Annotated in this window: 57 protein-coding genes, 3 tRNA genes and 1 riboswitch (2 of these 61 cut by a window edge); of the genes, 32 read left to right on the forward strand and 28 right to left on the reverse strand. The window is 66.5% G+C overall.

The features are described 5' to 3' along the window. Nucleotides 1-512, reverse strand: partial view of a UDP-2,3-diacylglucosamine diphosphatase gene (locus QRN25_RS20965; protein WP_008830165.1) — the 5' portion only. Its footprint begins 394 nt before the window's first position; the window shows 512 of its 906 coding nt (coding positions 1-512); the start codon lies at nt 510-512; its stop codon lies beyond the left edge, outside the window. A gap of 275 nt (nt 513-787) precedes the next feature. On the opposite strand from QRN25_RS20965, the gene QRN25_RS20970 reads away from it, so the two are divergent. Continuing rightward, the gene (locus QRN25_RS20970; RefSeq protein ID WP_008830164.1) at nt 788-1,462 is read left to right on the forward strand and encodes a response regulator transcription factor; all 675 of its coding nucleotides are present in this window, start codon (nt 788-790) and stop codon (nt 1,460-1,462) included. Between the two features lie 96 nt (nt 1,463-1,558). On the opposite strand, the gene QRN25_RS20975 is transcribed toward QRN25_RS20970, so the two are convergent. Both QRN25_RS20975 and QRN25_RS20980 read right to left on the reverse strand, forming a co-directional pair. Then, a complete protein-coding gene (locus QRN25_RS20975; RefSeq protein ID WP_008830163.1) occupies nt 1,559-2,167 on the reverse strand; it encodes an LON peptidase substrate-binding domain-containing protein in 609 nt (202 codons plus the stop codon). A gap of 5 nt (nt 2,168-2,172) precedes the next feature. Further along, nucleotides 2,173-3,075, reverse strand: a complete 903-nt coding sequence (locus QRN25_RS20980; RefSeq protein WP_285021290.1) for a tetratricopeptide repeat protein — start codon at nt 3,073-3,075, stop codon at nt 2,173-2,175. Nucleotides 3,076-3,289: 214 nt separating this feature from the next. Here QRN25_RS20980 and QRN25_RS20985 point away from each other — a divergent pair. The 3 genes from QRN25_RS20985 (at nt 3,290) to QRN25_RS20995 (ending at nt 4,024) form a co-directional block, all read left to right on the forward strand. After that, nucleotides 3,290-3,364: transfer RNA gene (locus QRN25_RS20985), tRNA-Gly, on the forward strand. A 125-nt stretch (nt 3,365-3,489) separates the two neighbouring features. After that, nucleotides 3,490-3,834, forward strand: coding sequence for a VanZ family protein (locus QRN25_RS20990; protein WP_285021194.1), 345 nt, complete (start codon nt 3,490-3,492; stop codon nt 3,832-3,834). A 115-nt stretch (nt 3,835-3,949) separates the two neighbouring features. Then, nucleotides 3,950-4,024: transfer RNA gene (locus QRN25_RS20995), tRNA-Gly, on the forward strand. Nucleotides 4,025-4,239: 215 nt separating this feature from the next. On the opposite strand, the gene QRN25_RS21000 is transcribed toward QRN25_RS20995, so the two are convergent. Together QRN25_RS21000 and QRN25_RS21005 are read right to left on the reverse strand one after the other, a co-directional pair. Beyond that, the gene (locus QRN25_RS21000) at nt 4,240-5,586 is read right to left on the reverse strand and encodes a TldD/PmbA family protein (protein ID WP_285021195.1); all 1,347 of its coding nucleotides are present in this window, start codon (nt 5,584-5,586) and stop codon (nt 4,240-4,242) included. Nucleotides 5,587-5,783: 197 nt separating this feature from the next. Then, complete coding sequence (locus tag QRN25_RS21005) at nt 5,784-6,236, reverse strand: hypothetical protein (protein WP_008832089.1); 453 nt, start codon at nt 6,234-6,236, stop codon at nt 5,784-5,786. A gap of 199 nt (nt 6,237-6,435) precedes the next feature. Between QRN25_RS21005 and lptB the strand changes: the two genes are divergently transcribed. The 3 genes from lptB to QRN25_RS21020 all read left to right on the forward strand — a co-directional run bounded on the left by lptB (nt 6,436) and on the right by QRN25_RS21020 (nt 9,729). Beyond that, nucleotides 6,436-7,221: an LPS export ABC transporter ATP-binding protein gene (gene lptB / locus QRN25_RS21010; RefSeq protein ID WP_271181957.1), complete on the forward strand. Its 786-nt coding sequence runs from the start codon at nt 6,436-6,438 to the stop codon at nt 7,219-7,221. A gap of 131 nt (nt 7,222-7,352) precedes the next feature. After that, entirely contained in the window at nt 7,353-8,861 is a 1,509-nt protein-coding gene (rpoN, locus tag QRN25_RS21015) for an RNA polymerase factor sigma-54 (RefSeq protein ID WP_285021196.1), read from the forward strand. 181 nt (nt 8,862-9,042) lie between these two features. Continuing rightward, nucleotides 9,043-9,729: an energy transducer TonB gene (locus tag QRN25_RS21020; protein ID WP_285021197.1), complete on the forward strand. Its 687-nt coding sequence runs from the start codon at nt 9,043-9,045 to the stop codon at nt 9,727-9,729. Between the two features lie 298 nt (nt 9,730-10,027). On the opposite strand, the gene dinB is transcribed toward QRN25_RS21020, so the two are convergent. Beyond that, nucleotides 10,028-11,155 carry a DNA polymerase IV gene (gene dinB, locus QRN25_RS21025; protein ID WP_285021198.1) on the reverse strand — a complete coding sequence of 376 codons (1,128 nt, stop codon included), beginning with the start codon at nt 11,153-11,155 and terminating at the stop codon, nt 10,028-10,030. Between the two features lie 91 nt (nt 11,156-11,246). On the opposite strand from dinB, the gene QRN25_RS21030 reads away from it, so the two are divergent. Then, nucleotides 11,247-12,512, forward strand: a complete 1,266-nt coding sequence (locus tag QRN25_RS21030; RefSeq protein ID WP_285021199.1) for a multidrug effflux MFS transporter — start codon at nt 11,247-11,249, stop codon at nt 12,510-12,512. 18 nt (nt 12,513-12,530) lie between these two features. On the opposite strand, the gene QRN25_RS21035 is transcribed toward QRN25_RS21030, so the two are convergent. From QRN25_RS21035 to crtY, 6 genes are all read right to left on the reverse strand, one after another. After that, nucleotides 12,531-12,677, reverse strand: coding sequence for a lmo0937 family membrane protein (locus tag QRN25_RS21035; protein WP_008829807.1), 147 nt, complete (start codon nt 12,675-12,677; stop codon nt 12,531-12,533). A 190-nt stretch (nt 12,678-12,867) separates the two neighbouring features. Continuing rightward, a complete protein-coding gene (locus QRN25_RS21040) occupies nt 12,868-13,809 on the reverse strand; it encodes a phytoene/squalene synthase family protein (RefSeq protein WP_285021200.1) in 942 nt (313 codons plus the stop codon). Nucleotides 13,810-13,965: 156 nt separating this feature from the next. Continuing rightward, entirely contained in the window at nt 13,966-14,559 is a 594-nt protein-coding gene (locus tag QRN25_RS21045; RefSeq protein WP_285021201.1) for an LOG family protein, read from the reverse strand. A gap of 1 nt (nt 14,560) precedes the next feature. Beyond that, on the reverse strand, nt 14,561-14,998 hold the full coding sequence (locus tag QRN25_RS21050) for a hypothetical protein (RefSeq protein ID WP_285021202.1): 438 nt from the start codon (nt 14,996-14,998) through the stop codon (nt 14,561-14,563). Beyond that, nucleotides 14,995-16,473: a phytoene desaturase gene (locus QRN25_RS21055; RefSeq protein WP_008829803.1), complete on the reverse strand. Its 1,479-nt coding sequence runs from the start codon at nt 16,471-16,473 to the stop codon at nt 14,995-14,997. Before QRN25_RS21055 ends, QRN25_RS21050 begins: the two co-directional genes overlap by 4 nt. After that, nucleotides 16,470-17,681 (reverse strand): lycopene beta-cyclase CrtY, encoded by a 1,212-nt coding sequence (crtY, locus tag QRN25_RS21060; RefSeq protein ID WP_285021203.1) that lies wholly within the window; start codon nt 17,679-17,681, stop codon nt 16,470-16,472. The genes QRN25_RS21055 and crtY overlap by 4 nt, the downstream gene beginning before the upstream one ends. 38 nt (nt 17,682-17,719) lie before the next feature. Here crtY and QRN25_RS21065 point away from each other — a divergent pair, with 38 nt between their 5' ends. The 3 genes from QRN25_RS21065 (at nt 17,720) to QRN25_RS21075 (ending at nt 19,836) form a co-directional block, all read left to right on the forward strand. Continuing rightward, a complete protein-coding gene (locus QRN25_RS21065) occupies nt 17,720-18,313 on the forward strand; it encodes a GNAT family N-acetyltransferase (RefSeq protein ID WP_008829801.1) in 594 nt (197 codons plus the stop codon). Between the two features lie 41 nt (nt 18,314-18,354). Then, complete coding sequence (locus tag QRN25_RS21070) at nt 18,355-18,912, forward strand: DUF2585 family protein (protein WP_285021204.1); 558 nt, start codon at nt 18,355-18,357, stop codon at nt 18,910-18,912. Nucleotides 18,913-18,978: 66 nt separating this feature from the next. Then, on the forward strand, nt 18,979-19,836 hold the full coding sequence (locus QRN25_RS21075; protein ID WP_285021205.1) for a MipA/OmpV family protein: 858 nt from the start codon (nt 18,979-18,981) through the stop codon (nt 19,834-19,836). On the opposite strand, the gene QRN25_RS21080 is transcribed toward QRN25_RS21075, so the two are convergent. The 3 genes from QRN25_RS21080 to QRN25_RS21090 form a co-directional block, all read right to left on the reverse strand. Next, nucleotides 19,824-20,432 (reverse strand): uracil-DNA glycosylase family protein, encoded by a 609-nt coding sequence (locus QRN25_RS21080; RefSeq protein WP_008829798.1) that lies wholly within the window; start codon nt 20,430-20,432, stop codon nt 19,824-19,826. The genes QRN25_RS21075 and QRN25_RS21080 overlap by 13 nt on opposite strands. A gap of 46 nt (nt 20,433-20,478) precedes the next feature. Next, nucleotides 20,479-21,348 carry a DUF1838 family protein gene (locus QRN25_RS21085; protein WP_285021206.1) on the reverse strand — a complete coding sequence of 290 codons (870 nt, stop codon included), beginning with the start codon at nt 21,346-21,348 and terminating at the stop codon, nt 20,479-20,481. 97 nt (nt 21,349-21,445) lie between these two features. Further along, the gene (locus QRN25_RS21090; RefSeq protein WP_285021207.1) at nt 21,446-22,072 is read right to left on the reverse strand and encodes an SOS response-associated peptidase family protein; all 627 of its coding nucleotides are present in this window, start codon (nt 22,070-22,072) and stop codon (nt 21,446-21,448) included. 43 nt (nt 22,073-22,115) lie between these two features. Continuing rightward, nucleotides 22,116-22,226: riboswitch (TPP riboswitch) on the forward strand. Between the two features lie 62 nt (nt 22,227-22,288). Between QRN25_RS21090 and thiC the strand changes: the two genes are divergently transcribed. Further along, the gene (thiC, locus tag QRN25_RS21095) at nt 22,289-24,148 is read left to right on the forward strand and encodes a phosphomethylpyrimidine synthase ThiC (protein WP_285021208.1); all 1,860 of its coding nucleotides are present in this window, start codon (nt 22,289-22,291) and stop codon (nt 24,146-24,148) included. Nucleotides 24,149-24,284: 136 nt separating this feature from the next. Here the strand turns inward: thiC and QRN25_RS21100 are convergent, their stop codons facing one another. Beyond that, the gene (locus tag QRN25_RS21100) at nt 24,285-24,593 is read right to left on the reverse strand and encodes an alkylphosphonate utilization protein (RefSeq protein ID WP_285021210.1); all 309 of its coding nucleotides are present in this window, start codon (nt 24,591-24,593) and stop codon (nt 24,285-24,287) included. A gap of 120 nt (nt 24,594-24,713) precedes the next feature. Here QRN25_RS21100 and QRN25_RS21105 point away from each other — a divergent pair, with 120 nt between their 5' ends. The 6 genes from QRN25_RS21105 to QRN25_RS21130 all read left to right on the forward strand — a co-directional run bounded on the left by QRN25_RS21105 (nt 24,714) and on the right by QRN25_RS21130 (nt 27,652). Further along, entirely contained in the window at nt 24,714-24,998 is a 285-nt protein-coding gene (locus QRN25_RS21105) for a hypothetical protein (protein ID WP_285021211.1), read from the forward strand. Beyond that, nucleotides 24,995-25,738, forward strand: coding sequence for a DUF72 domain-containing protein (locus QRN25_RS21110; protein WP_285021213.1), 744 nt, complete (start codon nt 24,995-24,997; stop codon nt 25,736-25,738). Before QRN25_RS21105 ends, QRN25_RS21110 begins: the two co-directional genes overlap by 4 nt. A 127-nt stretch (nt 25,739-25,865) precedes the next feature. Continuing rightward, nucleotides 25,866-26,459, forward strand: a complete 594-nt coding sequence (locus QRN25_RS21115; protein ID WP_285021215.1) for a hypothetical protein — start codon at nt 25,866-25,868, stop codon at nt 26,457-26,459. A gap of 39 nt (nt 26,460-26,498) precedes the next feature. Then, nucleotides 26,499-26,801, forward strand: a complete 303-nt coding sequence (locus tag QRN25_RS21120; RefSeq protein WP_285021216.1) for a YciI-like protein — start codon at nt 26,499-26,501, stop codon at nt 26,799-26,801. Further along, on the forward strand, nt 26,798-27,178 hold the full coding sequence (locus tag QRN25_RS21125) for a DUF4440 domain-containing protein (protein WP_285021217.1): 381 nt from the start codon (nt 26,798-26,800) through the stop codon (nt 27,176-27,178). The genes QRN25_RS21120 and QRN25_RS21125 overlap by 4 nt, the downstream gene beginning before the upstream one ends. 183 nt (nt 27,179-27,361) lie before the next feature. Continuing rightward, nucleotides 27,362-27,652: a hypothetical protein gene (locus QRN25_RS21130; protein WP_285021218.1), complete on the forward strand. Its 291-nt coding sequence runs from the start codon at nt 27,362-27,364 to the stop codon at nt 27,650-27,652. A 113-nt stretch (nt 27,653-27,765) separates the two neighbouring features. Here QRN25_RS21130 and QRN25_RS21135 read toward each other — a convergent pair whose 3' ends face one another. Together QRN25_RS21135 and QRN25_RS21140 are read right to left on the reverse strand one after the other, a co-directional pair. After that, on the reverse strand, nt 27,766-28,248 hold the full coding sequence (locus QRN25_RS21135; protein WP_285021219.1) for a hypothetical protein: 483 nt from the start codon (nt 28,246-28,248) through the stop codon (nt 27,766-27,768). A gap of 203 nt (nt 28,249-28,451) precedes the next feature. Next, a complete protein-coding gene (locus tag QRN25_RS21140; RefSeq protein WP_285021220.1) occupies nt 28,452-28,724 on the reverse strand; it encodes a hypothetical protein in 273 nt (90 codons plus the stop codon). A 307-nt stretch (nt 28,725-29,031) separates the two neighbouring features. Between QRN25_RS21140 and QRN25_RS21145 the strand changes: the two genes are divergently transcribed. Then, nucleotides 29,032-29,472 (forward strand): COG3650 family protein, encoded by a 441-nt coding sequence (locus QRN25_RS21145; protein ID WP_285021221.1) that lies wholly within the window; start codon nt 29,032-29,034, stop codon nt 29,470-29,472. Here the strand turns inward: QRN25_RS21145 and QRN25_RS21150 are convergent. Then, nucleotides 29,469-29,897, reverse strand: coding sequence for an OsmC family protein (locus QRN25_RS21150; protein ID WP_008832148.1), 429 nt, complete (start codon nt 29,895-29,897; stop codon nt 29,469-29,471). The genes QRN25_RS21145 and QRN25_RS21150 overlap by 4 nt on opposite strands. Before the next feature lie 405 nt (nt 29,898-30,302). Between QRN25_RS21150 and QRN25_RS21155 the strand changes: the two genes are divergently transcribed. After that, a complete protein-coding gene (locus QRN25_RS21155) occupies nt 30,303-30,656 on the forward strand; it encodes a hypothetical protein (protein ID WP_008832147.1) in 354 nt (117 codons plus the stop codon). Between the two features lie 130 nt (nt 30,657-30,786). Here QRN25_RS21155 and QRN25_RS21160 read toward each other — a convergent pair whose 3' ends face one another. From QRN25_RS21160 to QRN25_RS21170, 3 genes are all read right to left on the reverse strand, one after another. Continuing rightward, on the reverse strand, nt 30,787-31,938 hold the full coding sequence (locus QRN25_RS21160) for a glycosyltransferase family 4 protein (protein ID WP_285021223.1): 1,152 nt from the start codon (nt 31,936-31,938) through the stop codon (nt 30,787-30,789). A gap of 147 nt (nt 31,939-32,085) precedes the next feature. Then, a complete protein-coding gene (locus QRN25_RS21165; protein WP_285021224.1) occupies nt 32,086-32,616 on the reverse strand; it encodes a hypothetical protein in 531 nt (176 codons plus the stop codon). 387 nt (nt 32,617-33,003) lie between these two features. Next, nucleotides 33,004-33,378 carry a hypothetical protein gene (locus QRN25_RS21170; RefSeq protein ID WP_008832144.1) on the reverse strand — a complete coding sequence of 125 codons (375 nt, stop codon included), beginning with the start codon at nt 33,376-33,378 and terminating at the stop codon, nt 33,004-33,006. Between the two features lie 268 nt (nt 33,379-33,646). Here QRN25_RS21170 and QRN25_RS21175 point away from each other — a divergent pair, with 268 nt between their 5' ends. From QRN25_RS21175 to QRN25_RS21200, 6 genes are all read left to right on the forward strand, one after another. Next, nucleotides 33,647-33,910, forward strand: coding sequence for a hypothetical protein (locus QRN25_RS21175; RefSeq protein ID WP_008832143.1), 264 nt, complete (start codon nt 33,647-33,649; stop codon nt 33,908-33,910). Between the two features lie 164 nt (nt 33,911-34,074). Further along, nucleotides 34,075-34,803, forward strand: a complete 729-nt coding sequence (locus QRN25_RS21180) for a response regulator transcription factor (RefSeq protein WP_069709058.1) — start codon at nt 34,075-34,077, stop codon at nt 34,801-34,803. Beyond that, nucleotides 34,803-36,128, forward strand: coding sequence for an ATP-binding protein (locus QRN25_RS21185; RefSeq protein ID WP_008832141.1), 1,326 nt, complete (start codon nt 34,803-34,805; stop codon nt 36,126-36,128). The genes QRN25_RS21180 and QRN25_RS21185 overlap by 1 nt, the downstream gene beginning before the upstream one ends. A gap of 137 nt (nt 36,129-36,265) precedes the next feature. Next, nucleotides 36,266-36,955 carry a carbonic anhydrase gene (locus tag QRN25_RS21190; protein WP_008832140.1) on the forward strand — a complete coding sequence of 230 codons (690 nt, stop codon included), beginning with the start codon at nt 36,266-36,268 and terminating at the stop codon, nt 36,953-36,955. Continuing rightward, nucleotides 36,952-38,493 carry a SulP family inorganic anion transporter gene (locus QRN25_RS21195; protein ID WP_285021225.1) on the forward strand — a complete coding sequence of 514 codons (1,542 nt, stop codon included), beginning with the start codon at nt 36,952-36,954 and terminating at the stop codon, nt 38,491-38,493. The genes QRN25_RS21190 and QRN25_RS21195 overlap by 4 nt, the downstream gene beginning before the upstream one ends. A gap of 360 nt (nt 38,494-38,853) precedes the next feature. Then, nucleotides 38,854-39,699, forward strand: coding sequence for a TorF family putative porin (locus tag QRN25_RS21200; protein WP_285021226.1), 846 nt, complete (start codon nt 38,854-38,856; stop codon nt 39,697-39,699). Nucleotides 39,700-39,758: 59 nt separating this feature from the next. Here the strand turns inward: QRN25_RS21200 and QRN25_RS21205 are convergent, their stop codons facing one another. Beyond that, nucleotides 39,759-40,376 (reverse strand): YitT family protein, encoded by a 618-nt coding sequence (locus tag QRN25_RS21205; RefSeq protein ID WP_285021227.1) that lies wholly within the window; start codon nt 40,374-40,376, stop codon nt 39,759-39,761. Between the two features lie 132 nt (nt 40,377-40,508). Further along, nucleotides 40,509-42,341 carry a translational GTPase TypA gene (gene typA, locus QRN25_RS21210; protein WP_008832136.1) on the reverse strand — a complete coding sequence of 611 codons (1,833 nt, stop codon included), beginning with the start codon at nt 42,339-42,341 and terminating at the stop codon, nt 40,509-40,511. Nucleotides 42,342-42,655: 314 nt separating this feature from the next. Between typA and QRN25_RS21215 the strand changes: the two genes are divergently transcribed. Then, nucleotides 42,656-45,355 (forward strand): TonB-dependent receptor, encoded by a 2,700-nt coding sequence (locus QRN25_RS21215; protein WP_285021228.1) that lies wholly within the window; start codon nt 42,656-42,658, stop codon nt 45,353-45,355. 226 nt (nt 45,356-45,581) lie between these two features. Next, nucleotides 45,582-46,064: an RDD family protein gene (locus QRN25_RS21220; RefSeq protein WP_285021230.1), complete on the forward strand. Its 483-nt coding sequence runs from the start codon at nt 45,582-45,584 to the stop codon at nt 46,062-46,064. Between the two features lie 132 nt (nt 46,065-46,196). Here QRN25_RS21220 and QRN25_RS21225 read toward each other — a convergent pair whose 3' ends face one another. Both QRN25_RS21225 and QRN25_RS21230 read right to left on the reverse strand, forming a co-directional pair. Beyond that, nucleotides 46,197-48,722: an ABC transporter permease gene (locus QRN25_RS21225; protein WP_285021231.1), complete on the reverse strand. Its 2,526-nt coding sequence runs from the start codon at nt 48,720-48,722 to the stop codon at nt 46,197-46,199. Next, the gene (locus QRN25_RS21230; RefSeq protein ID WP_285021291.1) at nt 48,715-49,473 is read right to left on the reverse strand and encodes an ABC transporter ATP-binding protein; all 759 of its coding nucleotides are present in this window, start codon (nt 49,471-49,473) and stop codon (nt 48,715-48,717) included. Before QRN25_RS21230 ends, QRN25_RS21225 begins: the two co-directional genes overlap by 8 nt. A gap of 50 nt (nt 49,474-49,523) precedes the next feature. Between QRN25_RS21230 and QRN25_RS21235 the strand changes: the two genes are divergently transcribed. After that, nucleotides 49,524-50,219: an arylesterase gene (locus QRN25_RS21235; RefSeq protein WP_285021232.1), complete on the forward strand. Its 696-nt coding sequence runs from the start codon at nt 49,524-49,526 to the stop codon at nt 50,217-50,219. 102 nt (nt 50,220-50,321) lie between these two features. Here QRN25_RS21235 and recF read toward each other — a convergent pair whose 3' ends face one another. Together recF and QRN25_RS21245 are read right to left on the reverse strand one after the other, a co-directional pair. Further along, the gene (recF, locus tag QRN25_RS21240) at nt 50,322-51,422 is read right to left on the reverse strand and encodes a DNA replication/repair protein RecF (RefSeq protein ID WP_285021234.1); all 1,101 of its coding nucleotides are present in this window, start codon (nt 51,420-51,422) and stop codon (nt 50,322-50,324) included. Nucleotides 51,423-51,527: 105 nt separating this feature from the next. After that, on the reverse strand, nt 51,528-52,280 hold the full coding sequence (locus tag QRN25_RS21245; protein WP_008832128.1) for a queuosine precursor transporter: 753 nt from the start codon (nt 52,278-52,280) through the stop codon (nt 51,528-51,530). Nucleotides 52,281-52,378: 98 nt separating this feature from the next. On the opposite strand from QRN25_RS21245, the gene QRN25_RS21250 reads away from it, so the two are divergent. From QRN25_RS21250 to QRN25_RS21260, 3 genes are all read left to right on the forward strand, one after another. Further along, nucleotides 52,379-52,455, forward strand: a tRNA-Arg gene (locus tag QRN25_RS21250). A 111-nt stretch (nt 52,456-52,566) separates the two neighbouring features. Further along, nucleotides 52,567-52,881 (forward strand): PilZ domain-containing protein, encoded by a 315-nt coding sequence (locus tag QRN25_RS21255; RefSeq protein ID WP_211149779.1) that lies wholly within the window; start codon nt 52,567-52,569, stop codon nt 52,879-52,881. 148 nt (nt 52,882-53,029) lie between these two features. After that, a protein-coding gene (locus tag QRN25_RS21260; protein WP_271181927.1) for an MFS transporter crosses the window boundary here: on the forward strand, nt 53,030-53,350 show its 5' end (the start). The gene runs 933 nt beyond the window's last position; 321 of the gene's 1,254 nt are visible here — the first part of the coding sequence; it begins with the start codon at nt 53,030-53,032; the stop codon falls past the right edge of the window.

Raw genomic sequence — 53,350 nt, forward strand, 5'->3', positions numbered from 1 at the left:
GAGTAGGCCTGGTCGCCCAGGAACGCGAGCCACTTGTGGTAGAGCACCACGCCGTCGAAGGCATCCCCGTGCGTGACCAGCAGGCGGCGGCCGTCGACGGTGGTGTGGACGTATTCCAGCGCCAGTTCGACCCCGCCGAAGCTGAGGCCCGCATAGTCGCGCAGCATCTCGTCGTGGTTGCCGGCGATGAAGATCACGCGGGTGCCGCGGTGCGCCATCTTGAGGATGCGGCGCACGACTTCGTTGTGGGCGTCCGGCCAGTACCAGCCCTTGCGCAGCCGCCAGCCGTCGACGATGTCGCCGACGAGGTAGAGCGTCTCGCACTCGTGCGCCCGCAGGAAGTCGACCAGCATGTTCGCGTTGCAGCCGCGCGTGCCGAGGTGGATGTCCGAGATCCAGATCGTGCGGTACTTGCGCTTGGGCCGGAAGCCCTTGGGATCGGGAAGGTCGAGCCAGGCGGGAATCCCGCTGTTGTTGCCACGTCCGATGAAGTCTTCGATCTGCTCGCGCATGGTCGTTCGTCCCCAAATTCCCTGCGATTTCGGGGCCTATGACAGCAGGCGGTTGCGGCGGCGTGACGGTTGCGGGTCAATTCGATGACAAGTGCCAAGCGGCTTGTTGATAAGCGATATTTCCCGATTGTTTCCGGCGTCGGGGCCGGTTTTGCGAATTCACTGCCATGTCACCGATATGTCACCGGGTCGTCACACTCGGGAGGCAAAAGCCGCGCGTACGAAGGGTCCTGACCCTGGGGGCAGACTATCTCGAAAAGGCGGACAACGGGGCGATGCGGCGGATCGACATATTGCTGGCGAGCGAACTTTCGGGTGGGCTCGCGCCGTTTCGGCATGACCAGTTCGACGTCATGCTGCATCGCTGGACCGACTTTGCCGAACTACCGCTGATCGAGGGGGCCTTGTGGGTCTTCATCGACTGGGTGCTGCCCGAGATGTCCGGCCTCGAACTGTGCCGCCGCCTGCGCGCGGACAGCCTGACCGCCCATGCCCACGTGACCATGGTGCTGGAGGAGGACAACCAGGAGGACCGCAAGCGTGCCTTGCGCATGGGCGCGGACGACTACATGGTCGGCCCGCTGACGCGCAATGCCCTGCTCGACCGGGTGCTCGGCGCCAACCTCGGCGAGCAGGACAGCGCGGGCATCCGCGTCGTCACGCAGGGCGAGCTGATGGTGGACGTCGCTGCGTTCCAGGCGCGTTTCCAGGGCAAGCCGATCTCGCTCATGCCCAACGAACTGCGCCTGCTGCGCTACTTCATCGAGCACCCCGGCCGGGTATTCAGCCGCACGCAGCTGATCTCGGCGCTCGGCAAGCAGGAGCCGCCGGTGGACGAACGCACGGTGGACGTGTGGATCGGCCGCCTGCGCCGGGCGCTCAAGGGCGTGGGTGCGGGCAACCCGCTGCGTACGGTGCGTTCGCTGGGGTATGTGTTCGATACGGTTTGATGCGTTTTTTTGTCATTGCGAGCGAAGCGAAGCAACCCAGGGCGGCGTAACACTGCCCTGGGTTGCTTCGCTTCGCTCGCAATGACGAGGTAGAAGCTACTGCAACGTCGCCCCATCCTCGTCACCATCGCCCGCGCGGCCGAAGAACTGCATCAGCTGCACCAGCAACTCGCATCGCGCCGAGAGCCCCGAGGCTTCCAGCAGCGCCTGCTTGGCGGCCGGATCGAACGGCGCGATCTGCGAGACGCCGTTGATCAGCGACATGTCGTCGAGCCGCCCGACCTGCTCCCAGTCGACCACATAGCCCTGCGCCTGCGCGAACCGCTTCGCCTCGCGCTCGAAGCTGGCGCGCTCGATCGGGGCGAGCACTTCCTCGGGCTCTTCCAGCAGCTCCGCCTCGACCTGACGGAACGGCGTCGTCACGTCGAGTTCGCGCAGCACGCGGAAGCGTTTCTCGCCGTCGAGAATGATGTTGAAGCGGCCGTCTTCCAGCGCCTCGACATCGCCGATGCGGCCCAGGCACCCCACCGCGAAGAGCGGGGCGCCCTCGAAGCCCTTCTGCGGCTGGATCATGCCGATCAGCCGGTCGCGTGCGAGGGCGTCGCTCACCATCGCGCGGTAGCGCGGCTCGAAGATGTGGAGCGGCAGCTGCAGCCCCGGGTAGAGCACCGCGCCGGTCAGCGGGAAGATGGTGATCCGCGCCAACCGCGTCAGCCGAACAGGACGGTCGAGAGCTTGCGGCGGGTAGCCGAAACCCACGGGTCTTCGAGGCCGATCGCTTCGAAGATCTGCAGCAGCTTGGCCTTGGCCGCGCCCTCGTTCCATTCACGGTCGGTGGCGATCATGCGCAGCAGCGTTTCGGCGGCGCCGTCGCGCTCACCGGCGGCGAAGGCGGCACCGGCGAAGGCGAACTGCGCTTCCATGTCGGCGGGGCGCTCGGCTGCGGCGGCGCGCAGGGCGGCCAGTTCGCTGTCCTCGGGCTTGTCCTTGGCGAGTGTCAGCACACCGCGCGCGCGCTCCACATGCGGGTCGGTGGAGAGCGGCTCGCCCAGCGAATCGAGAACCTGCTCGCCTTCCTCGATCCGCCCGGCGGCGACGAAAGCGCGGACCAGACCGCCAAGCACTTCGCCGTTGTCGGGCGCCATCTCGAGGATCTGCATGAAGATGCTCGCGGCGCGTTCGCCGTCACCCTCGGCCAGCGCTTCCTCGCCCATGGCGATCAGCGGGGCGAGGTCGGGCGCGGGTTCGGCGCCGCCCGGCTGTACCGGCAGCTTGGCGAGCAACTGATCGAGCATGCCCTTGAGCTGCGATTCGGTGCGGGCGCTGGTGAGGTCCGCCACCGGCTGGCCCTGGAAGATCGCGTAGACGGTCGGGATCGACTGCACGCGGAACTGCGCGGCGATGAACTGCTCCTCATCGACGTTGACCTTGGCGAGCAGCACGCCCTTGTCCGCGTATTCCGCGGCGACCTTTTCCAGCACCGGGGTCAGCGCCTTGCAGGGGCCGCACCACTCGGCCCAGAAGTCCAGGATCACGAGCTGGGTCATCGAAGGTTCGGCGACCGCCTTGCGGAAACGGTCCACGGCCTTCTGCTCGTCGAGGTTGAGACCCATGCTGGCCAAGATTCGTGCTCCAATTACGAAAAATCAGTTCCCTAGATTGGCCTTTCGCGCGCGTTTGTGAAGGGAGAATGCGCCAATTCGGCCCGTTTCCGAGGCTGTCGCAAAAACTTTGTCTTTTATGCTTGCCGACCTTTCGAACCGCTGCTAGTGGGCCGCCTCCACACCGGACGGGCCGCTTTCCAGCAGGCCCTTTCGAAACGCCAGAGCGGGCGTAGCTCAGTGGTAGAGCACAACCTTGCCAAGGTTGGGGTCGAGGGTTCGAATCCCTTCGCCCGCTCCAGTTTTCCCACATCGCAAAACTACCTCCTGCAAAGGACCGGCCTCAAGGGACCGGCGGTGTTCTGCGCGTCCGGGATCGGGCAAGTTCAGTTTGAATTTGCTGCGCCGCACCACGATAGTGGTGCCATGCAGAACCTCTTCCGAATCCTTTTCTGGCTGGCGCTGGTCTTTGCGGTGACGATGGCCGTGCTGCCGCATCCACCGCACTTTCCCGGTGAGCCCAGCGACAAGTTCCAGCATATGATGGCTTTCGCAACGCTCGCGGTGCTGGGCGTGCTCGGCTATCCGCGCGTGCCCAAGCTGGCAATCGCGGCAGGACTGGTGCTGCTCGGCGCGGGGATCGAGGTGGTGCAGATGATCCCCGCGCTCCACCGCGATGCGGAACTGATGGACCTCGTCGCCGACACTTTCGCGATCCTCGTCATGCTCGGCGCGATCAGCCTTGCGTTGGGGCTGCGCAAGGCTCGGTAAAATTTGTGACGCATTTTTTGTGACGTGGGGCTCTTGCAGAGGTCGCGAACCGCTGCTAGTGGCCCCTCCACCCGGACGGAAGCGGTCTTCATCGCACTGTCCGTCAAACGCCAGAGCGGGCGTAGCTCAGTGGTAGAGCACAACCTTGCCAAGGTTGGGGTCGAGGGTTCGAATCCCTTCGCCCGCTCCAGTTTGACCTTCCAGACATCGATGGTGCGGAGGCGTGAAACGCCGCCGCTTGAGCCAAGCGCCCGTCATCCCAGCGAAGGCTGGGACCGCTGGCCCGTTACGGCCAACTATCGTCAGGGCATCCGAACGAGAGTTGGGCTTTTCACGGCCAGCGGTCCCAGCCTTCGCTGGGATGACGGGGTTTGTTTGAGGCGTTGATGCGTACCGGCGAGGGAATCAATCCCCCGCCACGGTCATCCCGTCCACGCGCAGCGTCGGCACGTTGATCGCGCGGTGCCATTCGAGGTCGTTCGCCGCCGTCAGCTGAGCGAACATGCGCAGCAGGTTGCCCGCCACGGTGAACTCCGCCACCGGCCCGGCCAGCTCGCCATCGACGATGCGGAAGCCCGCGGCGCCGCGGCTGTAGTCGCCGGTGACGCCGTTGACGCCCTGGCCGATCAGTTCGGTCACGTAGACCCCGTCCTTCACGTCCGCCATCAGTTCTTTGGGCGACAGCGTCCCCGCCGCGAGGTGGACGTTGCCGGTCGATACGCCCGGCGCGCCGCCGCCGTTGCGCGCGGCGTGGCCGGTCGGCGCAAGGTTCAGCTGCCGCGCCGAGGCCGAATCGAGCAGCCAGCCGGTCAGGCGCCCGTCCTCGACGATATTGCGCGCCGAGGTGGCGAGGCCCTCGCCATCGAACGGGCGCGAGCGCAGGCCGCGCGGGGTGTGCGGATCGTCGGCGATCAGGATGCCGGGGGCGAAGATCTGTTCGCCCAGCTTTTCCAGCAGGAAGCTGGAGCGGCGCGTGATGGCGCTGCCGGTGATCGCGCCGAGCAGGTGGCCGACCAGCGAACTGGACACGCGCGGGTCGAAGATCACCGGCATGGCGCCGCTCTTGAGCTTGCCGGAGCCGAGCTTGGCGACGGTGCGCTCCCCGGCAAGGCGGCCGATTTCGGCGGGGGAAGGCAAGTCTGCATGGTGGTGCGTGCTGCGCCAGGCGTTGTCGCGCTGCTTGTCCGAGCCGTCGCCGCCGACGACCGAAGCGCTCAGCGAATGGCTGGTCGAGCCGTAGGCGCCGGAAAAGCCGTGGCTGGTGGCGAGCGCGAAGACGCCGTGCCCGAAGCTGGCGGTGCCGCCGTCGGAATTGGTGATGCCGGATACCGCGCGCGCGGCGTCCTCAGCCTCCAGTGCGGCTTCGCGCAGGGCCTCGGGGCTGGGTTCGTGCGCGTCGATCAGGTCGAGGTCGGGCCAGGGGCCGCGCGTCAGCAGTTCATCGGGGGCGAGGCCGGCGTAGGCATCCTCGGGCGCGGCGCGAGCCATGTCGATGGCGCGGGCGGCCAGTTCGTCGAGCGCGGCGGGGGAGAGGTCGGATGAGCCGATGCTGGCCGAGCGCTTGCCCACGAAGACGCGCAGCGCGATGTGCTCGCTTTCGGAGCGTTCAACGTCCTCCAGCTTGCCGAGACGGACCTGGATGCCTTCGGAGGAACTGGCGCCATAGACCGCGTCGGCGGTCTCGGCCCCGGCGCGGCGGGCGCGCTCCACGAGGTCAAGCGCGCGGTCCCTTGCCTGATCCGGACTGAGCATGACCTGTGAAACTCCCGATAAAAAGCCGAACTTGCGGCCTTGCCCTAGTCGCGGTGCAGGCGAAGGGCAAACGGGAGTTATCCGCGCTCTCGTCATTGCGAGCGCAGCGAAGCAATCCCGGGCAGTCTTGAGCCGCTCTGGCTTGCTTCGCTGCGCTCGCAATGACGAAGAGGTGGGGCAGGGGGGAGGTCAGGAATTCAGGCGAAGAGCAGAGCCAGTCCCTTGAACAGCGCGGTGAGGGCGAAAGGCAGGCCGATCGCCAGAAGCCACAGCGCCAGCCGGTCCCGCCGGTAATAAGGTGCGAGGGCCGGGTCGTGCGCCTGTTCGTCGGTCAGCCCGTTCCACCGCGCTTCGAAGCGGCGGCATGCCGGGATGATCGCGACGACGAGGATCACCAGCGCGAAGTACGGCAACAGCGAGCCGCCATGCGCCTTGAGCGCGCCGATGGTAACGAAGATCTGCAGCGCCGTGTAGACCAGCAGCGCATAAGCGATGTGGTCGCTCATCTTGCGGCGCCAGTCGCTGACCTGAGCGCCTGCAATTGGCGAATCCGTCACCGGTCCGCCGTATGATCCCGAGTGCGACTGCTCGGGGTGGGAACTGGAACCTCGCACCGGCTGGTGCGCTGCATGGTCCGTCATCCTGTCCATAAGGGCGATTCTCCTCGACCTCTTGATGCTGAGTACATCACCGAAAGGCGTTCATGACAAGTTCAGTTCCAGATTCCGCAAGTGCGAGGGGCTCCGCAGTCCGATTTCCCCCGAGTCATGCACGAATCCTGCCAGTCGCGTCGCCTAAGCGGAAATGCCGTCTTGCGGGGGCGTGCCTGCCTGCGGTAAGTGCCCGGCGATGACGGCAGAATTTCAGCAGGATCACGGCCCCGCAGCCACCGACTCCGCACTTCTGGCGGAGCGTGGCGGGCTGGAGGTCATCTCGATCGCCAAGAGCTACGACAAGCGCGCGGTGCTCACCGACATTTCGCTTTCGGTCGCGAAGGGCGAAGTGCTGGGCCTGCTCGGGCCGAACGGCGCGGGCAAGACGACGTGCTTCTACTCGATCATGGGGCTGGTCCGGCCCGACTCCGGGCGTATCCTGATGGACGGCGTCGATGTGACCCGCCTGCCGATGTACCGCCGTGCGATCCTGGGTCTGGGCTATCTGCCGCAGGAAACCTCGATCTTCCGAGGCATGACGGTGGAGCAGAACATCGGCGCGGTGCTTGAACTCAACGAGCCCGACCGCGACGTGCGTCAGGCCGAACTTGACCGCCTGCTCGACGAATTCGGCCTGACCCGCCTGCGCACCAGCCCGGCGATGGCGCTCTCGGGCGGTGAACGCCGCCGCTGCGAAATTGCCCGCGCGCTGGCCGCCAAGCCCTCGATCATGCTGCTCGACGAGCCGTTCGCGGGCATCGACCCGCTTTCGATCTCGGACATCCGCGACCTCGTGCGCGATCTCAAGACGCGCGGCATCGGCGTGCTGATCACCGACCACAACGTGCGCGAGACCCTCGACATCGTCGACCGCGCCTGCATCATCTACGGCGGCCAGGTGCTCTTCGCCGGCAGCCCGGAAGCGCTGGTGGCGGACGAGAACGTGCGGCGCCTTTATCTGGGCGAAGGCTTCACGTTGTGATTCTTCGGCGTGCCGGGGCCAATAGTGGTGCAGGTGCTTCGACAAGCTCAGCACGAGCGGGGTTGGGGGTGGATTTCCTTTTCCCGCTCATCCTGAGCTTGTCGAAGGATCACAGCACGGACCTCTGAGCCATGGCGCTGGGGCCGCGCCTCGATCTCAGGCAAAGCCAGTCGCTGGTGATGACGCCGCAGCTGCAGCAGGCGATCAAGCTGCTGGCGCTGTCCAACCTCGAAATCGAGACTTTCATCGGAGAGGCGCTCGACGCCAACCCGCTTCTCGACGTGGGCGCGCAGGCGCCTGCCGCCGAGACCGTGGAGGCACCCGCCGAGGCGCGTGTCACGGCGCTGGAGACGTCCGGCGTGGATCGCCTGATCGGCGAGGGCCGCGCTGCCGACGATCGCCCGCTCGACATCGATACCGGCGCTCTCGACCGTGACCGCGACACCGGCGACGGCGCCGTCCGCGACGAGACATGGGGCGCGGACCTGCGGCTCAGCGGAGCATCGGGCGGCGAGGAAGGCCCCGGCATCGACGAACGCGCGGCCCTCGGCGGCACGCTGGCCGAACACCTCGAAGCCCAAGTCGGCGCGGTCGCGCGCGATCCCTTCACCGAGGGCGTCGCGCGCTACATCATCGGCCAGCTCGACGAGGCGGGCTACCTGCCGGTGAGCCTGTCCGAACTTGCGGGCGACCTCGGCGTCGATCCCGGCGAGATGGAGGAAGGGCTGGCGCTGGTCCAGGCGCTCGACCCCACCGGCGTCGGTGCGCGCAGCCTGTCCGAATGCATCGCCCTGCAGGCGCGCGAGGCGGATCGCTACGACCCGCTCATGGCTAAGATGATCGACAATCTCGACCTTCTGGCCAAGGGCGAATTGCCCCGCCTCAAGCGCATCTGCGGCGTGGACGACGAGGATTTCGCCGACATGCTCGCCGAACTGCGCAGCTACGACCCCAAGCCAGGCCTGCGCTTCGGCGGCGAGCCGAGCGGCGCGGTGACGCCCGATATTCTGGTGACGGCGCGCAGCGATGGCGGCTGGGACATCGCGCTCAACCAGGCGACGCTGCCGCGGCTGATCGTCAATCGCGGCTACTACGTGGAAATGAAAGGCGAGTGCGACGACAAGGCGTCGCGCGCGTGGCTGTCGGACAAGCTGGCGGATGCGAACTGGCTGATCAAGGCGCTCGACCAGCGGCAGAAGACCATCCTCAAGGTTGCGGCCGAACTTGTGAAGCAGCAGGACGGCTTCTTCCGCAAGGGTGTCGCGCACCTCCGGCCGTTGACCCTGCGCGCGGTGGCGGAAGCGATCGGCATGCACGAATCGACGGTCAGCCGCGTGACCTCGAACAAGTTCCTCAACTGCCCGCGCGGGACTTACGAGCTGAAGTACTTCTTCAGTTCGGGCGTCGCTTCGGCGGACGGGGAGGGCGGGGCCTCGGCCGAGGCGGTCAAGGCGGCGATCCGCCAGCTCATCGATGCCGAGGATGCGAAGGCGATCCTGTCCGACGACGCGCTGGTGGATCTGCTGAAGGGCAAGGGCTTCGAACTCGCCCGGCGTACCGTTGCCAAGTACCGCGAGGCGATCGGGCTCGGCAGTTCGGTGCAGCGTCGCCGCCAGAAGGCACTCGCAGGCGCGCGTTGATTTCGCGCGCTGTTGCAATGCAGCGCATGCTAACCACGCTGATCATGTGGGCGCCCTGTTAAATACTTGGCATGTTTAGTAAAAAGTAATTTGCAAGAATTATGACTATGGTATCTTCTCGCTGACCGGTGCCGTACCTGCGGTGAACGGCAGGATACGGGCCGCTGTTGAGGAGAAGCCCATGTCTTATGTCGACGGGAATTCCGGAAGTACACGCAAGGCCCTGACTGGTGGTGTCGTCGTCCTGATCCAGGGCGGTCTGGCACTGGCGCTGATCAACGGTTTCGCGGTGACCTTCTTCGAGAAGGAGAAGCCGCCGCACCTTGCCAGCGAGTTCTTCCCCACCAAGCCCGTCACCCCGGACCTGCCGCCACCTCCGACCGCAGAGCCGGACCAGAAGCTGGTGCGCGACACGCCGATCAGCGCGCCGCTGCCGCGCTTGGACATCACGCCCAAGGCCGCGATCACCGGCGTCACCGTCGATCCGATGCCGGTAAGCGGCGCCACCGAGTTCAGCAGCGACTTCGCGCTGCCCTCCACCGCGCCGAGCGAACCGGCGGCCCGTTTCACGCCCAAGGTCGCCCGGCCGCGTGGAAATGTCGCGGGCTGGGTCACCACTGCCGACTACCCGACCGCCGACATTCGTGCAGGGAATACCGGGACGGTGCGCTTCCGCCTCGCCATCGATGCCGATGGCCGCGTGTCGGGCTGCACGGTCACGCAGTCGAGCGGCTTTCCCGGCCTCGATGCGGCGACCTGCCGCAACGTGACCCGGCGCGCCCGCTTCGATGCAGCGAGCGATGCCACCGGCGGCAGGGCTGCAGGGACTTACGACGGGACCATCCGCTGGGTGATCCCGAACGACTGAAGCGCCCTTGGCGGCCTTCGGGTCGCCCGGCCGGGGTGTGGCTCGTTCCGCCAACCAGAGCCCGCTCCGGCCGTCAATTATGGCGGGAACTTGTGGGGCGGACGCGGGTTTAGTGATTGTGTCCCCGGTCAAGGGCGGTCCTCAGGGGCCGCCCTTCCATTTTTTGGGGCCGCTTATCCTCCCTGTCGCGCAGCGATGGGGAGGTGGCAGCCCGCAGGGCTGACGGAGGGGTTCTCCCCCTCCACCACTCGCTACGCGAGCGGTCCCCCTCCCCATTCCTTCGGGACAGGGAGGATTCCTACAACAGCGATAACTGCCCGTCCTTCGCGGGCCGCGCGTCTTCCTCGCGCTGCTCCAGCGCCGAAAGCGTCAGGCCCATCAGGCGGATCGGCTGGGGCAGGGGCAAGTGGTCCTCCAGCAAGGCATGGCCGATCGTCGAGAACTCCGCCTTGTCCGCCACGAAATGGTGCAAAGAGCGGGCGCGGGTGAGGGTCTGGAAATCGGCGTAGCGCAGTTTCATCGTCACCGTCCGCCCGCGCGCGCCGGAGCGTTCGATGCGCTCCCATACCACGTCGACGATGTGGTCCATGGTTTCGCGCAGGGCCACCGGGTCCTCGATGTTCTCGAAGAAGGTGCGCTCGCCGCCTACCGACTTGCGAGGGCGATCGGCACGTACCTGGCGCAAGTCGACGCCCCGTGCGGCGCGGAACAGGTACTCGGCGAAGCTGCCGAAGTTGGCGCGCAGGAAGGCGAGGTCCTTGCCCGCAAGGTCGGCGCCGGTCTCGATGCCGAGGCGCGCCATCTTCTCCGCCCCGCGCGGGCCGACGCCGTGGAAGCGGCGCACCGGTAGCCCGGCGACGAACTGCGCGCCCTCGCCGGGGCGGATGACGCAGAGGCCATCGGGCTTGTTCTGGTCGCTGGCGAGCTTGGCGAGGAACTTGTTGTAGGACACCCCGGCACTGGCGGTCAGCTGTGTGTCGGCCTTGATCCGGCGGCGGATTTCCTGCGCGATGCGGGTGGCCGAGCCGATGCCCTTGAGGTCGGCGGTGACGTCGAGATACGCCTCGTCGAGCGAGAGCGGTTCGACATGGGGGGTATAGTCGAGGAAGATCGCGCGGATCTGCTGGCTGACCTCGCGGTAGACCTCGAAGCGCGGCTTGCGGAACACGAGGTCCGGGCAAAGGCGAACGGCGCGGGCGGAGGGCATTGCCGAACGCACGCCGAACTTGCGCGCTTCGTAGCTCGCCGCAGCCACCACGCCGCGCCCGGACGAGCCGCCGACGGCGACGGGCAGGCCGCGTATCGAGGGATCGTCGCGCTGCTCGACGCTGGCGTAGAAGGCGTCCATGTCGACATGGATGATCTTGCGCAGGCCGTCGGCTTCGTCCTCTCTCGATCCGGGGTGATGATCATCCTGCGAAAACATGCGATATCATATAGCGCCGTTCGCGCCGAATGCGCCATCCGGAGCGGGATTTCACTGGCCAACCCATGTCAAGTGCGGCATGCGCCAGCGCATGACCTCCCCCGCACCACGCTCCGAGAAGTTCCCGATGGGGGAGCTGGAATTCGTCGTCATGATGGCCTCTTTCCAGGCCCTGCAGGCATTGGCGATCGACGTCATGTTGCCTGCGCTCGGCGCGATCAGCACCGACCTGCATCTTGCCGATCCCAACCAGCGGCAGTTGATCGTCGGCGTGTTCCTGATCTGCTCGGGGCTGGGCTCGCTGTTTCCCGGCGCGCTGGCCGACCGCTTCGGGCGGCGCCCGGTGGTGCTGACGGCGATCACGACTTACGTGCTGCTCTCCATGGTCTGCGCGGTTTCGGCCAGTTTCGAGCTGCTGCTGATCGCGCGCGGGGTGATGGGCTTCGTGACCTCGGCGATGATCGTCATGCCGATGACCATCCTGCGCGACCGGTTCGAGGGCGACCGCATGGCGCGCAGCCAGTCGCTGATCGCGATGACCTTCATGGTGGTGCCGATGATCGCGCCGATGCTGGGGCAGACGGTGCTGCTGTTCGCGGGATGGCGCTGGATATTCGGGATCATGGGCGTTCTGGCGGCCTGCGTCTTCACCTGGGCGTGGATGCGCCTGCCCGAGACACTGCACCCCGATTTCCGCCAGCCGGTAAGGCTCAGCGTGATCGCGGGCAACATGGGGCTGGCGCTGAAGGAGCGGGCGGCCTTCGGCTATTTCCTCGGCGCGGCCTTCGTGCAGGGGGCGCTGTTCGGTTATATCAACAGCGCGCAGCAGCTGGTAGGCGAGCACTTCGGAGCGGGGACGATGTTCCCGGTGATCTTCGGCTGCATGGCGCTGGTCATGGCCTGCACCAACTTCGCCAACGCGCGCATCGTCGAACGCTTCGGCGCGCGGCGCGTGTCGCACGCGGCGCTGCTGGGGTATATCGTGCTGGGGAGCATCCACCTCGTGCTGGCGATGCGGGGCGAGGGGCTGTGGACCTTCCTGCCGCTGATGACGCTGTCGATGTGCATGCTCAGCTTCATCGGCTCGAACTTCCAGGCGATCTCGCTGCAGCCCTTCGCGCGGATCGCGGGGGCGGCGGCCTCGGTCATGGCGTTCGTGCGGATGGTGCTGGGGGCGACGCTGGGGTCGCTGATCGGACAGGCTTACGACGGCACCGCGCGGCCGATCATGGCGGCCATGGTGATCTGCGGGCTCATCGCGCTGGTGCTGGTGCTCTATTCGGAGCGGGGACGGCTGTTCCGCCGTCTCAACCCGCCGGAGTATTACCGCAATGCGCCTCCGCCAGTCGGTCACTGACGGGGCGCACGCGCTTTTTTATACCCTGCGGCCGCGGAACAGCTGCACGAGACCCACGACGATGGCGATCACCAGCAGCACGTGGATCAGCGCGCTGGAAACATGGAACACGACGAAGCCGAGCAGCCAGAGCACGATGAGGATGGCGGCGATGGTGAATAGCATGGACGTAGCTCCCAACAGTTGTGTGCGTGGGTAACGCCGGGTGCTGGGGATTTGTTTCCGGTCTATTGCTTAGAGGAGATGATCGCTCCACCCCTCGTCATTGCGAGCGCAGCGAAGCAATCCAGGGCAGTCTTGAGCCGCCCTGGATTGCTTCGCTGCGCTCGCAATGACGAGGGGAGGGTGATGCGCTCTAGTTGCGCGCTGCCAGTTCGCGGCGCGATGGCCGGGGTATCGGCGCAGGGGCCGGTTCACGCTTGGCCTCGAAGAAGGCGCCCGCAATCAGCCGCAGCTTCTGCAGCATGCTCACCCTTGCGCGGTGGTCCCATGCATGGGCGCCGAGGCGTTCGACCTCCCGCGCGATGCCGCCGTAGATGCCCGCTGCCGAGAGCACGGCCCAGCGCTGCCGGAAGGCCAGCCGCGCCGCACCGACGCGGGCCGAGGCCTCGTATTCGCGCGCCATCGCGCAGGCGCGGGCGACTTGCGGGACGAGGGCGTAGCGATAGTGCGGCTTGGTGATCTCGCCGGGGGGGATGTCGGCCTCCACCAGCCACTCGACCGGCAGGTAGCAGCGGCCGTTGGCGTCGTCTTCCCACACGTCGCGTACGATGTTGGCGAGCTGAAAGGCGATGCCGAGGTCGCAGGCGCGGTCGAGCGTGTCCTCGTCGTCGGCGGGCACACCCATGACGGCGGCCATCATCACCCCCACCGCGCCCGCTACGTGGTAGCAGTAGCGCAGCATGTCGGTTTCGGAGCGCGGGCGCCAGTCGGCGGCGTCGAGCGCGAAGCCGGCGAGCACGTCCTCGACCATGGCGGGGGTGATCGGCGTCTCGCGCATGAGCTGGCCGAGTGCGTCGAAGGCGGGCGAGCCGGTTGCTTCCCCGGCCATCGCCAGTTCGGTGAGGGTGCGGATCGTGGCGAGGCGCGATTCGGGGTCGAGCTTGCCGGGAATGGAGGCGCCTCCATGATCCTGCTCGTCGGCGATGTCGTCGCAGGCGCGGCACCAGGCGTAGAGCAGCCAGACTCGCTCGCGCGTTTCGCGGTCGAACAGGCGGCTGGCGGCGGCGAAGCTCTTCGACCCGAGGCGGATGGATTCGCGCGCCTCGGCGACGAGGGCGGCGCGGTTAAACGGCATTGCCGCGGGTCTTTCGTCCACCTCGCCCGTCGTCATTGCGAGCGAAGCGAAGCAATCCAGGGCGGCTTGAGACTGCCCTGGATTGCTTCGCTTCGCTCGCAATGACGAACGAGGGGGGGACAAGCCCTCCCTCGCCCGAACGGCAGGCCGCGCGCATCACAGCGTGTTCGGGTCCATGTTCACGATCGGCACGATCGGCTGGTGCGCGTGCATCCGGTCGAGCAGCGGCGCCAGTTCGGTGTCGGCCAGCAGGATGCTCTGGTGCGCCGGGCGTACGAAGCCGACTTCGGCCATGTGGCGGTTGAACGCCAGCAGCCCGTCGTAGAACCCGAAGGCATTGAGCACGCCGACCGGCTTGTCGTGATAGCCCAGCTGCGCCCAACTGACCGCTTCCCACAGCTCGTCCATGGTGCCGACGCCGCCGGGCAGGACGAGGAAGCCGTCGGACAGCTCGGTGAACTTGGCCTTGCGCTCGTGCATGGTCTTCACGATCGTCAGTTCGCAATCGTGGTTGGCGACTTCGCCGCCCTTGCCGTCCTTGCCGGTCAGGGCTTCGGGGATGACGCCGATGCACTCGCCGCCCGCCGCCAGCGCGGCACCCGCGACGGCGCCCATGAGGCCGAGGCGACCGCCGCCGTAGACGACGCCGATGCCCTGCGTGGCAAGCGCGGTGCCGACGTCCGCGGCAAGCTGGACGTAGCGGGGATCGGCGGGAGTGGCGGAGCCGCAATAGACGGCGAGACGCTTCATGTCAGTCAACTACCTTGATATTAACCAGCGCGCCCTCCGGAAGATCGCGCGTCTGCCGGGCGAGGTCACCCGTGATTTGGATGAGGCGGACGAAATCGATCCGCACCAGATGTTTGTGGGCATAATCCCCGGCGACGAGCGCCTGCGGGGTGAGGCTGTAGACCTCGCCCGATGCGGGAGGCCCTAGCCGCTTTACCGCCGCATCGACAAGGGCGTCCGCGCGCCAGATCGCCTTCGTCTCGTCCAGGGCCATGTGCGCCCTGGCCTCCGCCTCGGTGCCGAGCGGGGTGACTTCGCCGAGATCGGGATCGACGTAATGGAACGCGCCCGCATCGTCGGTGACGAGCATGTGCCCCATCAGGCTGTGCGCGACGACCTCGGCGAAGTGCACGCCGGTCCAGCCCCATGCGGCATTGAGGGCGTGGACTTCCCGGCTCACCTGAGGTCTTCCAGCATCAGCTTGGCGGTGGCCTTGGCGCTGCCGACGACGCCGGGAATCCCTGCGCCCGGATGCGTGCCCGCGCCGACGAGGTAGAGGTTCTTCAGCTTGTCGTCGCGGTTATGGCCGCGGAAGAAGGCGCTCTGCGTCAGGATCGGCGAGAGGCTGAAGGCATTGCCCTTCCACGCGCCGAGGTCCGCCTCGAAATCGGGCGGGGCATAGTGGAAGCGGGTGACGATGCGGTCCTCGATGTCGGGGATCAGGCGGCGGCCGACTTCGCGGATCACGCGCTGTTCCAGCACCGGGCCGACTTCCGCCCAGTCGATCGGCAGCTTGCCCATGTGGGCGACGGGGACGAGCGCGTAGAAAGTGCTCTTGCCCGGCGGCGCCATCGAGGGGTCGGTGACGGTCGGGTGATGGAGATAGATCGAGAAATCGCGCGGCAGCACGCCATGCTCGAAGATGTCGTCGAGCAGGCCCTTGTAGCGCGGCCCGAACAGGATCGTGTGGTGCGGGATGCCGGGCCAGGTGCCCTCCAGCCCGAAGTGCACGACGAAGAGGCTGGGCGAGAAGCTCTTCTTGGTGAGGCTCCTGGCCATCTCCTTGCCGCGCACCGTGTCGCCGAGGAGGCTGGCGTAGGTATGCATGAGGTCGCCGTTGGAGGCGACCGCGTCGAAACGTTCGCGCCAGCCGCTCTCGCATTCCACTTCGGTGACCTGATCGCCGATGGTGTGGACCTGCCGGACCTTGTCGCCGACGCGCAGCGTGCCGCCGAGGCGCTCGAACAGGTTCGCCATGCCCTGCGCCAGCTTGTTGGTGCCGCCCTTGGTCCACCACACGCCGCCGTCCTTCTCCAGCTTGTGGATCAGGGCGTAGATCGCGCTGGTGCTCATCGGATTGCCGCCGACGAGCAGGGTGTGGAACGAGAGCGCCTGCCGAAGATGCTCGTCCTTCACGTAGTGCGAGACCATCGAATAGACCGAGCGCCACGCCTGATAGCGCATCATCGCCGGCGCGGCCTTGATCATGCTGGAGAAGTCGAGAAACGCCTCGTGCCCCAGCTTGACGTAGCCTTCCTGCCAGACCCCGGCGGCGTAGCGTTCGAACTCCTCGTACCCGGCAAGGTCGCCGGGGGCGACGCGGGCTATCTCGCGGCGCAGGGAACCTTCGTCGTTCGAGTAGTCGAAAGTGACGCCGTCGGTCCAGTTGAGGCGATAGAACGGCATGACCGGCATCAGCGTCACGTCGTCGGCGATGTCGTGGCCGGAGAGCTTCCACAGCTCGCGCAGGCATTCGGGGTCGGTGACGACGGTGGGGCCGGCATCGAAAGTGAAGCCCTCGCGCTGCCAGGAGTAGGCGCGGCCGCCCACCTTGTCGCGCGCTTCGATCAGCGTGGTGGCGATGCCGCTGCTCTGGAGGCGGATGGCGAGGGCGAGGCCGCCGAACCCGGCGCCGATGACGCAGGCCTTCTTCACGATACGGCTCCCAGATCAGCCAGCGGACGCCCGCGCCCGGTCAGGCTGGCGAGCGCCGCGCCCACCGGCACCGGCGGCTTTCCGGCCAAGACCCGCGCCATGTCGAGCGGGGTCGAGCGGCCTGCGTAGAAGCGCTCGATCAGCCCCTCGGGCAGCGTGTAGAAGCGCGCCAGCATGCGCCAGCGATCCGGGCCGTGTGCGGCGCCGAAGAGCATCTTGCTCAACATTCGATAGAAGCGCCCTTGGCGCCAGTGCTGTGCGGCCCTGTCATGACTGGTCCTCAATAGGGCGGACCCGGAGAGATTGTCGAGGCTGGTCAGGTAAAGCGCGAATCTTACAGCATCGGGAATCGAGTAGGACGTCAGCGGATGGCACAAGGCGGCGCGGGTTCCGGCACGGGCCAGAGAGCCTGAACCCGCGCCGCCTTCGCGCCAGAACGCCTCGAAATCGCCCTCGGCGATGACGGGAAGGACGCCGGTTTCCTCGTAGGCGACGCTCTCGACCTGCCAGCCTTGCGCGCGGGCATAGTCGGCGATGCGGGTGCGCAGGGCCGGGAGGTCGAGGTCGGAGGTATCGGAATAGTACGTATCCTCGACGAAGACCTCGGTATCGGAGAAGGGCAGGCAATAGACGAAGCGGTAGCCGTCGATCTGCGCGACGGTGGCATCCATCACCACCGGCCGCGCCAGCCCATGCGGCGCAGCGAGGCGCAGCGACAGCCCGACGAACTTCTGCCAGCCGCCTGCCATGTGCGGCAGGCCCCGGCTCCCCCGCGCGTCGATCACCGCCCCGGCGGCGAAGCGGCGACCATCGGACAGGGTGACGCTGGTGGCGTCGGCGTGCTCGACTTCGAAGCCGGTGACGATGGCGTTGGCGGGCAGCGCTGCGCGCACCGCCGCGTCGAGCTTTGTGCCCGTAGCGCTCCGATAGGGTGTCGTTAGGTGCCGCCTGGTGCCGGGAAAACGCACCTCGTAATCGTCCCAACGGGCAACGACGATGGGGTCCAGCAGCGCCTCGCCGCCTTCGGGCAGGTCGCTGGCGAAGAAGGACCAGACGTGGTCCCCGCCAAGTCGCTGATCACGCTCGAATATCGCCACACGAAGGTCCGGTCGCCGCGCCGCGAAGGCAAGCGCGATCAGCCCGCCGGCAAGGCCGCCACCGAGTATCGCGAGGTCACAGAACGCCGGATCGGCCGATTTTTGCTGCATCGCGGCGTTGTTTAGGCACTGCGAACGATTGCTGCAACTTGGCAGACCCCTCGCTTTACTGCATGTTCGTGACGATGACAGGGCAACTCACAGGCCAACTGGCCGTTTGCGACGCCGCATCGGGGGATGCGGCCGCAATAGCCGAGATTTACGCGCACTACGTGCTGGAAAGCACCGCGACGTTCGAGACCGAGCCACCTGACGAGGCGGAATCGGAACGGCGAATCTGTGAGCTTATCAAGGGAGGCTATCCCTTCCTCGTCATGCGCGACGATGACGGCAAGGTTCTCGGCTTCGGCTTTGCCCAGCGCTACGGCCCGCGTGCGGGCTATCGCTACAGCGTCGAGACGACGATCTACGTGTGCCAGGACAGCCTGAACCGCGGGATCGGCAGCGCGCTGCTCCAGGAACTGCTCACCGAGTGCGAGAAGCGCGGTTTCCGGCAGGCTTTCGCGGTGATCGCAGCCTCGGAACCGGCTTCGGTCGTGCTCCACGCGCGGGCGGGGTTCCTGCCGGTCGGTACGCTGACGGCGGCGGGCTGGAAGCACGGTCAGTGGATCGACGTGTTCCTCATGCAGCGCCGCCTCGGCGACGGCAACGAGACGCTGCCCGAAGGCGCCGCCGCATCCTGAACCTCGCGGGACGCTCGCCCCTGCTGCCGCATCGTCCGGCGGTGTGGCTGGCGCTTGCTCTTGGCCTTGCGCTACTGGCGGTCGAGCTTGCCATGGGGCGCCCGGCGATCTGTCCATGCGGCGTCGTCCGGTTCTGGGCGGGGGACGTGCAGTCGGACCAGAACAGCCAACAGGTCGCTGACTGGTACAGTTTCAGCCACGTCATCCATGGGCTCATCTTCTACGGAATCGCGCGCGCGCTCTGGCGGTGGACTGCGCTGGGCCGCATCCTGTCGCCGCGCTGGGCCTTGCCGCTGGCGGTGGCGTTCGAGGGAGGCTGGGAACTCCTGGAGAACTCGCCCCTGATCATCGATCGCTACCGTTCAGTCACTATCAGCTACGGTTACAGCGGCGACAGCGTGCTCAACTCGCTGAGCGACGTGGGGTGGATGGCGCTGGGTTTCATTGTCGCCGCGCGCCTCCCGGCCCGCGCCAGCGTGGCTCTGGCGCTGGTGTTCGAGGCGTTCACGCTGTTCATGATCCGGGACAACCTGACCCTCAACGTCCTGATGCTGGTGCACCCGATCGAGGCGGTGCGTGATTGGCAGTCGTCGGCCTGAAAGCCAAGCGAGGCAACTGTTAGGTCTCGCAAAGCGTTGGTCTTTCAAGATCTTCAGGGGACCGTCATGAATTCACGCCTTGTCTTACGGATTTGCACGGCATCTGCCGCCCTTCTTTCGATGCCCGCCATCGCGCAGGAGGCGCCGCAGCAACAGGCGACCGAGAACGTCCTCGACGGCGATTACCTGACGGTCGGCGTCGGCGCGGTCTATGTTCCCAGTTATCGCGGCTCGGATGACTACATCCTCTCGCCGGTGCCGCTGGTGCGCGGCCATTTCAAGGGCGTGGACATCAATCCGCGCGTTGCGGGCGTGGCGCTGGACTTCATTCCCGACGACAAAGATTCGGGCATCGGCTTTTCGCTGGGGCCAGTGGTCACGGCCTCGTTCAATCGCAACCGGCGCGTGCGGGACGAGGTCGTGCGGGCGGCAGGCAAGCTCGATCCGGCGATCGAGGTCGGCGTCAGCGCGGGCGTGACCAAGTACCGGGTGCTGCACGACTACGATTCGCTCACGCTGTCGAGCGACGTGAAGTGGGACGTGAACGGCGCCTACAAGGGCATGGTCTGGTCCCCCGCGATCAGCTACGCGACGCCGCTGAGCCCGGCGGTCGTCACGGTGCTGGCGGTCAGCGCCCGCCGTGTCGATGACAAGTTCGCGCGCTACTACTACTCGGTGAATCCGGGGCAAAGCCTTGCGAGCGGGCTGCCGGTCTACAATGCCAAGGGCGGCTGGGACAGCGTCAACACCTCGCTGCTGATGGCCTATGACCTCTCCGGCGACGTGCGCGACGGTGGGCTTTCGGTGTTCGGAGTGGCGAACTATTCGCGCATGCTGAACGACGGCAAGGACACGCCGTTCACCTCGCTGCGGGGCAGTGCGAACCAGTGGGTCCTGGGCGCGGGCGTGGCCTATACGTTCTGATGCGGGGAGCCTTCGACGGCTTCGATCACCTTCCGGCGCAAGTCAGGCAGCACTTCCGCTTCGAACCACGGGTGCTTCGCCATCCACAGCCGGCTGCGCCACGCCGGATGCGGAAGGGGGAACAGTCCTTCCGGCGCCTCGCGCCACCGTCGCACCGTTTCGGTGAGGTTGGGCGCGAAGCCGCGCGGCAGGTAGCGTTTCTGGGCGTACTGCCCCACCAGCAGGGTCAGGCGCCGCTGGGGCAGTTCGGCCAGCAGCGGCGCGTGCCAGCGCGGGGCGCATTCGGGGCGAGGGGGCTTGTCGCCGCCGCTCGCCTTGCCCGGATAGCAGAAGCCGGAGGGCATCTGCGCGACTTTCGCGGTGTCGTAGAACATGGCCTTGTCGAGCCCCAGCCAGCCGCGCAGCCGGTCGCCGCTGTCGTCGTCCCAGCCTATGCCGCTGGCATGGACCTTGCTGCCCGGCGCCTGCCCGATGATGAGCAGGCGGGCGGACGGGCTGGCCGCGACGAACGGGCGCGGCTCGAAGCCCAGCGCCGTCTCGCACAAGCGGCAGGCGCGGATTTCGCCGAGAAGGGCGTCGAGGGTTGCGGAGGCCATCTACCGCAGATGGCCACCTTCCTTGCCTGAGACAAGGCGTGCCCTGTTACCCCGCCTTGTCGAGAGCGGCGATGGGGTCCTTGGCGATCTGCGGATAATACGTCTCGAGCATGGCGTGCCAGTCCGCCGGAAGGTCCTCGAAGCGCTTCACCTTGCCGCCGTTGCCGAACAGGTTGAGCGTACCGGGGCGATCGCCCATCCGCAGCCATTCCGGCCAGCTGCGCACGTCGTTGGACTGCACCCGCGTGTCGACGTTGGTGACCGCCGGGTCCAGCACCAGCGCGCTCGGCGCGGACAGGGTGCTCACTTCGTTCAGATAGGACACCGAGCCGTCGGGAGCGGTCACTCTGGCGTGCGAGCGGTCGCGCACCGCGATCTCGCCGGTGCGCAGGGTGAAGGGCACGGCGGGGGTGTGGACGTGCTCGAAACGGGGCGCGCCCGGAATATCGGGAATGTCGATCTCGTTGGTCGCCGAAACCCGCACGCGCGTGGGGATCGGGCCGCGACCGCCGACTTTCACGGTCTCTCCCGTGATCGGGTTGCGGAGGTCGGTGAGGCGATGGCCGGTGTCGATATCGACGCGGAAGCTGATCTCCAGGTCGATCAGCTCGAAACTGCCATCGGCCTTGTGCGTGATGCGCTGGATCGATCCGAGATTGATCGCATAGACCGGGATCAGGTCGCCGCCCGTCGCGGCCATGTACGGACCCTTGATCCACGAGAAGACCAGGCCGTCGTCCGTGCGATAGCGCAGCTTGCGATAGATCAGCGAGGCGTCGGCTGCATTGGCGGGATCGAGCAGGCGCTTCTTCGGCGTTGCGGCCGCCGCCGGAAGCGAGGCTGCGGCAAGCGCGGTGGCGCCCAGTCCCAATGCGGTTCGTCGGTCCAGTTTTGCCGCGTCGTTTTGCTCGATCATTTTGCACTCCCCTTACTGCGATCGAGAAAGTTGATCGTTATCGGGGGAGCAACAAGCATGCGGCACGGGATTGGTCGCGTCTCGGATAGCGATGGGCTCAGCCCGCCACGCGCATCTCCATGAGGGACGAGGAATAAGGCACGATGAGGCTCTTCGCGCGGTCCCAGGCGCTGCGCAGCCAGGTGTCCTGCACGGCCGGATCGGGTGGGAGGATCACCGGCATCGTCTCTCGCCCCTCTGCTCTCAGTGCCGCGTTCGCTTCGCAGGCGAGGAGGGCGAAGGAGGGAATCTCGCTGTCCTTCCATACCGCCGCCATGGCGAAGACCGGCTGGTCGGCGCAGGCGAACCAGCACTGGCGGCGCTTGCCATCCGTGGGCGAGGGGCGGCCCCACTCCATGAAGGCGGTGGCGGGGACCAGGCAGCGGAACTCGCTGTTGCGCAAGTTGCCGATCCAGAACGGGCTGTCGAGGTTGCGCACCGTCAGGATGCCGCGCTGTTCGTGGACCGAGGGAGGCGGCGGTACGCCCCAGAGGCGCGGGATCATCCGGCGCGGGGTGCGATATTGCGGCCTCGGCCCGGCGATCGCCTCTCGCCCAGCAGTGATGACCGGCGCGAACTGCCCGGGCGCGACGTGGCCGCCGTCCCATGGGTCATTGCCGGATTCGGCCCCGAAGGAGCGCGCGACATGCGGCGCGGGCGCGTCGAGGCGATAGAGCATCGGCATGGGCTCAAGCCTCTAGACCCCGCCGATACGCGCGTCTATCACTGCGCCGTCCCCGGGGAGCCAGCAAGTGGCTGAGAGTTGTGGGTATGCTCCACAAGACCCGTCGAACCTGAACCCGTTAGTACGGGCGGAGGAAGTGGAGCGTCGGGTTTGAGCATGTTTCAACGCCCGTAATGCGTCTCTTTTTTCGTCCCATGGAAAGAAGAGAGGCAATCCATGGCAGACATCAATTCCAAGCTCGAAATCGGCGTGACGACCGGCCCCATCCGTGGATCGAGGAAGATCCACGTCGGCCCGCTGGGCGTGGCGATGCGCGAAATCCACCTCGAACCCGGCAGCGGCGAGGCCCCGGTGCGGGTCTACGACACCTCCGGCCCTTATACCGATCCTGATGTCACGATCGACATTTCGGCGGGCCTCGCCCCCAAGCGCCGCGAATGGATCACGGCGCGCGGCGACGTGGAGGATTACGCCGCGCGCGAGGTGAAGCCCGAGGACAACGGCATCAAGGGGCCTGACCGTTCGGCAGGGGTTCCGGCCTTCCCCAACGTCGTCAGGCGGCCCTTGCGCGCGAAGGCGGGCATGAACGTCAGCCAGATGCACTATGCCCGGCGCGGCATCATCACGCCGGAGATGGAATATGTGGCGGAGCGCGAGAACCTCGGCCGCGCCATGCTCAAGGAATACGTGCGCGACGGGCAGGACTGGGGCGCATCGATCCCGGACTACGTGACGCCCGAGTTCGTGCGCGAGGAAGTCGCGCGCGGCCGCGCCATCATCCCCTCCAACATCAATCACCCCGAAAGCGAGCCGATGGCGATCGGGCGCAATTTCCTGGTCAAGATCAACGCCAACATCGGCAACTCGGCCGTCGCCTCGGACGTGGCGAACGAGGTCGACAAGATGGTCTGGTCGATCCGCTGGGGCGCCGACACCGTCATGGACCTCTCCACCGGGCGCAACATCCACGACACCCGCGAATGGATCATCCGCAACAGCCCCGTGCCCATCGGCACCGTGCCGATCTATCAGGCGCTCGAGAAGGTCGGCGGCGTGGCGGAAGACCTGAACTGGGAGGTCTTCCGCGACACCCTGATCGAACAGGCCGAGCAGGGCGTCGATTACTTCACCATCCACGCCGGAGTTCGCCTGCCCTTCGTGCCGCTGGCGGCGAAGCGCGTCACCGGCATCGTCAGCCGCGGCGGCTCGATCATGGCCAAGTGGTGCCTGGCGCATCACAAGGAATCGTTCCTCTACGAACGCTTCGACGAAATCACCGAGATCATGAAGGCCTACGACGTCGCCTATTCGCTGGGTGACGGGCTGCGTCCGGGCTCGATCGCGGATGCCAACGACGAGGCGCAGTTCGCCGAACTCTACACGCTGGGCGAACTGACCAAGCGCGCCTGGGAACAGGACGTGCAGGTCATGATCGAGGGGCCGGGCCATGTGCCGATGCACAAGGTCAAGGAGAACATGGAAAAGCAGCTGGCCGCCTGCGGCGAGGCGCCGTTCTATACCCTCGGTCCGCTCGTCACCGATATCGCGCCGGGCTACGACCACATCACCAGCGGCATCGGCGCCGCGATGATCGGCTGGTACGGCACGGCGATGCTCTGCTACGTGACGCCCAAGGAGCACCTCGGCCTGCCCGACCGCGACGACGTGAAAGTCGGCGTGGTCACTTACAAGCTGGCCGCCCATGCCGCCGATCTGGCGAAGGGCCACCCGGCGGCCAAGGTCCGCGACGATGCGCTGTCTCGCGCCCGTTTCGAGTTCCGCTGGCGCGACCAGTTCAACCTGTCGCTGGATCCCGACACGGCGGAGCAGTACCACGACCAGACGCTGCCGGCCGAGGGCGCCAAGTCCGCGCATTTCTGCTCGATGTGCGGGCCCAAGTTCTGCTCGATGAAAATCAGCCAGGAAGTGCGCGAGTTCGCGGCGAAGCAGAACCAGCCGGTCGAAACCTTCGTCGCCGCCGAAGAGGCGGAAGCCGGAATGGCCGAGATGAGCAAAGTGTTCCGGGAAACCGGCAGCGAACTCTACATGGGGGCAGGCGGGCGCGAGCACGACTGACTCGGCGAGCGAGTTGGATCTAAACCTTCTTTGTCATCCCCGCGAAGGCGGGGATCCATCTGACGGGCGTGCAACATGAAACGTCAGGAGATGGGTTCCCGCCTTCGCGGGAATGACGAAGGAGGGGAGGCACGGCTCACCGCTTGCGCACGAACTCCGCGCGCAGGACGAGGCCTTTGATGCCGGGGTAGCGGCAATCGATCTCTTGCGCATCGCCGGTCAGGCGGATCGCGGGGATCACCGTCCCGCGCTTCAGCGTCTGGCCTGCGCCCTTGACGTCGAGGTCCTTGATCAGCGTCACCGAATCGCCGTCCGCGAGCAGATTGCCTACCGCGTCACGTACTTCCACGGCATCGGCCGCCGCGCGCTTCGCCGTCAGTTCCGAGGCAGGCAGCCATTCGCCGCTGTCCTCGTCGTAGACATAATCCTCGTCGTCGCTTGCCATGATCCATTCTCCTGATGCCTTTGCGCCCTTGGCAGCGCGACGCGCGTTTGACCAGCAGCATGCCGCCTTCGCAGCATCGCGCGCCGGTGCTACGCTGCCTCTTCCCAAGGAGGGCCACGCATGCGCAACCCGACCACCGACTGGATGAAACTCGCCCACGACAGCTACTGGCTCTGGGCGGAATCGCTCATGGTCATGGGCATGCGCACCAGCGATATGATGACCGGCAAGGGCAGCGACCGTGAAAACGCGCTGATGGTCTCGGAAAAAGTCAAGGCGGCCGCCGAAGTGGGCATGATGCTGGCGACGTCGAGTGCATCTCCGAAGACCGCCGCAAAGGCCGTGCGCCATTACCGCCGCAAGGTCACCGCAAACCGCAAACGCCTTGCCCGGAAGAAATCATGAGCGTCCACATCGGCATCGGCGGCTGGACTTATGAACCATGGCGCGGGCTGTTCTACCCCAAGGGCCTCACCCAGTCGCGCGAACTGGCCTACGTCGGCGAGCACCTGACCGGCACCGAGATCAACGCCACCTTCTATCGCGGCCAAAGTGCCGCCAGCTTTGCCAAGTGGCGCGATGCAGTGCCCGATGGCTTCCTTTTCGCGCTCAAGGGCAGCCGGTACTGCACCAACCGCAAGGACTTGTCCGAGGCGGGCGAGAGCGTGGCGCGGTTCATGGCGCAGGGGCTGGTCGAACTGGGCGACAAGCTGGGCCCGATCAACTGGCAGCTTGCGGCCACTAAGAAGTTCGACGCGGCCGAGATCGCCGCCTTCCTCGCCTTGCTGCCCGCCAGCCACGAGGGCCTGACGGTGCGCCATGCGATCGAGGCAAGGCACGAGAGTTTCGACGATTCGGCCTTCTTCGACTTGTGCCGCAAGGCCGGGGTAGCGGTGGTGCTGGCCGATTCGCCCAAATATGCAGTGCTGGATGCGACGGACTGCGCTCCGTTCGTCTACGCCCGCCTGCAGAACGCGCAAAGTGAACTGGAACAGGGCTATCCGGACGAAGACCTCGACACATGGGCAAAGCGTGTCGGCGACTGGACCGGACAAGGCCGTGAAGTCTTCGCCTTCTTCATCAATGGCGCGAAGGAGCGGGCACCTGCTGCGGCAATGAAGCTGATCGAGAAAGTCGGGCGCTGAGGATGCTGCAGGGCGCGACGCCGACAGCCCCCGGAGCGCGAGGGTAATAACCCTCGCATTTTCTTACCCTTGGCATCTTTGTCGATCGCCCCGGCAACCTGAGCGATTGCGATCCGTTTCGGCTATCATGAAACGGATTGCCGCGCTCGCCGCTCTCGTCCTGCTGCCCCTCGCCGCCTGCTCGTCCGGGCCGGAGGAGCCGAGTGTAACCGCTTCCGCGAGCGAGGAGGCTCTGGCCAGCGAGGCCGCGCCTTCGGAGGCTGCGCCCGCCGTCACTCCCGCGAGCGACCCTAAAGTGCTTGGCTTGGAGGGGCTGGGTGACCTGAAGATCGGTCAGCCGGTGCCCAAGGGCAGTTCCTGGGCGTCACGCGGCGCACAGGAAAGCGACAGTTGCACGGCGATCAGCTCGCCTGACTACCCCGGTGTCTATGCCATCGTCACCGAGGGCAAGGTGCGCCGCATCACGCTGGGCGCGAATTCCTCGGTCAAGCTGGCCGAGGGTATTGGCGTCGGTGCGACCGAGGGCGACGTGAAGAAGTGGTTCGCCGGTTTCCGCGAGGAGCCGCACAAGTACGAAGCCGCGCCCGCCAAGTACCTGACGGCTCCCAATGCCCGCCCCGGAGAATCGGCGCTGCGCTTCGAGATCAAGTCTGACGGCAAGGTCGGCCTGATCCATGTCGGCGAGATGCCGGTGCTGGCCTATGTGGAAGGCTGTGGCTGAGGGGTTTCCCCGGGTCGTGCCGCCGGGCATGGTCGGGCGATGAACCACTACCTGCTGATCTATCACCTCGCGCCCGGCTACCTCGAGCGACGGGCCGAATTTCGCGCCGCGCATCTGGACCTCGCATGGCAGGCGGCCGAGCGCGGCGAACTGTTGCTTGGCGGCGCGGTCGAGGATCCGCTCGATACGGCGATGCTGCTGTTCGCCGGCGAGGGGCCGGAAGCTGCGGAGGCTTTCGCCGAGGCCGACCCTTATGTGACCGAGGGCTTGGTCGAGCGCTGGAACGTCCGGCGCTGGGTGACCGTCGTGGGCAAAGAGGCTTCGGTTCCGGTGAGGCCGTGAGCGAACTGGCGATCCGCAGCCGCCGAGCCGCCTTCAACAGGGCCATTGCGGACGGCGATGCGGCGGCGATCGGGCCAATGCTGGCGCGCGACTGCGTCATGGTTACCGGCACCGACAGCGCCGTGATCGCGGGCCGGATGGGGCAAGTGAAAGTCTGGCGGCGTGAGTTCGGCCATTCCGGGCGGATGGTCTATGTTCGCACGTCCGAAAGCGTGGCCATTTCTTCCGCCGAGCCGATCGCCATGGAGCACGGACGCTGGTACGGAACGCAAGGTGGTTCGGAAATTCCCGGAGCCTCGGGCACTTACGCCGCCAAGTGGCGCGAAGTGGCGGGAGAATGGGTAATCGAAGCCGAAATCTTCGTGACGTTTTCGTGACGGGGTGTGACGCATGGCATGAAATCGTTTCCTAAGGCGGGTGAGTTCGATTAAGGAGCCGCCCGCAACCCGGCGCGCCGGTCGAGCGCTCCGGGCAATTCCCGAGGATGTTCGATGCCTGGCAGCCGGCTCTCCGGACCGCGCGCAATCCTTGCGTGCGGGCGGGGGCATAAGGACGTGTCGATGAAGCAGGATGTCGCCGGAGAAGCTCTGCTGCGTGATACCGGCAAGCTCTGGGTCGAGGCCGGATCGGTGATCGCGCTGCGCACCGCCCGCATCGGCTGGGGCGATCCTCTGGCGGGCGACGAGATGGTCCGCATGGTCACCGAAAAGGTCTGGGCGGGCTGGGAAGTCGGCATGGCGCTGGCGACCGGGCAGTTCGGGCACGATCCCGAGACGGTGTGCCGCCGCACGGTGAACCACTATCGCCGCGCCGTACGCAAGAACCTGCGCCGCCTTTCGGCGAACGACTGAGGCGTAAAACCAAACTTTTCGTCATTGCGAGCGCAGCGAAGCAATCCAGGGCAGTTGAACGCCGCCCTGGATTGCTTCGCTGCGCTCGCAATGACGATCGGGGATTGAAAGTATCAGGGCGCGCTTTCGGCGGACAGTACGTCCTGAGCTGCATCGGCCGCGCGCGCTGCGGCGTCGGCTGCGGCGTCGGCGCGAGGAGTTGCCGGTGACGGGGAGGAGGCTGGCTGGCCGTCTTCGGAGGCATAACCCTCGCCTTGATAGGGAGCATGGCTGCCGTATTGGCGACGTTCCCAGGCACCATCGTCATAGTCGTCCGGCGGGCCGTAACCGTAAGGCGCGTAGTCCTGCTGCGGTCCGGGCGGCATCGGCGGTCCGGCGTCGTCGGAGCCCCGACCGAAGGGCCAGGCGGGAGAATTGAGGGCGGACAGGCCCTCGTCCAGCCACGAGCGCCGGGCAGGCGGGCTGTCTTCCAGAGTGGCGGAGCGATGCGATTGGGGCTGGGAGAATCGCGGCATTGCGCCGGTCGTCATGACGGCGAAGGCCGCGCCGGCGATGCCGCCGACCACCAGCAACAGGGCGAACTTGGCTCCACTCATCGGTTCGGGCCACGGCTGTCTTGCATGATGGCGGGGTATCCCGTCGCAGCTGTCGGCCTGCTGAACGCAAAGAAAAAGGCGCCGTCCCGCACGGAGGGGGACGGCGCCTGGTTCGGCGCTCAGCGGCTACCCGGGCGTTGGGAGAGGAGGACTGCCCGGAAGAAGCGCGAGCGCGCGATCAGTATGCCCGATCGGTAGCTCGATTACTCGCCGAGGTGCAGCTTGGCGGCTTCGGCGGTCGTGAACGAGACGTAACGGCTGTTGTAGGTGCCGGTCACGCGGCCGCCCTTGACGTAGAGGCGGAAGGGGATGCCCGCCGAGGTCGCGCCGTCGATCACGGTCACCTTGCCCTTCTGGGCAGTGGTGTAGTTGTAGTTGACGCCTTCGTGCGAGAATTCGCGGCTGTCGTCGGCCTGGGCGACGGCGGGAATGGCGAGGAGAGCAACGGCGGCAGAGGCGAGAACAGTCTTGAACATGGCAAAATCCTTAGATTCTGGATGAGGCTGGATCGCCTCGGGCGACGTTTATCTTGTGCGCTGCAGCAAAAGCGGATGTTGAACGGGAGTGCAATTTCAATACCCGAACCGGGTGTTGCAAGTTTTGCAACCATCGAACAATGTGCCTGATTTTTAAGCAAATCGGCGTTTCCAGGCGCGAAGAAAAACAGGCATGACCGCAAATTTATCATCGTCGGGTCAGGGAATTAGCCGAATCACACCGGCGGCCTATCGAATCGCATGCGAAAGTTTGCCCGCCGGCCGGGAGAGGCGTACCGTGCAACTCATGTCGAGCATCAGACCGTACCGGGCGAGCGCACTGCTGGCCATTTTCGCAGTTGCAGCATGTCATTCCGCTTCGGACGGGTTGCCCGGTGATCCTGCCGATCATCGGCCGTGGAACGGCATTGCCGTCACGGAGACCGTGCACTTCGTCGGTACGGAGCCGTTCTGGGGCGGGCAGGTCGCGTCCTCGCGCCTGACGTATACAACCCCGGATAATGCCGAAGGCGAAACAGTGCCGGTCACCCGCTTCGCCGGTCGCGGCGGGGTTTCGTTCAGCGGAAAGCTGTCGGGCGGTGCGGCGACGCTGGCGGTCACGCCGTCGGCCTGCAGCGACGGCATGTCGGACACGGGCTATCCCTTTACCGTCACCTTGCAGATCGGCGAGGAAACGCGGCAGGGCTGCGGCTGGACCGACCGCAGCCCGCGCACGGGCAGTAATTAGTCGCCGAGCGACTTTTCGAGCGTGATCTCGCAGTTCAGCAGCTTGGAGATCGGGCAGCCGGCCTTGGCTTCGTCGGCGATGCTGGCGAAGTCCTCGGGCGTGATGCCGGGGATGGACGCGGTGAGCGTCAGGGCCGACTTGGTGACGGAGAAGCCGTCGCCGTCCTTGTCGAGCGTGACCGTGCACTGGGTGTCGAGGGTGCCTTCGGCATGGCCTGCGCGGGCGAGTGCGAAGCTGGTCGCCATGGTGAAGCAGGCGGCGTGCGCGGCGGCGATCAGTTCCTCGGGGTTGGTGCCGGGCTGGCCTTCGAAGCGGGTGCCGAAGCCGTAGGGCTGATCGGACAATACGCCTGAGCGCGTGGTGATCGAGCCCTTGCCGTCCTTGCCGAGACCGACATAACGGGCGGAAGCGGTATTGGTGGTCATGTCGAGGTTCCCCTGGTGCTGATGCTACTGCTGGCGGGCCGAAGTGGCGCTGGCTGCAACGCCGGGGCTCTGTACAGGTTCCGAAAGTCTGCCGCGTGACGATGCCGCAGCGGGTTTGGCGAGCCTCGCGTTGCAGCACGAGGCTACGCCCGGGCGATGCTTCCTGGAAGAGCCTTTTACGCCTTGGCACCGGGCAGGGGGCGCGGCGCCCTCACATCCCGCCGAAAGCGGGGCTGATGCCCGTGATACCATGCGGTACACCAATCGTTGCGCACCGCAAAAAGCGCAGAAATCCTAAGCTTCTTGAGGATTGTTCGCTTTGTCGCGGTGGGTGCGCATGGTACCTTTCGGCTTGTGAGATGACGGCCCGCGACGACGGTGCCGCACCGGAAGAGGATAGTTGTCATGAAGCGATTCCTGACAGCATTGCAGGTAGGGTTTGCCCTGTCGGCAATGGCTTTCCCGTCAGCAATGGCGATGACCGGAACCGGTCACGCTGCCGAAGTGTCCGTCGAGGCGGATGCGATGACCGGTGCGTACTACATGCGCGACAGCCTGGTTCCCCGAGCGGACGATCTCGCCCTGCTCCAGCGCAAGCCCGCGCTCTACCTTGCCAGTTTCAACGACGGCATGGCGACGGTGGCCTATTCGCTGGAGAACGGGCGGATCGTCTACCGGGTGGTCACCGGCGAGATCGGGGATGGTGCCCGGGCCGAGATCGACCGCGCGCTGGTCCGTCTGCAGCGCAAGGTCGCATGACGGGATAACAAGAGAAGACGCAGGGAGAACGCGCGCGAAGGTCGGCTGGGCCTTCGCGCAGAGCCGAGGGAAGGGGAGAAGCGCAAGGCGCGGCGGGTAACCACCACCGCCGCGTCTTGTTGCTATGTGCTCAGGCGCGCGCCTTCTGGCGGATCAGGCGCACGTAGGTATCGGCGACGGCCTGGTTTATGCGGTCCCAGCTGAACTCGCCGGCACGCGCGACGCCGGCGGCGCCATGGGTGCGTCGCAGTTCGGTATCTTCGATATAGCCTTTCAGCGCTTCGGCGAACTGGTGCACGGCGCCGGGCGGGATCAGGCGGCCCGAGACGCGGTCGTCGACGAGGCTCTGGCTGCCGGTGGCGGCCGCCGCGACGACGGGCAGCCCGCAGGCCATGGCCTCGAGCGTGACGTTGCCGAAAGTCTCGGTGACCGAGGGGTTGAACAGCACGTCCATCGAGGCGACCGCGCGGCCGAGGTCGGCGCCGCCCTGGAAGCCGACGAAGGCAGCGCCGGGAAGACGCTCCTCGAACCATTCGCGCGCAGGCCCCTGGCCGATCACCAGAACCTTGTGGGCGATGCCCTTGCGGCGCAGTTCGTCGAGCGTGTCCGAGAACACGTCGAGCCCCTTTTCCATCACCAGTCGGCCGAGGAAGCCGATGGCGACTTCGTGGTCGGCGATGCCGTGGCTGCGGCGCCATTCGAGGTCGCGGCGGCCGGGGTTGAAGATCTCGTGATCGACGCCGCGCGACCAGATCGAGACATCGTAGTTCATGCGCTGCTCGCGCAGGAGCTGCGCCATGCTTTCCGAAGGCGCGACAAGGGCGTTGCAGCGGCGATAGAAGCGGCGCAGGATCGCCTCGACCACCGGCTCGCCCCAGGCCATGTTGTAGTAGCGCAGGTAGGTTTCGAACCGGGTATGGACCGAGGACAGCACCGGAATGGTCCGGTTGCGTGCCCAGGTCACCGCCTGGTGGCCGACCGGGTCGGGCGAAGAGACGTGCACCACATTCGGCGCGAACTTCGCGAGGTCGCGGCGGGCCTTGCCCGAGATCGAGAACGGAACGCGGTATTCCGGACGTCCGGGAATCGCGAAGGAACGCACGCTGACGAGGTCGCCGGTCGGCTCGAACGCGGGCTCGGCCACCGTGGGCGCATAGACGCGCACTTGCGCGCCCTGGCGCAGGAGATAGCCGACGAGACGATTGAGCGCCTGGTTGGCGCCGTCGCGGACGTAGTTGTAGTTGCCCGAGAACAGGGCGATGCGCAGATCTGCGGTGTCCATGATGGAGCGCCCCATAGCCGCCCCGGCCGCACTTGGCGAGGGTGGATGACAGGGCGCTCCCCGATGGACTTCATGCCGGGATGCATCGAGGACGAACGGATTGCCATCGACCGGGCAGCCTTCCCCGAAATGCATCGCGGCTATGTCTTAGCGACGATAATCGCGGTCACGCCAGCGGCGATCGTCTCGGCGGTCATCGCGGCGATCCCAACGGCCGTCACGGCGGTCCCAGCGGCGATCGTCACGACGGCCCCAATGGTCGCGGCGATCGTAGTGCCGGTCCCGGCGCCAGTCGCGTCCGCGATCCCAGCGGTTGCCGCCGTCGCGCCAGCGATCGCGCGACCACGGCGAATAGTACCGGTCGTAATAGCGATCGCGATAGTAGCGGTTGGGGGAACCATCGTAGTAGTAATAATACCCGGGGCGATCGCGCACAGTGACGTAGCGGCGCGAGCCCCAGTAGCCGCGATCGTAGTAGTTCCGATCACCGCGGTCGGCGATTGCTGCGCCGAGGGCAAGGCCGATCACGCCGGCACCGATGGCGATGGCGGCGGTGTCGTCACCGCGCCCGTAGTAGCGGTCTCGCGCCTGGGCTGGCGATGTGGTCACCAGTACCGAGGCGGCGAGTGCGGCCCCCAGCGCGAGTTTTTTCCCGAAGGATTTCAACTTTATATTCATGACGTAACGTCTCCCTTTCCGGGCCGACCGGGTAACGGCGGTAGCGGTGGGCACGCTGGAAACATGGGCTGGATGGACTGAACCGGAAGTGAATTTGTCGCGAGGTGTATCGGGCGTGCGGCGAGCCGTGCGCCAGGGCGTGATCGTGTTCGACTAAAACACCGTTCGTGATCCCCGCGAAGGCGGGGACCCATCTGACGCTTATGCAACAGGCGCCGTCAGGAGATGGGTTCCCGCCTTCGCGGGAATGACAATGATACGGTTAAAGTCGATCTCGCTCTGACGGCACATGCGAAGACGCCCGGCCGAGGAGGAGGGGCCGGGCGTCTCGCGAAGTCGGGGAGGGGCCGAAAGGGGCGTCACCCGGCTTCGCTGGTATTCGATCGGTCAGTAACCGCGGCGCCAATCGCCTCGGTCGCCGTAGTAGCCGCGGCGCTGGTCGTCCCGATGATCGCGGTTGTAGCGATCGTAGTCGCCGCGCGAGTAGCGGTTGCCGTCGCCATTCCAGTAGTAGCCGTCGCGATAGGACCAGCTCGAACCGTAGTAGCGGTCGTCGTAGCGGGCATTGTCGTAACGGTCGTGGTCGCGGCTGGACGAGGCGGCGATGGCGCCGACGGCAAGGCCCAGGATGCCCGCGCCGATGGCGACGGCGGCGGTGTTGTCGCCGCCCCGGTGCCAGTCGCGCGCCATCGCCGGCGTCGTAGTGGCAAGAGCGGTGGCGGCGAGGCCGACGGCCAGCGCGGTCTTCTTGAAAATGGTCATGGCTTCAACTCCTTGTTCGGGGTGGCGGATCAAGGAAGCCGTTGTCCCCGTGTGAAGTTTGGTATAAGCCCCGGCTCCTGAACCGGATCGAAGCGGATCTGGCAGAATCCATTCACGATTGTATGCAATTGTATGCGTAGCGGTACATGGGGCGATGCGGGGCTGCAGATGAAGCGGTTCCAGACATGTTTCGTCACGCGTCCGCCCGAAACGTGACACGCGGGCTCCCCAATCTGGCGTCATTGCATTGCCAGATTGGAGAATACCAATGATTTCCGCCGCTCTTCTTGCCCTTGTTTCGCTTTCCACGCCCGCTTCGGCATCGCTCGCTACTGCCTATGCCGGTGACAGCGTCGCCGCCTCGAAGGGCCATCCGACCATCGTGGCGCGCGCGCAGGGCAAGGCTTCGGCTCCGACCGTCTGCCATCCTGACCCGTCCAAGGGCCGCGCCTGCCGTCACGCCGTCGTCCAGGCCGAGCAGGCAGAGCGTCCGGTTCTGGCAGTAGCCGATGCGGCCGTGACCAAGGACTGACGCATCCGCCGCCTTGGCCTTTTGTGCAGATTTGCTGCGCGAAAGAGCGCGGCAGGACAATTTCCGACCGGCGCGGTTTGCCTGACCGCGCCGGTTGCCTATAGACAGCAGAGACAACCAGCACGATGACGGTCGCCCCCCGCTACAGACACCCGCACGAGACTATGACAACCCCTTCCACCATTCTGCTCGTCGAGGACGATGGCGCGCTGCGCACCCTGACCGCGCGAGCGTTGCGCCAGAGCGGTTTCAACGTGCTCACCGCCGCCACCGGCGCGGAGATGTGGGTGACCCTGCGCGAGGCGACGGTCAGCCTGGTCGTGCTCGACATCATGCTGCCGGGCACCAGCGGCTTCGACCTGTTCCGCCGCCTGCGCCGCGAAAGCGACGTGCCGATCATCTTCGTCAGCGCGCGCGGCAGCGAGGAAGACCGCGTGCTCGGCCTTGAGCTGGGCGCCGACGATTACCTCGCCAAGCCGTTCAGCACCCGCGAACTGGCTGCGCGCGTCAGCGCCGTCCTGCGGCGCGGCGGCGGTCTCGATTCGACCAGCGAGCCGGTGCCCGAGATGCGATCCGCCGATGCGATCCGGTTCGACGGCTGGGAAGTCTCGATGGCGCGGCGCGAACTGCGCTCGCCCAGCGGTGCGATCGTCGATCTGACCGGCGCCGAGTTCGACCTGCTCTCCACGTTCCTCGGCTACCCGCAGCGCGTGCTCGGGCGCGAGCGGCTGATGGAGCTTTCGCGCTCGCGCATCGGCGACAGTTCGGATCGTTCGATCGACGTGCTCGTCAGCCGCCTGCGCCGCAAGCTGCAGGCCGAGGGCTCCGAATCCCCGATCGTCACCGTTCGCGGCGTTGGCTACATGTTCAAGGCGGAAGTGATCCGCACCTGATGGCAGGCAGGTTCGTCGCCCTGTTCAGGCGGATGGGCCTGCCCGAGCGGCTGCTCGCGGTGCTGCTGGTCGTCGTCATTATCGACTTCGTGGCGAACTCCTTCCTGTTCGAGCGTGTCGATTCCTTCATGCTGCGGCGCGACGATGCCGAGCGCATCGCCGAGAACCTCGTCCTCGCGCGCCGGACGATGGAACATGCCGAGGCGGGCGAGCGCGACCAGATCGCCCACGTCCTCAGTACCGACCGCTTCCAGCTGCACTGGTTCGCGCCCGGCACCCGCCGCCGCGGTAGTCTAGGGCTGACCAACCTGCGCGCGCAGGTCGTCGCCCTTCAGCCCGAACTCGCCATGGCCGATCTCGAGCTTCACCTCGAGGAACTGCCGGGCAAGGGGAACATCGGCGGTTCGATCCGGCTTTCCGACAACAGCCTCGTGAAGTTCCATACGCATGCGAAGTCGGCGTGGAAGCTGACGCTGGGCCGGATCGCCGGGCTGGTGCTGCCCACGCTGCTGCTCTTCGCGCTTGCCTGGGTGCTGGTGCGCACCACGCTCAAGCCCCTGCGCACCCTGATCGGCGCGACCCGCCATCTCGGCTCCGGTCCGCCGCGTCCGGTGCCCGAACGCGGACCGGACGAGCTGCGCGAACTGATCCGCGCACTGAACGAGATGCAGGAACGCATCCATCAGTCGCTGGTGGATCGCACCCAGACGATGCTGGCGATCGGACATGATCTCAAGACCCCGCTCGCGCGCATGAGGCTGCGGCTCGACGACGAGAGCGTCGATCCCGAAGTGCGCGACGGCCTGAACCACGACATCGACGAGATGCGCATGCTGCTCGATTCGATCCAGGCTTATGTCGATAGCGACGGCCGCTCGATCCCGGCGGAGCGCATCGACATCGCGGTCATGGCCGAAACACTGGTCGATACCGCTGCCGATCATGGCGCCGACGCGACCTATTCCGGCGTGTCCAGCCTCGAAGTCAAAGTGCGCCCCGTCCCGATCCGCCGCGCCTTGTCGAACCTCATCGAGAACGCGCTGCATTACGGCGGCAATGTTCGCGTCAGCGTGCGCCGGGACGGAGGAGCGGTGGAGATCACCGTTGATGATGACGGCCCCGGCATCCCCGACGATCGCATCACCGACGCGCTCCAGCCTTTCGTCCGCCTCGACACGGCGCGCGCGCGGGACACCGCCGGAATGGGCCTCGGCCTGCCGATCGTGCGCAAGGCCGTGCGCACGGAAAACGGCACGCTGGACTTGCGCAACCGGCCCGAAGGCGGACTGCGGGCGACCATCCGCCTGCCCATGGGTACGGACTGACCCGGAGTTCACACACGCTGCATCGCAGCAAACTTTCGTAACGTTCGCGCACGCTCAGCGACAAGCGCGGCACCTAGCTTTCCACAGTGAGCCGCAGTGCGTGCGCTGACGGCAGTGGATAAAAGAAAGGTGTTCCAGTGAACGAACTGATCGGTCGCGTCTTCAACTTCGAGAAGACCCTCTTCCCCGCCAGCAGCGAGCTGTTCGGCAAGCTGACCACGCACGGCCAGTCGCCCAAGGCGCTGATGATCTCGTGCGCCGATTCGCGCATCGTGCCCGAGCAGATCATGCAGGCCGAGCCCGGCGATCTGTTTGTCTGCCGCAACGCCGGAAACATCGTGCCGCCTTACGCGACGCTCAACGGCGGCGTCACCTCGACCGTCGAATATGCGGTCATGGCGCTCGGCGTGCGCGACATCATCGTCTGCGGCCACTCGGACTGCGGCGCGATGAAGGCGCTTTCCGATCCCACCGGCCTCGAGGCGATGCCAAACGTCGCCGCCTGGCTCAAGCACGGCGCCGCGGCCGAGAACATCGTCAGCGCCTGCCATTCCGACCTTCAGGGCAAGGACCGCGTCCGCGCGATCACGCTGGAGAACATCATCGCCCAGATCAGCCACTTGCGCACGCATCCGGCCGTTGCTGCGGGCATCGCGCGCGGCGAGATCACGCTGCATGGCTGGATGGTCGACATTCACGCCGGTCAGGTCCTTGGCCTCAACGGCGACACCGGCGAGTTCGTGCCGCTGCGCGAAGACCGTGACCTGCCGGTTGCTCTCGCCGCCCGCAGCCGTTTTGCCACCGAATACGCAGAAGCGGCAGAATGACCTCGGTTTCCTCTGGCGTGGGAGACGGCCGCCAAGGCCTCTTCTCCCACTTCGGCCGCGATTTCACGGCGTCGATCGTCGTGTTCCTGGTCGCCATGCCGCTGTGCATGGGCATCGCCATCGCTTCGGGCGTGCCGCCTGAAAGGGGCCTCGTCACCGGCATCATCGGCGGCGTGGTGGTCGGCCTGCTGGCGGGTTCGCCGCTGCAGGTCAGCGGCCCGGCGGCCGGCCTTGCGGTCATCGTCTTCGAGTTCGTTCGCGAGAACGGACTCGAGGCGCTTGGCCCCGTGCTGCTTCTGGCAGGCGTGCTCCAGCTGATTGCCGGTGCGCTCAGGCTCGGCGGGCTGTTCCGCGCGATCAGCCCGGCTGTCGTTCACGGGATGCTGGCGGGTATCGGCGCGCTGATCGTCATCGGCCAGTTCCACATCCTGTTCGACGCGAAACCGCTGTCGAGTGGCCTCCAGAACCTCGCGGCGATGCCCGCGCGCGTTTTTGGCCTCGACTTCACCAACGCTGCTGCAACCGAAATGGCGCTGCTGATCGGCGTGCTGACGATCACCGTCATGCTCGCGTGGGAAAAGCTGCGTCCCAAGTCGATGGGTCTGGTTCCCGGCGCGCTGCTCGGCGTGGTTTCCGCCACGGCGGTTGCCTGGGGCATGGGCCTGGACGTCGCCCGCATCGAGGTGCCTGCCTCGATCGCCTCGGCTTTCAGCCTGCCGACCAGCGCCGCCTGGTTCGCGCCGCTGAGCCAGCCCGCGCTGCTCGTCGCAGCCGTCGCCATCGCCTTCATCGCCAGCGCCGAAACGCTGCTCTCTGCCGCTGCCGTCGATCGCATGCATGACGGCGTGCGTACCCACTACGACAAGGAACTGCGCGCGCAGGGCATCGGCAACTTCCTGTGCGGCGTCTTCGGCGCATTGCCGATGACGGGCGTGATCGTGCGCTCCTCGGCGAACGTGCAGGCAGGTGCAAAGACCCGCCTTTCGACGATCTTCCATGGCGTGTGGATCCTCGGTTTCGTCGCGCTGCTGCCCTGGCTGCTGCGCGAAGTACCGATGGCCGCGCTCGGCGGCGTGCTGGTCGTCACCGGCTGGAAGCTCGTCAGCCTCAAGCACGTCACGCACCTGTTCAAGGCGCATGGTCCGCTGCCCGCAGCGATCTGGGCCGCGACCTTCGTGCTGGTGGTCACCACCGACCTGCTGACCGGCGTGCTCGTCGGCCTAGCGCTCTCGGTCGTCGAGCTGCTGCCGCACTACAAGCACCTGCGGCTCAAGGTCGCGGAGCATGACGAGGGTGAAGCGACCCGCGTGGAACTGAACGGTGCGGCCACCTTCGTCGGGCTCACCCGCCTGAACGCGGTGCTGGAGAAGCAGCCGGCGAACCGTCCGGTCCACCTCGACCTCGGCTTGGTCAAGGCGATGGACCACACCACGGCGGAAACGCTGTCCGAATGGATCAGCCGCCGCCGCCAGGGTGGGCAACGCGACCGGATTACCGGTCCCGCCGCCATCCTGCGCCCGCTGCCGCTGGCCAGCTGACGCTCTGATCGAACACCTGGCGGGCCGGGAACCCTCACACCCGGCCCTCTAACCTACGGGCGGAGCGCGTAAGCGTTTCCGCCCGCTTTCTTTTGGACGGTGCCGTTTTCTGATCGCAGAGCGAACTGGCCTGCATAGATACTCGGCAATATCGTGACGGCGTGCTTGTGTTGCTATGCAACCACACTTGTTGCGCTGCAGAATTCAGCAATAGTTCGTTACGATAGGGCAAGAATAGAGACAGGTCGGCGCCATATCCATGAACCTGCCGGCATGAAACGGGCTCGCCACGCAGCGGAGCCCGGCTTGCAGGCCGCAGGACGGAACATGCTACAACAGTAACATGAGGGTGTTCCGACTATGAAGTTTCGTCTCTTTGCCGGCGTCGCCGGCCTCGCAGCCGCGTTTGCTGCGACTTCCGCGATGGCGCAGGAGGAAGCCCCCAGCGAATTCACCATCGCGGGCAGCGTCGGGCTCGTCACCGACTACCGTTTCCGCGGTGTGTCGCAGTCCGACAAGGAACTCGCGGTGCAGGGCGGCGTCTCGGTTACGCATGAAAGCGGGCTCTACGTCGGCACCTGGGGTTCGAACCTCTCGGGTTGGGGCACCTTCGGCGGCTCGAACACCGAACTCGACATCTACGGCGGTTTCGCGGCCGAAGTGACGCCGGGCGTGAAGGTGGACGTCGGCGTGACCTGGTACATGTACCCGGGCGGCTCGGACATCACCGATTTCGCTGAACCCTACGTCAAGGTTTCGGGCTCGGTCGGTCCGGCAAACCTGCTCGTCGGCGCGGCCTATGCGCCCAAGCAGGAAGCGCTCGGTCGCTGGTATCTGGACGCCGATTCCTACGCGACCGGCATTCCCGATGCACCCGGCGCCAAGTCGGACAACTTCTACCTTTGGGGCGATGCCAGCACCGGCATTCCCAACACGCCGCTGACCCTGAAGGCACACCTGGGCTATTCGAACGGCAACTCCGGCCTTGGCCCCAACGGCACCAGCGTGGCGCCGACGGGCAGCTATCTCGACTGGATGCTCGGCGCGGACCTCGCGGTCGGCCCGGTCGTGCTGGGCGTGGCTTACATCGATACCGACATCTCGAAGGCGGAATCGGCTTACCTGAAGCCGAACTTCTCCTCCTCCAAGAACGGTTCGCAGATATCCGGTTCGACCGTGGTGTTCTCGGTGTCCGCGGCGTTCTGATTACTCGGCCTTGCGGGGCAAACGGGGGGAGGGCCGGCCGGGCAGGGCCGGCCCTCTTTTCAGTATCCTGTGTAGCGGCCCGGGCGGTGCCAGGCCCAGAGGATGCCTGCCGTCGCCGCGACGCCCAGCAGCGACCAGCCCATGCGCACCGCATCGAGCCGTGAGGCGGCGAACAGCAGCACCGTACCGTCGATGATGAGCTGGGTGCGGCCGGCATTCCATCCACGCGTGCGATAAAGCCATAGCACCAGCGCTCCCGAGCCGCCCGTTGCGGCCCCATGGCGGGCGAGGGCGAGCGCGCCCATGCCGATGACGCTGCCGCCGACGACCGCTGCAACCGGGTCGCTCACCCGGGCGATGTCGATGCCCATCGGGGCCAGGGCGGTCATCGCAAACAGGCCGAGCGTCACCACGGCGGTCTTTATAAGGAACCGCCAGCTCATCGAGCGCAAGGTGATCGCCATCAGCGGCGCCGAGATCAGCGCATAGAGCAGGCCCACCGGCCATCCCGTTGCATAACTCAGCACCAGCGCGACACCCGCCACACCGCCTGTCGCGAGCCCTGCCGCGCGCAGCAGCACGAGCCCGACCGCCAGATGGATCGTGCCCACGAACATCGCGTAGATATCCTCGCCGTGCCCGTGCGGGGTGGGCGAGGGTGCGTTGGAACTCGTCATTGCAGTCATGCCCCCTGCTTCAAAAACACGAAAGGCCGGAAGCGCCCTTCGGCGCCCCGACCTTTCATTCAACCGGTAATGCATCCCCCCGCGATCGCTCTTTTCAAAGCCCGACCACAGGGGAGGGCAAAATCAGGCGCTTTCCTTCTTGCGGCTCTGCTTCTTGCGCTCGTTCGGGTCCAGGTGGACCTTGCGCAGGCGGATCGACTGCGGGGTGACTTCGACCATCTCGTCGTCGTCGATGTAGGCGATGGCCTGCTCCAGCGTCATCACGCGCGGCGGGGTGAGGCGGATGGCGTCGTCCTTGCCGGTCGAACGGAAGTTCGTCAGCTGCTTCGACTTCATCGGGTTCACTTCGAGGTCGTCGGTCTTGGCGTTCTCGCCGATCAGCATGCCCTCGTAGATCTTTTCCTGGGGCTTGATGAACAGCACGCCGCGATCTTCGAGGCTGTTCAGCGCGTAGCCGACCGCTTCACCGGTGCAGTTCGAGATCAGCACGCCGTTCTGGCGGCCCTCGATCGGACCCTTGTGCGCGTCGTACTTCTCGAACAGGCGGTTCATGATGCCGGTGCCGCGCGTGTCCGAAAGGAACTCGCCGTGGTAGCCGATCAGGCCGCGCGAGGGAGCCGAGAAGGTGATGCGGGTCTTGCCCGAGCCCGACGGACGCATGTCGGTCAGCTCTGCCTTGCGGCGTTGCATCTTCTCGACGACCGTGCCCGAGTGCTCGTCGTCCACGTCGATCACGACGGTTTCGTAAGGCTCGGTGCGGCCGCCCTTTTCGTCGGTGCCGAACAGCACGCGCGGACGGCTGATGCCGAGTTCAAAGCCTTCGCGGCGCATGGTTTCGATGACGACGCCCAGCTGGAGTTCGCCGCGACCGGCGACTTCGAAGCTGTCCTTGTCGGCCGATTCGGTGACGCGGATGGCGACGTTGGTTTCCGCTTCGCGCATCAGGCGGTCGCGGATCATGCGGCTGGTGACCTTGTCGCCTTCACGGCCCGCGAGCGGCGAGTCGTTGACGGCGAAGCGCATCGCCAGGGTCGGCGGATCGATCGGCTGTGCCTGGATCGCCTCGGTAACCGAAGGATCGGCGATGGTGTTCGAGACGGTCGCCTTTTCGAGACCGGCGAGCGCGATGATGTCACCGGCGCGGGCTTCTTCCACGGGCACGCGGTCGAGGCCACGGAACGACAGCACCTTGGTGGCGCGGCCCACTTCGACGACCTTGCCGTCCATGTCGATGGCGCGGATCGGGTCGTTGACCTTCAACGTGCCCGACTGGACGCGGCCGGTGAGGACGCGGCCCATGAAGTTGTCGCGGTCGAGCAGGGTGGCGAGGAACGAGAACGGCGCGTCGACGTCGAGGTTCGGCGCGGGGACGTGCTCGACGATCTTTTCGAACAGCGGGGTCAGGTCGCCTTCGCGGCGGTCCGCATCGTAGCTGGCGTAGCCGTTGCGGCCCGACGCGTAGAGGGTCGGGAAGTCGAGCTGTTCGTCATTGGCGTCGAGGCTGACGAAGAGGTCGAACACTTCGTCGAGCACTTCGGCGTGGCGGCCGTCGGGACGGTCGATCTTGTTGACGACGACGATCGGCTTCAGGCCGAGACCCAGCGCCTTGCCGGTGACGAACTTGGTCTGCGGCATCGCGCCTTCCGACGAGTCGACGAGCAGCACAACGCCGTCGACCATCGAGAGGATGCGCTCCACTTCGGCGCCGAAGTCGGCGTGTCCGGGCGTGTCGACGATGTTGATGCGATAGCCGTTCCACTCGATCGAGGTCGGCTTCGCCAGAATGGTGATGCCGCGCTCCTTTTCGAGATCGTTGCTGTCCATCGCGCGCTCTTCGATGCGCTGGTTGTCACGGAACGTGCCGGACTGGCGGAACAGCTGGTCGACTAGGGTGGTCTTGCCATGGTCGACGTGCGCAATGATTGCGATATTGCGCAAGGGAAGCGGGGCGGACATTGTTGTTCTCTCTGTACGAGGGCCGGAGGCGGGCAGCCATCGTGTGCTGCACCGCAAAATTGCCGCGCCCTTAGCCGATGGCGGGCATTTCGGCAAGCGCAGTGAGATGAGGCAGACTGCTGGGGGTAATGGCGCCCGACATACTTCGTCACATCCTGTGTCGATAGTACAACAATGGTGCAGAATGTCCGCAGCTATGCACAGGTCCCGATTGTGAGCGCTCGGAGAACGACATAAGCTGCCCCTCTTACCAATTGCGACCAGCTTTGCGCACCACGACGCGGGCAGTCGTGCAGGAAGGGACAGGGGATCCGATGAAGGGTGTTTTGGCGGGCATCTGCGCGCGGGGTACGCGCATCTTCAACGAACGCAGGATCATGGCGCACAAGTCCGCGCTGCTGGCGGGGGCATCCGCAGCACTGTGGGCGCCGGCGGCTCTGGCGCAGGACGCGGCGCCTCAGGCGGCCGACGAGCAGTACACCGATACCATCATCGTCACTGCTACCAAGCGCGAGCAGACGCTGCAGGACGTGCCTGTCGCCGTCTCGGTGACCAGCGGAGCGACGCTGGAACGCGCGCAGATGCGCGATCTCAAGGACCTGCAGACGCTGGTGCCGTCGCTGCGCGTAAACCAGCTGCAGTCCAGCGCCAATACCAACTTCTATATCCGCGGCTTCGGCAACGGCGCCAACAACGCGGGCATCGAGCCTTCGGTCGGCCTGTTCATCGACGGCGTCTACCGTTCGCGCTCGGCCTCGATGATCGCGGACTTCCCCGATGTGGAGCGCATCGAGGTGCTGCGTGGGCCGCAGTCCACGCTGTTCGGCAAGAACGCCTCGGCGGGCGTGATCTCGATCGTGACGAGAAAGCCGCAGTTCCAGTTCGGCGGCAATGTCGAGGCCAGCTACGGCAACTACGACGCCGTAGTCGTCAAGGGCACGGTAACCGGGCCGCTAAGCGAGAACGTCGCATTCAGCCTCGCGGGCGGGCTCAACAAGCGCGACGGCATCGTCAGGGACCTTGCCACCGGCGAGCGCACCAACGAGCGTGATCGCTGGTTCGGGCGCGGGCAGTTGCTGTTCGACAACCACGACGGTCTCGAACTGCGGCTGATCGGCGATTACGGCAAGATCGACGAGAACTGCTGCGCGGTGGTCAACCTGCGTCAGGCGACCCCCACGGCGGCGATCTTCGCGCTGGGCGGGGCGGTCAACCAGCCGGGCGAGAAGTACGACAACATCGTCTACAACAACTTCGAATCGTCCAATAGAATCGAGAACTCGGGCGTTTCGGGCCAGCTGGACTATGATCTGGGCGCCACCAAGCTGACCTCGATCACCTCGTACCGCCGCACCAATGCGCTGACCAATCAGGATTCGGACTTCTCCAGCGCAGACCTGCTGGGCCGCAACTGGCAGGACCTGCGGATCAAGACCTTCACGCAGGAACTGCGCGCCAACTTCGAGGTGGGCGAGAAGATCACCGGCCTCATCGGCGGCTACTATTTCAACGAGAAGATCGACCAGAACAACGAGGTCTTCTGGGGCGACGATGCCCGGCCTTACGCCAACCTCCTCGTCCAGAGCCTCTCGGGCGGGGCGCTCAGCGTGCCCGCGCTGGAGACGGCCTTCGGCGCCTACGAAGGCAATCCGGCCAAGTACGCCGGGCAGTTCTTCGCTTCCGGCACCGGCCTGACCGAGGCCTACAAGCTGAAGAACGAGGCGTGGTCGATCTTCGGCCAGCTCGACTTCGAGGTGGCGCCGGGGCTGACGGTGACCGGCGGTCTCAACTACACGCACGACAAGAAGCGCTTCGCCACCAACACGACGTCGGATGACGTGTTCTCCTCGATCAATTTCGACGATCCGCGCTATTCGGCGTTCCGCCAGCAACTGCTGCTTGGCGGGGCGCTGCGTTCGGTGGGGGTGGACCCGACCAACCCGGCGGCGATCTTCGCCTTCGCGACGAACCCGCAGACCGCGCCGATCTATCAGCAGCTGGTCGGCTTCGCGAACGGCAATGCCAACAATCCGGCGGCAAACCCGCTCAATCCGCTGCGCGCGCTGCAGTATTTCCCGCAGTTCATGAACGTGCCCAACGCGGTCGAGCCGGGCAAGGTGAGCGACGGCGACTTCAGCTACACCGCGCGCGTGGCCTGGGACGTGACGCCCACGGTCAATTTCTATGCGGCCTGGGCGACCGGCTACAAGGCGGCGTCGATCAACCTGTCGCGTGATAGCCGCCCGACGCCTGCCGACCTCGTCGAACTGCGCGCGCAGGGGCTGGCAGTGACCAATCTGACCTCCGGCAGCCGCTTCGCCAATGCGGAGAATTCGACGGTCTACGAGGCCGGGATCAAGGGCAACTGGGGGATCGTCTCGGCCAACGTCGCGGTGTTCAAGCAGGAGATCAAGAACTTCCAGTCGAACATCTTCACCGGCTCGGGCTTCTTTCTGGCGAACGCGGGCAAGCAGTCGGCGTTCGGCATCGAGTTCGAGGGTTCGGCCAAGCCGATCGACCAGCTGACCCTGACGATGGCCTGGACGTACCTGAACCCGAAGTACGACACTTTTCAGCTTTCGGCCTTCGGCGACCTTTCGGGGACGACCCCGGCGGGCGTCCCGCCCCTGTCGGCGACGTTCTCGGCCGAGTTCGTGCAGCCCGTGGGAACGCGCGGGGACCGGATCATCCTGCGCGGTGACTATCACTACGAATCGCAGTTCCGTCTGGTCGAGGGCCTGCCGGGCCTCGTCGTGCGCGACAGCGCGGGCAACGTCACCGACGTATCCGCAGCGCTCGCCGCCGCGCGGGAGTTCAAGCAGGACATCAACGACATGAACGCCTCGCTGACTTACGTGATGGCGAACGGGCTGGAACTGACGGTCTGGGGCCGCAACCTGCTGAACGACCGCACCATTCTGCAGATATTCGACAGCCCGGCACAGCCCGGCTCGATCTCGGGCTATCCGAACCAGCCACGCACTTACGGCGTGGCGGCGCGCTACCGGTTCTAATCCGGAGCGTGTGAAGCGCGTACCCGCCGTGTCGTCTCTGGGAGGAGGTACGGCAAGAGAAGCGGGGCGCGGACCTGAAAAGGGGCGCGGGAGGCTCGGCCTCCTGTGCCCCTCTTTCTTTGCCGTTTCGGAAGGCGGAACAGAAAGTCTTTGTAATTTCCCGATTTAAATGTGAACTTGCGTCGCATTGTCAGGCTGGGCAGGCCGTAGAACTTAGGGGGAATGCATGATTCCGTATGGTGGCTTCTGGTGGCGCGTGCTCGCCTACATCCTCGACGCGATCATCCTGCAGATCGCGACTTCGATCATCGGCGGCATCTTCGGTGTCGGCCTTGCGCTGCCGCTGACGGGGCTGGGCGCGGGTGAGAACGCGGCGTTCGGGATGATGATGTTCGGCATGATCGGCGCGTCGCTGGTGATCAACTGGCTCTACTTCGCGATCATGGAAAGCTCGAAGCTGCAGGCGACCGTCGGCAAGCTGGCCGTCGGCGTCGTCGTTACCGACCTGCGGGGCGAACGCCTGACTTTCGGGCGTGCGACCGGGCGCTACTTCGCCAAGATCCTGTCGAGCCTGATCCTGTGCATCGGCTACATCATGGTCGCCTTCACCGAGCGCAAGCAGGGCCTGCATGACATCGTCGCCAGCACGCTCGTCTACAAGACGCGCGATCCCAGCGTACTGTTCGACAACCGCGAGGTCTTCGCCTGATTTCCAATCCCGTCATCCCCGCGAAGGCGGGGACCCATCTGATGATCGCGCAACAGGAAGCGTCAGCAGATGGGTTCCCGCCTTCGCGGGAATGACCAATGACCAATGAGTGGTGAGGGTAGAGATCGGCTTCTAAAGTTCGCGCAGCGCCCTTGCCGGTTTCGCCCGCAGCAGCGGCAGCGTTCCGGCTAGGGCGAAGCCGAGGATCAGCAGCAGCCCGGCGGCCAGAACCGCCAGCACGCGCGGCCAGTCGGGCAGCCAGGCGAACTCGAACAGCTTGACGATCACCGCCCAGGCCATCGCGCTGCCCGCGCCCAGCGCGACGAGGGCGAGCACCACGGCGAGCAGCCCGTATTCCGCCATCTGCGCCGCGAGCAGCTGCCCGCGACTGGCGCCCAGCACGCGCAGGATCACGGTGTCGTACGTCCGGCTCGCCCGCGCCGCCGCGATAGCGCCCAGCAGCACCGCGAGCCCCGCCAGCACTGCAACCGAGGATGCCGCGAGGATCGCCGCCGACATCTGGTCGAGCAGCGCGCGGGCATCGCGCAGCAGGCTCCCCGTCTCGATCACCGAGGTCGAGGGGAAGGCGCGCACCAGCCGGGGCAGCAGGCCCGCCGTGGACGCGCCCTTGGGCACCTCGATCGTCGCGGCGAGGTTGTGCGGGGCGTCGGCCAGCGCATTGGGCGAGAACACCAGCACGTAGTTGAAGCCCAGACTGTCCCAGTCGATCCGGCGCAGCGCCGCGATGCGCGCGGTCTTCTCGACGCCCAGCACGCCCACGGTCACGTAGTCGCCGACCTTCAGGCCGATCGCCTCGGCCAGCCTCTCATCGACCGAGACAAGCGGCTCGCCCCGGTAGAACTCGGGCCACCACTGGCCGGAGGTGACGCTGCTGCCCTCGGGCACGCCGACCGAGTAGGTCAGTCCGCGCTCCCCGCGCAGCGCCCAGGCGCCATCGGGCAGGTCCTTGCTGAGGCTGGCCACGCGGGTCATCCGGTCCTTCGGCCCATAGGCAAGGATGCGGCCGCGCATGTTCGGCACCAGCTTGAGGGTGGAACCGGGGATCGTCCGCTCGACCGCGTCGGCGAAGGCATCGGCCTTGTCCTTCGGCACGTCGAGCACGAAGAAGTCGGGCGCGCGCTCGGGCACGGTGCGGCGGATGTTGGCGTCGAGGCTCGTCTGCACAGCCGCGATCAGCACGAAGGCGGAAAGTCCGAAGCCGAGCGCCGTGACCAGCGGCCCGGTCTGCGCGCCCGGGCGGTGGAGGTTCGCCAGTCCCGCGCGCAGCATCGGCCCGCGCGGTCTCGGCAGGCGGGCGGCGAGCTTGCGGATGCCGAGGCCGACGAGCGCCAGCAGGCCGAGCATCGCGGCCGAGGCCCCGAGGAAGCCCAGCGTCACCAGCGGCTGCGCGGCGTTGAGCAGCGCCAGCGCGACGATGGCGGCAAGGCCGAGGCCGACCGGCAGGGCGAGCGCCTTGCGGTCGGCCGTGAGCGGCGCCACGCGGGCACGCATCAGCGCCATCGCGGGCCAGCTGCGCGCCCGCACCAGCGGCGGCGCGGAGAATATCAGCGCGACCAGCAGGCCATAGGCCGCCGCCGTCGCGAGCGCCGCGGGGGAGACGGTGAAGCCGGGCTCGACCGGCAGCAGGCTCTGCAGCGCCGAGGCGAGGAGCGGGGTCACGAGCACGCCTGCGGCGAGCCCTGCCAGGCTGCCGACCAGGGCGGCCGCGCCGACCTGCAGGAGATAGATGCGCGCGATGTCGCCGCTGGTGGCGCCGAGCACCTTCAGGGTTGCGATCGAACTGCGCCGTGCCTCCAGATAGGACGAGACGCCGCCGCCGATGCCGATCCCGGCGATCACCAGCGCGGCAAGCCCGACCAGCACGAGAAACTCGCCCATGCGGGTGACGAAGCGCTCGGTCGAAGGCGAGGCTGCCAGCCGGGTGCGGGTGTCGAAGCCGTCGCCGAAGCGGGTCTTGAGGGCGTCGATCACCGCTTCTGGGTCGCGCGCGGGGTCGGCGAAGCGCACCCGCACGACGCTGCGGTACATGGCGCCCGGCGCCGTGAGCCCAGCACTGCCAGGGAGGGAAAGCGGGACGACGGCGGTGTCGCCCAGCGCGAAGCCCTCGCTCATCTGCTCGGGGTCGGTCGCGATGATGCCGCCCACGATCACCGGCACGCCGCCGATGGCGATACGCTGGCCCTTCCCGGCACCGAGGCGGGCAGCAGTGCCCTTGGCGATCCATGCCGTGCCGGGGGCGGGGGCGCCGACGCGGCGGCCGTCGGTCAGTTCGAGGCGGCCGTAGAGCGGCCAGTTCCCGTCCACCGCCTTGAGCGCGACGGGCGCGGTGGCGTCTCCCTTCGTGGCGATGGCCTGCATCCGTGCCCCGCGCGAAACCCGGCCGAGGCGGGCGAGCGCCGCATCCTCGTCCTTGCCGAAGGCGCGCTGCCAGACTCTCAGTTCGATGTCGCCGCCAAGGATTTCGCGTCCGCGTGTTCCCAGCTCGCGCTCGATCGAGCCGGTCAGCGTGCCGATCGCGGCGATCGCGCCGACGCCGAGGAACAGGCAGACGAGCAGCAGCCGCAGCCCCTTGAACCGGGCCGACAGGTCACGGCGGGCGAGTGTCCAGGCGGTGCGCCAGGGGAGGGTGTCAGCCAAGATGTGCGCTCGCACGTACGTCGCTTGCGATGCGCCCGTCGCCGATGGTCACCACCCGCTCGCAGCGGTGGGCGAGGCTTTCGTCGTGAGTGATGATGAGCAGGGTCGCGCCGGTCTCGGCCCGGCGGGCGAAGAGGAGGTCGATGATCGCCGCGCCGGTGGCGGCGTCGAGGTTGCCGGTCGGCTCGTCCGCAAAGACCAGCGCCGGGCGGGGAGCGAGGGCGCGGGCGATGGCGACGCGCTGCTGCTCGCCGCCGGAAAGCTGCGCGGGATAGTGCGACAGGCGATGGCCCAGCCCGACCGCCGTGAGTTCCGCTTCGGCCCGCGCGCGCGCATCGGGCATTCCCGCGAGTTCCAGCGGCGTGGCGACGTTTTCCAGCGCGGTCATCGTCGGCAGCAGGTGGAAAGCCTGAAGCACCACACCGATCCTGCCGCGCCGCGCGCGGGCAAGGGCGTCCTCGTCCATCCCCACGAAGTCCTGTCCGGCGACCTCCAGCGTGCCCGAACTGGCGCGCTCCAGCCCGCAGAGCACCGCCATCAGCGACGACTTGCCCGATCCCGAAGGACCGAGCAGCGCCAGCGTCTGGCCCCGGGGTACGGAAAGGTCGATCCCCTTGAGGATTTCGACCGCACTGTCCCCGGAACCCAGCGTCAGGCGCAGGTCGCGGGCCAGAATGGTGTCGTCGGAAGCGGGGGAAGGAGTGCCGGAAAGGGCGGAGCGGGCTTGGGCAGGGCTTGTCACCATCCCCATATGGGATAGCACCAGTGCATCCGACAAGTCGGTCCCTTCAGGAGAATGCCTTGCGCCTCGTTTCTCTCGCTCTCCTTGCCGCCTCCACCCTAGCGCTTTCCGCCTGCGATAAGGCCCCGGCGCCGCCCGTGCAGGAGAGCCGGTCGGCCGTCGATGCGCCGCCGCAGATACCGGTCATGGGGCCGGAGCGCAGGATACTCGCCTTCGGGGATTCGCTGCTGGCGGGCTACGGACTCGAGGATGGCGAAAGCTACCCCGACCGGCTCGAACAGGCCCTGCGCGCGCGCGGCGTCAACGCGCGCATCGCCAATGCCGGGGTTTCGGGCGACACCACGGCGGCGGGGCTGCAGCGGCTCGACTTCACGCTGAAAAGCCAGCCTGCGAAGCCCGAACTGGTGATCATCAGCCTCGGCGGCAACGACATGCTGCGCTCGCTGCCCCCGGCCGAGACGCGCGCGAACCTGGAGAAGATCCTCCAGCGGTTGCGGCAGGAGAAGATCGGCGTGGTGCTGCTCGGAATGCTGGCGGCGCCGAACCTGGGCAGGGACTATGCCTCGGGTTTCAACCCGATCTATCCGCAGCTGGCGGAGAAGTACGGGGCGGTGCTGGTGCCGTTCTTCCTCCAGCCGGTGATCGACAAGCCCGATCTGATGCAGGGCGATCACGTGCATCCTACGGCCATCGGCATAGACGCGATCGTTGCGGCGACGGTGGACGATGTGGCGGATGCTTTGCCGAGGAGGTGAGGTCCCCTCTTCACTTCGTCATTGCGAGCGTAGCGAAGCAATCCAAGGCGGCTCAAGACTGCCCTGGATTGCTTCGCTACGCTCGCAATGACGACCGAGTGGTCAGACCCGCCGCACCGTCCCCGCGCTGACCTCCCATACCGCCGCTTCCGCCGCGATTCCGTCGAACGGCGCGAGTTCCGTTCCCGTTAGCCAGACTTGCGCGGAGCCCGCCCGCAGCCGGTCGAACAGCGCCTCGCGGCGCAGCGGGTCGAGATGCGCGGCGACCTCGTCCAGCAGCAGCAGGCGCGGGCGGTTCTCCCCATCTGCCTCCAGCAGCTGCGAATGCGCGAGAGTGATGGCGATGAGCATCGCCTTCTGCTCGCCGGTCGAGCATTCCGCCGCCGCTTGCCCTTTGCCCGCCATCGTCACCGCCAGTTCGTCGCGGTGGGGGCCGGTGAGGGTGCGCTGGGCCGCCCGCTCGCGCGGCCGCCCGTCGCGCAGGGCGATGGCAAGCGCACCGGCCTCGACCGGGCCGCCGGGCTGGTAGGTCAGCGAAGGGCGCGCGAAAGGCGTGTCGGGAAGCCGCGCCAGCGCCGCCTCCAGCCGGGTGACGAGGCGCGCGCGGGCCGTCGCCACCAGCGCCCCGGCCTCGGCGATCTGCACCTCGATCGCGTCGAGCCAATGCGGATCGGGGGAACGTTCGTCGGAAAGCAGGCGGTTGCGCTCGCGCAGTGCCGTCTCCAGCCGCGCCGCATGGCCGGCATGGGCCGGCTCGATCGCCAGCACCAGCCGGTCGAGGAACCGCCGCCGCGCGCCCGCGCTCTCGACGAAGAGGCGGTCCATCGCCGGGGTCAGCCAGCCGATCGAGAGCCACTCGGCCAGGCTCAGGGCGGATGCCTGCGCGCCGTTCACCTGCACAAGCCGCCGCCCGGGACGCTCCGCCGCGACGCCGGTGCCGAGGCGGACGGGCTCGCTCCCTTCCCCTTGGCCGGGCATGCGCAGTGCAGCGTTCACCGCGAACCCGCCGTCGCCGTCCTGCGCGGGCACGTCCACCAGCTGCGCCCGGCGGAGGCCGCGTCCGGGCGCGAGCAGGCTGATCGCCTCCAGCACGTTGGTTTTACCGGCGCCGTTCTCGCCGACCAGCAGGTTGAACTGCGCCGTGCCTTCCACCGCGGTCTCGTGGTGGTTGCGGAAACGGGACAGGAGGATGCGGTCGAGCATGGTCGGCGCGGCCTAGAGCATTTTCAAGTCAGGTGGAAACAGCTGACGACTCGGAAAATGCGGCAGCCCTGTAAAAAGCGCGGCTCAGCGCCCTGCTCACAACGTTCAGACCGATTTTGCCTTGGCGAAAGGCGAGAAATCGAGATTGTCGTCGAACACCTCGACGCCCTCGCGCTTCTTTAGCCAGCCGACGACAACGTAAGTTACCGGCGTCAGCACCGCTTCCCACAGCACCTTCATGCCCCAGTTGGTGACCATGACGGTCAGCACCTGCTCGTGCGTCCAGGTGCCGAGGAAGGCGATGGGATAGAACAGGGCGCTGTCGGCGGCCTGTCCCACCACCGTCGAGCCGATGGTACGCATCCACAAGTGCTTGCCGCCGGTCATCAGCTTCATCTTGGCGAGGACGAAGGAATTGACGAACTCACCCGCCCAGAACGCGGTCAGCGAGGCGAGGACGATGCGCCAGGTCGAGCCGAATACCGCTTCGTAGGCGGCCTGTCCGGTCCAGCCGGAATCCGGCGGCATGGCGACGACGACGAAGCTCATGAAGGCCATGAAGATCATCGCGAAGAAGCCCGCCCAGACGCAGCGGCGGGCATTGGCATAGCCGTACACTTCGGTCAGCACGTCGCCGATGACGTAGCTGACGGGGAAGAACAGGATGCCCGCGCCGAACGTCACGCCGCCGATATTCGCCAGCTTGGACGCACCGATCAGGTTCGACAGCAGCAGGATCGCGACGAAGGCCGCCATCACGTAGTCGAAATAGCGGAAGTGCCGACGGGCGCCGGTAAGGCCGTCGATGCGTGACAAGGGGCGGGACAGAGGCGATGGAGCGTCGGTAGCGGCGGTCATTGCCTGTGCGTAACGTGGCTTTGCTGCAGCGCAAAGCACAAGTTTGCGCTGCCAGCGGTTTGCGCCGCGCGGTAACCACGCTATGGGAAATCCGGCGCGCGCCCGTAGCTCAGCTGGATAGAGCACGAGCCTTCTAAGCTTGGGGTCACAGGTTCGAACCCTGTCGGGCGCGCCATTGTCTTCGGAAATGGTCGCCCTGCTTCCCGGATTGAGTTCGAACCGTGTTCGAACGGGCGCGCGATGAAGTTTAAGCGATCATAAACCGATCGGTTGTATTCTCCCGCTCATGACCCGCACCGTTCTTCCCCGGCGATCGCAGCGACGCTCCGTCGCGCTGGCCGTTCAGTGCCGCACGCAGAGCGGTCTGCGGGATGACGGCGAGATTTCCGACATCTCGGTGGAGGGCTGCTGCCTGCGCATGCGCGGCATCTATTTCCGCGTCGGCGCGCGCCTGATCGTGCGGCCCAAGGGGATGGAAGGCATGTCGGGCGTGGTGCGCTGGGTCAGCAGCGACCTTGCCGGGGTCGAGTTTGACCGTCCGCTCTACGGCCCGGTGCTCGAGCACATCGCCGCAACGCACGGATCGCACGCCAGCGTCTGAGCGATAACGTCGCCCCGGCGAATTCTCGTTCATCCGGCCGGAAAGTTCTGGCCAAGCCGAGCGGCAGCCCCGCACTCTCTTGCGAACAGACCGGCATGCAATCGCCGGCACGCTAGGAACATTGGGTTCAGGCATCGGGAGAGAGCGCTTGGCAGCACCTGTCGGAACGGGGAGCGATGCTCCCAACCATCCGCTTGCGGTACGCATGGGCGTGATCGCGGGCGTGTCGCACAACATGGTGATCGGCACCGTCATGGGCTCGTTCGGGCTGATGCTGGCCTCGGTCGAGCAACGCCTCGGCGTCAGTGCGGAAGAGGCGGCGGCGGGCATCCCGCTGGTGCTGGTGGGCTCGTCGGTGCTCGCGCCTTTCGTGGGCGTGCTGATCGCGAAGGTTTCGCTCCGCCTGTTGTTGCTCGTCGGTGCGCTGCTGACGGTGGCGGGCTATCTCACGCTGGCATGGACGCAGAGT

Source organism: Novosphingobium sp. fls2-241-R2A-195, assembly GCF_030209485.1.
In the GTDB taxonomy this organism is placed as follows: domain Bacteria; phylum Pseudomonadota; class Alphaproteobacteria; order Sphingomonadales; family Sphingomonadaceae; genus Novosphingobium; species Novosphingobium resinovorum.

Bases quoted from the DNA above. Each gene is read 5' to 3' on its own strand.
- QRN25_RS20970 (WP_008830164.1), top strand. From the start codon at position 788: ATGCGGCGGATCGACATATTGCTGGCGAGCGAACTTTCGGGTGGGCTC.
- QRN25_RS20980 (WP_285021290.1), bottom strand. From the start codon at position 3,075: ATGGGTCTCAACCTCGACGAGCAGAAGGCCGTGGACCGTTTCCGCAAG.
- QRN25_RS20990 (WP_285021194.1), top strand. From the start codon at position 3,490: ATGCAGAACCTCTTCCGAATCCTTTTCTGGCTGGCGCTGGTCTTTGCG.
- QRN25_RS21000 (WP_285021195.1), bottom strand. From the start codon at position 5,586: ATGCTCAGTCCGGATCAGGCAAGGGACCGCGCGCTTGACCTCGTGGAG.
- QRN25_RS21005 (WP_008832089.1), bottom strand. From the start codon at position 6,236: ATGGACAGGATGACGGACCATGCAGCGCACCAGCCGGTGCGAGGTTCC.
- lptB (WP_271181957.1), top strand. From the start codon at position 6,436: ATGACGGCAGAATTTCAGCAGGATCACGGCCCCGCAGCCACCGACTCC.
- rpoN (WP_285021196.1), top strand. From the start codon at position 7,353: ATGGCGCTGGGGCCGCGCCTCGATCTCAGGCAAAGCCAGTCGCTGGTG.
- QRN25_RS21020 (WP_285021197.1), top strand. From the start codon at position 9,043: ATGTCTTATGTCGACGGGAATTCCGGAAGTACACGCAAGGCCCTGACT.
- dinB (WP_285021198.1), bottom strand. From the start codon at position 11,155: ATGTTTTCGCAGGATGATCATCACCCCGGATCGAGAGAGGACGAAGCC.
- QRN25_RS21030 (WP_285021199.1), top strand. From the start codon at position 11,247: ATGACCTCCCCCGCACCACGCTCCGAGAAGTTCCCGATGGGGGAGCTG.
- QRN25_RS21035 (WP_008829807.1), bottom strand. From the start codon at position 12,677: ATGCTATTCACCATCGCCGCCATCCTCATCGTGCTCTGGCTGCTCGGC.
- QRN25_RS21040 (WP_285021200.1), bottom strand. From the start codon at position 13,809: ATGCCGTTTAACCGCGCCGCCCTCGTCGCCGAGGCGCGCGAATCCATC.
- QRN25_RS21045 (WP_285021201.1), bottom strand. From the start codon at position 14,559: ATGAAGCGTCTCGCCGTCTATTGCGGCTCCGCCACTCCCGCCGATCCC.
- crtY (WP_285021203.1), bottom strand. From the start codon at position 17,681: ATGCAGCAAAAATCGGCCGATCCGGCGTTCTGTGACCTCGCGATACTC.
- QRN25_RS21075 (WP_285021205.1), top strand. From the start codon at position 18,979: ATGAATTCACGCCTTGTCTTACGGATTTGCACGGCATCTGCCGCCCTT.
- QRN25_RS21080 (WP_008829798.1), bottom strand. From the start codon at position 20,432: ATGGCCTCCGCAACCCTCGACGCCCTTCTCGGCGAAATCCGCGCCTGC.
- QRN25_RS21085 (WP_285021206.1), bottom strand. From the start codon at position 21,348: ATGATCGAGCAAAACGACGCGGCAAAACTGGACCGACGAACCGCATTG.
- QRN25_RS21090 (WP_285021207.1), bottom strand. From the start codon at position 22,072: ATGCCGATGCTCTATCGCCTCGACGCGCCCGCGCCGCATGTCGCGCGC.
- thiC (WP_285021208.1), top strand. From the start codon at position 22,289: ATGGCAGACATCAATTCCAAGCTCGAAATCGGCGTGACGACCGGCCCC.
- QRN25_RS21100 (WP_285021210.1), bottom strand. From the start codon at position 24,593: ATGGCAAGCGACGACGAGGATTATGTCTACGACGAGGACAGCGGCGAA.
- QRN25_RS21105 (WP_285021211.1), top strand. From the start codon at position 24,714: ATGCGCAACCCGACCACCGACTGGATGAAACTCGCCCACGACAGCTAC.
- QRN25_RS21110 (WP_285021213.1), top strand. From the start codon at position 24,995: ATGAGCGTCCACATCGGCATCGGCGGCTGGACTTATGAACCATGGCGC.
- QRN25_RS21115 (WP_285021215.1), top strand. From the start codon at position 25,866: ATGAAACGGATTGCCGCGCTCGCCGCTCTCGTCCTGCTGCCCCTCGCC.
- QRN25_RS21120 (WP_285021216.1), top strand. From the start codon at position 26,499: ATGAACCACTACCTGCTGATCTATCACCTCGCGCCCGGCTACCTCGAG.
- QRN25_RS21130 (WP_285021218.1), top strand. From the start codon at position 27,362: ATGAAGCAGGATGTCGCCGGAGAAGCTCTGCTGCGTGATACCGGCAAG.
- QRN25_RS21135 (WP_285021219.1), bottom strand. From the start codon at position 28,248: ATGAGTGGAGCCAAGTTCGCCCTGTTGCTGGTGGTCGGCGGCATCGCC.
- QRN25_RS21140 (WP_285021220.1), bottom strand. From the start codon at position 28,724: ATGTTCAAGACTGTTCTCGCCTCTGCCGCCGTTGCTCTCCTCGCCATT.
- QRN25_RS21145 (WP_285021221.1), top strand. From the start codon at position 29,032: ATGTCGAGCATCAGACCGTACCGGGCGAGCGCACTGCTGGCCATTTTC.
- QRN25_RS21150 (WP_008832148.1), bottom strand. From the start codon at position 29,897: ATGACCACCAATACCGCTTCCGCCCGTTATGTCGGTCTCGGCAAGGAC.
- QRN25_RS21155 (WP_008832147.1), top strand. From the start codon at position 30,303: ATGAAGCGATTCCTGACAGCATTGCAGGTAGGGTTTGCCCTGTCGGCA.
- QRN25_RS21160 (WP_285021223.1), bottom strand. From the start codon at position 31,938: ATGGACACCGCAGATCTGCGCATCGCCCTGTTCTCGGGCAACTACAAC.
- QRN25_RS21165 (WP_285021224.1), bottom strand. From the start codon at position 32,616: ATGAATATAAAGTTGAAATCCTTCGGGAAAAAACTCGCGCTGGGGGCC.
- QRN25_RS21170 (WP_008832144.1), bottom strand. From the start codon at position 33,378: ATGACCATTTTCAAGAAGACCGCGCTGGCCGTCGGCCTCGCCGCCACC.
- QRN25_RS21175 (WP_008832143.1), top strand. From the start codon at position 33,647: ATGATTTCCGCCGCTCTTCTTGCCCTTGTTTCGCTTTCCACGCCCGCT.
- QRN25_RS21180 (WP_069709058.1), top strand. From the start codon at position 34,075: ATGACAACCCCTTCCACCATTCTGCTCGTCGAGGACGATGGCGCGCTG.
- QRN25_RS21185 (WP_008832141.1), top strand. From the start codon at position 34,803: ATGGCAGGCAGGTTCGTCGCCCTGTTCAGGCGGATGGGCCTGCCCGAG.
- QRN25_RS21195 (WP_285021225.1), top strand. From the start codon at position 36,952: ATGACCTCGGTTTCCTCTGGCGTGGGAGACGGCCGCCAAGGCCTCTTC.
- QRN25_RS21200 (WP_285021226.1), top strand. From the start codon at position 38,854: ATGAAGTTTCGTCTCTTTGCCGGCGTCGCCGGCCTCGCAGCCGCGTTT.
- QRN25_RS21205 (WP_285021227.1), bottom strand. From the start codon at position 40,376: ATGACGAGTTCCAACGCACCCTCGCCCACCCCGCACGGGCACGGCGAG.
- typA (WP_008832136.1), bottom strand. From the start codon at position 42,341: ATGTCCGCCCCGCTTCCCTTGCGCAATATCGCAATCATTGCGCACGTC.
- QRN25_RS21215 (WP_285021228.1), top strand. From the start codon at position 42,656: ATGAAGGGTGTTTTGGCGGGCATCTGCGCGCGGGGTACGCGCATCTTC.
- QRN25_RS21220 (WP_285021230.1), top strand. From the start codon at position 45,582: ATGATTCCGTATGGTGGCTTCTGGTGGCGCGTGCTCGCCTACATCCTC.
- QRN25_RS21230 (WP_285021291.1), bottom strand. From the start codon at position 49,473: ATGGGGATGGTGACAAGCCCTGCCCAAGCCCGCTCCGCCCTTTCCGGC.
- recF (WP_285021234.1), bottom strand. From the start codon at position 51,422: ATGCTCGACCGCATCCTCCTGTCCCGTTTCCGCAACCACCACGAGACC.
- QRN25_RS21245 (WP_008832128.1), bottom strand. From the start codon at position 52,280: ATGACCGCCGCTACCGACGCTCCATCGCCTCTGTCCCGCCCCTTGTCA.
- QRN25_RS21255 (WP_211149779.1), top strand. From the start codon at position 52,567: ATGACCCGCACCGTTCTTCCCCGGCGATCGCAGCGACGCTCCGTCGCG.